The organism is Paenibacillus sp. CMAA1364 (genome assembly GCF_054373195.1).
Genome location: NZ_JBITNB010000010.1, coordinates 1 through 57,671 on the forward strand (window position 1 = coordinate 1; position 57,671 = coordinate 57,671).

At 40.4% G+C, this 57,671-nt stretch carries 45 protein-coding genes, 1 pseudogene and 2 riboswitches (1 of these 48 running past the window's edge); of the genes and pseudogenes, 15 read left to right on the forward strand and 31 right to left on the reverse strand.

Translation table 11 applies throughout. The features are described from left to right. Positions 1-143: 143 nt before the first annotated feature. From ACH8E3_RS08530 to ACH8E3_RS08565, 8 genes are all read right to left on the reverse strand, one after another. A complete protein-coding gene (locus ACH8E3_RS08530) occupies positions 144-1,181 on the reverse strand; it encodes an alpha/beta hydrolase (RefSeq protein WP_458632204.1) in 1,038 nt (345 codons plus the stop codon). A 43-nt stretch (positions 1,182-1,224) separates the two neighbouring features. Further along, positions 1,225-2,289 (reverse strand): protein-glutamate methylesterase/protein-glutamine glutaminase, encoded by a 1,065-nt coding sequence (locus ACH8E3_RS08535; RefSeq protein ID WP_458632205.1) that lies wholly within the window; start codon positions 2,287-2,289, stop codon positions 1,225-1,227. A 12-nt stretch (positions 2,290-2,301) separates the two neighbouring features. Next, a complete protein-coding gene (locus ACH8E3_RS08540; RefSeq protein WP_458632206.1) occupies positions 2,302-4,290 on the reverse strand; it encodes a chemotaxis protein CheW in 1,989 nt (662 codons plus the stop codon). 7 nt (positions 4,291-4,297) lie between these two features. Continuing rightward, complete coding sequence (locus tag ACH8E3_RS08545; protein WP_458632207.1) at positions 4,298-4,738, reverse strand: chemotaxis protein CheW; 441 nt, start codon at positions 4,736-4,738, stop codon at positions 4,298-4,300. 51 nt (positions 4,739-4,789) lie between these two features. Further along, on the reverse strand, positions 4,790-6,388 hold the full coding sequence (locus ACH8E3_RS08550; protein ID WP_458632208.1) for a methyl-accepting chemotaxis protein: 1,599 nt from the start codon (positions 6,386-6,388) through the stop codon (positions 4,790-4,792). Positions 6,389-6,421: 33 nt separating this feature from the next. Beyond that, positions 6,422-6,784: a response regulator gene (locus ACH8E3_RS08555; RefSeq protein WP_458632278.1), complete on the reverse strand. Its 363-nt coding sequence runs from the start codon at positions 6,782-6,784 to the stop codon at positions 6,422-6,424. Positions 6,785-7,033: 249 nt separating this feature from the next. Beyond that, positions 7,034-7,702: a response regulator gene (locus tag ACH8E3_RS08560; protein WP_458632209.1), complete on the reverse strand. Its 669-nt coding sequence runs from the start codon at positions 7,700-7,702 to the stop codon at positions 7,034-7,036. A 38-nt stretch (positions 7,703-7,740) separates the two neighbouring features. Then, the gene (locus ACH8E3_RS08565) at positions 7,741-11,400 is read right to left on the reverse strand and encodes a sensor histidine kinase (protein WP_458632210.1); all 3,660 of its coding nucleotides are present in this window, start codon (positions 11,398-11,400) and stop codon (positions 7,741-7,743) included. 174 nt (positions 11,401-11,574) lie between these two features. On the opposite strand from ACH8E3_RS08565, the gene ACH8E3_RS08570 reads away from it, so the two are divergent. Next, positions 11,575-12,774 (forward strand): MFS transporter, encoded by a 1,200-nt coding sequence (locus ACH8E3_RS08570; RefSeq protein ID WP_458632211.1) that lies wholly within the window; start codon positions 11,575-11,577, stop codon positions 12,772-12,774. Between the two features lie 377 nt (positions 12,775-13,151). On the opposite strand, the gene ACH8E3_RS08575 is transcribed toward ACH8E3_RS08570, so the two are convergent. Continuing rightward, positions 13,152-14,066 (reverse strand): methyl-accepting chemotaxis protein, encoded by a 915-nt coding sequence (locus ACH8E3_RS08575; protein WP_458632212.1) that lies wholly within the window; start codon positions 14,064-14,066, stop codon positions 13,152-13,154. A gap of 204 nt (positions 14,067-14,270) precedes the next feature. Between ACH8E3_RS08575 and ACH8E3_RS08580 the strand changes: the two genes are divergently transcribed. Then, positions 14,271-15,728 (forward strand): methyl-accepting chemotaxis protein, encoded by a 1,458-nt coding sequence (locus ACH8E3_RS08580; RefSeq protein ID WP_458632213.1) that lies wholly within the window; start codon positions 14,271-14,273, stop codon positions 15,726-15,728. A 78-nt stretch (positions 15,729-15,806) separates the two neighbouring features. Then, positions 15,807-15,892, forward strand: a riboswitch (cyclic di-GMP riboswitch). 116 nt (positions 15,893-16,008) lie between these two features. Here the strand turns inward: ACH8E3_RS08580 and ACH8E3_RS08585 are convergent. The 3 genes from ACH8E3_RS08585 to ACH8E3_RS08595 form a co-directional block, all read right to left on the reverse strand. After that, positions 16,009-16,131, reverse strand: a complete 123-nt coding sequence (locus ACH8E3_RS08585) for a hypothetical protein (RefSeq protein WP_458632214.1) — start codon at positions 16,129-16,131, stop codon at positions 16,009-16,011. Between the two features lie 70 nt (positions 16,132-16,201). Further along, positions 16,202-16,294: riboswitch (cyclic di-GMP riboswitch) on the reverse strand. Positions 16,295-16,351: 57 nt separating this feature from the next. Next, positions 16,352-18,112, reverse strand: coding sequence for a dihydroxyacetone kinase subunit DhaK (dhaK, locus tag ACH8E3_RS08590; protein ID WP_458632215.1), 1,761 nt, complete (start codon positions 18,110-18,112; stop codon positions 16,352-16,354). Next, entirely contained in the window at positions 18,093-19,250 is a 1,158-nt protein-coding gene (locus ACH8E3_RS08595) for a glycerol dehydrogenase (RefSeq protein ID WP_458632216.1), read from the reverse strand. Before ACH8E3_RS08595 ends, dhaK begins: the two co-directional genes overlap by 20 nt. A gap of 125 nt (positions 19,251-19,375) precedes the next feature. On the opposite strand from ACH8E3_RS08595, the gene ACH8E3_RS08600 reads away from it, so the two are divergent. Both ACH8E3_RS08600 and ACH8E3_RS08605 read left to right on the forward strand, forming a co-directional pair. Beyond that, the gene (locus ACH8E3_RS08600; RefSeq protein WP_458632217.1) at positions 19,376-21,163 is read left to right on the forward strand and encodes a putative bifunctional diguanylate cyclase/phosphodiesterase; all 1,788 of its coding nucleotides are present in this window, start codon (positions 19,376-19,378) and stop codon (positions 21,161-21,163) included. A gap of 122 nt (positions 21,164-21,285) precedes the next feature. After that, complete coding sequence (locus tag ACH8E3_RS08605) at positions 21,286-22,950, forward strand: histidine kinase N-terminal 7TM domain-containing diguanylate cyclase (RefSeq protein ID WP_458632218.1); 1,665 nt, start codon at positions 21,286-21,288, stop codon at positions 22,948-22,950. 13 nt (positions 22,951-22,963) lie between these two features. On the opposite strand, the gene ACH8E3_RS08610 is transcribed toward ACH8E3_RS08605, so the two are convergent. The 4 genes from ACH8E3_RS08610 to ACH8E3_RS08625 all read right to left on the reverse strand — a co-directional run bounded on the left by ACH8E3_RS08610 (position 22,964) and on the right by ACH8E3_RS08625 (position 30,077). Then, positions 22,964-23,305, reverse strand: coding sequence for a zinc ribbon domain-containing protein YjdM (locus ACH8E3_RS08610; RefSeq protein ID WP_458632219.1), 342 nt, complete (start codon positions 23,303-23,305; stop codon positions 22,964-22,966). Between the two features lie 89 nt (positions 23,306-23,394). Then, on the reverse strand, positions 23,395-24,048 hold the full coding sequence (locus ACH8E3_RS08615; protein ID WP_458632220.1) for a response regulator transcription factor: 654 nt from the start codon (positions 24,046-24,048) through the stop codon (positions 23,395-23,397). 14 nt (positions 24,049-24,062) lie between these two features. Then, positions 24,063-29,129, reverse strand: coding sequence for an AAA family ATPase (locus ACH8E3_RS08620; protein WP_458632221.1), 5,067 nt, complete (start codon positions 29,127-29,129; stop codon positions 24,063-24,065). Between the two features lie 57 nt (positions 29,130-29,186). Beyond that, positions 29,187-30,077 (reverse strand): LysR family transcriptional regulator, encoded by an 891-nt coding sequence (locus ACH8E3_RS08625; RefSeq protein ID WP_458632222.1) that lies wholly within the window; start codon positions 30,075-30,077, stop codon positions 29,187-29,189. Positions 30,078-30,197: 120 nt separating this feature from the next. On the opposite strand from ACH8E3_RS08625, the gene ACH8E3_RS08630 reads away from it, so the two are divergent. The 3 genes from ACH8E3_RS08630 (at position 30,198) to ACH8E3_RS08640 (ending at position 32,342) form a co-directional block, all read left to right on the forward strand. Then, on the forward strand, positions 30,198-31,388 hold the full coding sequence (locus tag ACH8E3_RS08630; RefSeq protein WP_458632223.1) for a coenzyme F420-0:L-glutamate ligase: 1,191 nt from the start codon (positions 30,198-30,200) through the stop codon (positions 31,386-31,388). Between the two features lie 224 nt (positions 31,389-31,612). Then, positions 31,613-31,951, forward strand: coding sequence for a DUF4234 domain-containing protein (locus ACH8E3_RS08635; RefSeq protein ID WP_458632224.1), 339 nt, complete (start codon positions 31,613-31,615; stop codon positions 31,949-31,951). Next, the gene (locus ACH8E3_RS08640; RefSeq protein ID WP_458632225.1) at positions 31,944-32,342 is read left to right on the forward strand and encodes a DUF2752 domain-containing protein; all 399 of its coding nucleotides are present in this window, start codon (positions 31,944-31,946) and stop codon (positions 32,340-32,342) included. The genes ACH8E3_RS08635 and ACH8E3_RS08640 overlap by 8 nt, the downstream gene beginning before the upstream one ends. 9 nt (positions 32,343-32,351) lie before the next feature. Here ACH8E3_RS08640 and ACH8E3_RS08645 read toward each other — a convergent pair whose 3' ends face one another. The 12 genes from ACH8E3_RS08645 to ACH8E3_RS08700 all read right to left on the reverse strand — a co-directional run bounded on the left by ACH8E3_RS08645 (position 32,352) and on the right by ACH8E3_RS08700 (position 46,121). Further along, entirely contained in the window at positions 32,352-34,103 is a 1,752-nt protein-coding gene (locus ACH8E3_RS08645) for a methyl-accepting chemotaxis protein (RefSeq protein WP_458632226.1), read from the reverse strand. Positions 34,104-34,312: 209 nt separating this feature from the next. Next, entirely contained in the window at positions 34,313-35,788 is a 1,476-nt protein-coding gene (locus tag ACH8E3_RS08650) for a protein adenylyltransferase SelO (RefSeq protein ID WP_458632227.1), read from the reverse strand. A gap of 223 nt (positions 35,789-36,011) precedes the next feature. Next, positions 36,012-37,535 (reverse strand): malate:quinone oxidoreductase, encoded by a 1,524-nt coding sequence (locus ACH8E3_RS08655; protein ID WP_458632228.1) that lies wholly within the window; start codon positions 37,533-37,535, stop codon positions 36,012-36,014. A 163-nt stretch (positions 37,536-37,698) separates the two neighbouring features. Then, on the reverse strand, positions 37,699-38,619 hold the full coding sequence (locus tag ACH8E3_RS08660) for a metal ABC transporter substrate-binding protein (RefSeq protein WP_458632229.1): 921 nt from the start codon (positions 38,617-38,619) through the stop codon (positions 37,699-37,701). Continuing rightward, the gene (locus ACH8E3_RS08665) at positions 38,616-39,458 is read right to left on the reverse strand and encodes an iron chelate uptake ABC transporter family permease subunit (protein WP_458632230.1); all 843 of its coding nucleotides are present in this window, start codon (positions 39,456-39,458) and stop codon (positions 38,616-38,618) included. Before ACH8E3_RS08665 ends, ACH8E3_RS08660 begins: the two co-directional genes overlap by 4 nt. Next, the gene (locus tag ACH8E3_RS08670) at positions 39,451-40,194 is read right to left on the reverse strand and encodes a metal ABC transporter ATP-binding protein (protein ID WP_458632279.1); all 744 of its coding nucleotides are present in this window, start codon (positions 40,192-40,194) and stop codon (positions 39,451-39,453) included. Before ACH8E3_RS08670 ends, ACH8E3_RS08665 begins: the two co-directional genes overlap by 8 nt. A 309-nt stretch (positions 40,195-40,503) precedes the next feature. Then, entirely contained in the window at positions 40,504-41,550 is a 1,047-nt protein-coding gene (locus ACH8E3_RS08675) for an NAD(P)/FAD-dependent oxidoreductase (RefSeq protein ID WP_458632231.1), read from the reverse strand. A gap of 192 nt (positions 41,551-41,742) precedes the next feature. Then, positions 41,743-43,377 carry an MDR family MFS transporter gene (locus ACH8E3_RS08680; RefSeq protein ID WP_458632232.1) on the reverse strand — a complete coding sequence of 545 codons (1,635 nt, stop codon included), beginning with the start codon at positions 43,375-43,377 and terminating at the stop codon, positions 41,743-41,745. After that, positions 43,374-43,820, reverse strand: coding sequence for a MarR family winged helix-turn-helix transcriptional regulator (locus ACH8E3_RS08685; protein ID WP_458632233.1), 447 nt, complete (start codon positions 43,818-43,820; stop codon positions 43,374-43,376). The genes ACH8E3_RS08680 and ACH8E3_RS08685 overlap by 4 nt, the downstream gene beginning before the upstream one ends. 210 nt (positions 43,821-44,030) lie before the next feature. Beyond that, complete coding sequence (locus ACH8E3_RS08690) at positions 44,031-44,579, reverse strand: cupin domain-containing protein (protein WP_458632234.1); 549 nt, start codon at positions 44,577-44,579, stop codon at positions 44,031-44,033. A 27-nt stretch (positions 44,580-44,606) separates the two neighbouring features. Further along, positions 44,607-45,548, reverse strand: a complete 942-nt coding sequence (locus ACH8E3_RS08695) for an S-layer homology domain-containing protein (protein WP_458632235.1) — start codon at positions 45,546-45,548, stop codon at positions 44,607-44,609. 306 nt (positions 45,549-45,854) lie between these two features. After that, positions 45,855-46,121, reverse strand: coding sequence for a metal-sensitive transcriptional regulator (locus ACH8E3_RS08700; protein WP_458632236.1), 267 nt, complete (start codon positions 46,119-46,121; stop codon positions 45,855-45,857). A gap of 374 nt (positions 46,122-46,495) precedes the next feature. Here ACH8E3_RS08700 and ACH8E3_RS08705 point away from each other — a divergent pair, with 374 nt between their 5' ends. From ACH8E3_RS08705 to ACH8E3_RS08730, 6 genes and pseudogenes are all read left to right on the forward strand, one after another. Then, positions 46,496-46,978 carry a DsrE/DsrF/DrsH-like family protein gene (locus ACH8E3_RS08705; RefSeq protein WP_458632237.1) on the forward strand — a complete coding sequence of 161 codons (483 nt, stop codon included), beginning with the start codon at positions 46,496-46,498 and terminating at the stop codon, positions 46,976-46,978. A 17-nt stretch (positions 46,979-46,995) separates the two neighbouring features. Then, the gene (locus ACH8E3_RS08710; RefSeq protein ID WP_458632238.1) at positions 46,996-47,565 is read left to right on the forward strand and encodes a sulfurtransferase TusA family protein; all 570 of its coding nucleotides are present in this window, start codon (positions 46,996-46,998) and stop codon (positions 47,563-47,565) included. A 29-nt stretch (positions 47,566-47,594) separates the two neighbouring features. Next, positions 47,595-47,818 (forward strand): annotated as a pseudogene (locus ACH8E3_RS08715) (DsrE/DsrF/DrsH-like family protein). A 43-nt stretch (positions 47,819-47,861) separates the two neighbouring features. Beyond that, positions 47,862-48,989 (forward strand): MBL fold metallo-hydrolase, encoded by a 1,128-nt coding sequence (locus ACH8E3_RS08720; protein ID WP_458632239.1) that lies wholly within the window; start codon positions 47,862-47,864, stop codon positions 48,987-48,989. 20 nt (positions 48,990-49,009) lie between these two features. Then, positions 49,010-49,240 (forward strand): sulfurtransferase TusA family protein, encoded by a 231-nt coding sequence (locus tag ACH8E3_RS08725; RefSeq protein ID WP_458632240.1) that lies wholly within the window; start codon positions 49,010-49,012, stop codon positions 49,238-49,240. 68 nt (positions 49,241-49,308) lie between these two features. Next, positions 49,309-50,088 carry a sulfite exporter TauE/SafE family protein gene (locus tag ACH8E3_RS08730; RefSeq protein WP_458632241.1) on the forward strand — a complete coding sequence of 260 codons (780 nt, stop codon included), beginning with the start codon at positions 49,309-49,311 and terminating at the stop codon, positions 50,086-50,088. A gap of 167 nt (positions 50,089-50,255) precedes the next feature. Here the strand turns inward: ACH8E3_RS08730 and ACH8E3_RS08735 are convergent, their stop codons facing one another. The 3 genes from ACH8E3_RS08735 to ACH8E3_RS08745 are packed head-to-tail and all read right to left on the reverse strand — an operon-like array spanning position 50,256 to position 55,503. Beyond that, positions 50,256-52,106 (reverse strand): hypothetical protein, encoded by a 1,851-nt coding sequence (locus tag ACH8E3_RS08735; RefSeq protein WP_458632242.1) that lies wholly within the window; start codon positions 52,104-52,106, stop codon positions 50,256-50,258. A gap of 11 nt (positions 52,107-52,117) precedes the next feature. Continuing rightward, positions 52,118-54,409: a glycosyltransferase family 2 protein gene (locus ACH8E3_RS08740; RefSeq protein ID WP_458632243.1), complete on the reverse strand. Its 2,292-nt coding sequence runs from the start codon at positions 54,407-54,409 to the stop codon at positions 52,118-52,120. Positions 54,410-54,414: 5 nt separating this feature from the next. Further along, positions 54,415-55,503, reverse strand: a complete 1,089-nt coding sequence (locus tag ACH8E3_RS08745; protein ID WP_458632244.1) for a GtrA family protein — start codon at positions 55,501-55,503, stop codon at positions 54,415-54,417. A gap of 299 nt (positions 55,504-55,802) precedes the next feature. Here ACH8E3_RS08745 and ACH8E3_RS08750 point away from each other — a divergent pair, with 299 nt between their 5' ends. Further along, the gene (locus ACH8E3_RS08750; RefSeq protein WP_458632245.1) at positions 55,803-56,849 is read left to right on the forward strand and encodes an iron-siderophore ABC transporter substrate-binding protein; all 1,047 of its coding nucleotides are present in this window, start codon (positions 55,803-55,805) and stop codon (positions 56,847-56,849) included. Then, positions 56,850-57,671 carry the 5' portion of a FecCD family ABC transporter permease gene (locus ACH8E3_RS08755; protein WP_458632246.1) on the forward strand. 213 nt of this gene lie beyond the right edge of the window, so 822 of the gene's 1,035 nt are visible here — the first part of the coding sequence; the start codon lies at positions 56,850-56,852; its stop codon lies beyond the right edge, outside the window.

The window sequence follows — 57,671 nt, forward strand, 5'->3', positions numbered from 1 at the left end:
TTAACTTTTTATTGTTTTGAGAATGCGGAGAGTCTGTCTTCGCTTGTAGAAAATCCACTTTTGGGACAGCCCCTTGTTTGTTTATTTTCGTGTGATAATTCTTTATATTTATACGTATAGGGTTACTTATGCACTTCGCTCTTTTAAGAACTTAAATACCAATGAGCCGCTGCAGCTAGAATCTCATCTATTTTTTTATTGTAACTCTGTCCTTCTTCCCAATATGGGCCTTGGGTTGGGCTAATAGGTAATTCATTATATAATTCATACATACTTTCATCTTTGAACATGGCAACGGTTTTAGCGTCGATTAAAAGTACAGGTGAGGTATGATTAAGATTCTTTAGCTTTGGCAGTCCACATTCTTCCCTGTGATCCGTTATATACGACAATCTCTCCGTTAAGTAATCCGGAAGTCTCAAGTCTTCACACATGATAGGATTCACTGCAACAGTTCTACTGACCTTAGGATGAATATTGCCTTGAATAGCCCAATTGCCCCCTGAGCTGATCCCGAATAAGTAGATGGATAGTCCTACATATTGTGATGCGGTATATTCAATGAGTTCATTCACAAAAAGATCCCATCTTTGCTGTGTTGCTATGTATTGATCTGTCGTATACGTCTCTCCCTGTCCGGGCCCGTCAAAATTCACTACGATAAAACCCATCCTAGTAAATTTAGCTTCTAATGAGATAGATTCTTCTTTACAGGAATCCATGGGATTAATGATAACAATACAACCTTTAGGTTGTTCAGGGATGCGTATTCTCCCATAGCAATCATGATGATCAAGCTGTATGCTAACCTTCTTAATTTCATATTCTGTGAGCACGTCTGCTTCTTGGTGCATCCATTTGCAAGTATCATACCACTTTTTCTTCTCATCACTCTTCTCAGGGAATATCCACTGAATAAGATAATAATGAATACCTGCTAATCTGTATAGTTGCTCAGCTTCTGAATACAGATCCTGTTGACACAGCCTGTCGGCACGTTGCTTATATATATCAGCGTATTTGCGTAAGATTCCAATCCAATCTTGTAGGCTATTTATTCTCTGTCGCAACTCGCATACTGTTTCTTGGGGAACACCGTTAGCCACCCATCGATCCCAGAATCCTTGAAATAGAAAACTAGTCATTATTGTTTTTTCTATCGTACTGTTACCCATACGCATTGCAGATGCCTCCTTACTTAAGATATACATCCAACGATACTTATCAGCTACGTGTCACATCTATAATCTTGGTTGTAATTAGATGCAATGGGACGATATGATCTACACAGCCCAGTTCGATTGCTGATTTTGGCATGCCATAGACGATACAACTTTCTTTGGATTCTGCAATGGTCGAGTCTGCACCCGCTTGTTTGGCTGCCAGCATTTCACGTGCTCCATCACTCCCCATCCCAGTCATGAGAACAAAGTGTTTCTTGAGCGGCTTTAAATGAGCTATGGATTTGAACAACACGTCCGCTGATGGACGATGTCCATTTACCTTTGGTTCTTGGTTCAGTCTTATAACGTAACCTTTGTTCGTCTTAACAGCGGTCATATGATAATCACCAGGAGCAATATATACGGTTCCGCCCAATATAGGCTGGTTATCTTCACCTTCAATGACACGCACGCCTGACATGCGATTTAATCGCTCAGCTAATGACTTGGTGAACTGTGGTGGCATGTGCTGTACCACCAGAATAGGATATTTGAAGTCCTCAGGAAGAGCGGTAATTACAGTCTCTAGCGCCTTCGGGCCACCTGTCGAAGTTCCAATCGTGATGATTTGATCGAAGTCCTTTATCAGGCCTGTTGATATCTTCTTCGTGTTGATGACATTTGTATTCGCGATCGTTATATTATTGATGATCAGATTTCTTATAGGAATCTGTGCAGCTTGTTTAATCTTAAATATTAACTCTTCCTTAACTTTGAATAAATCGAAGGAATTTGAACCTGACGGTTTAGAGAGGAAATCCACTGCTCCGCATTGAAGTGCCTTTATGGTTTCAGTAGCTCCTTCCTTGGTCAGTGAACTCAACATGACGACTGGTGTTGGACGATGCTCCATAATCTTAGATAAAGCTTGCAACCCATTCATCTCTGGCATTTCAATATCTAATGTGACCACATCGGGCTTGAGTTCCTTCACCATCGCCACAGCTTCCAATCCATTACGAGCCATACCAATCACTTCTAATGTAGAATCTTCTATAATTAGACGGGATATTAATCTGCGCATAAATACCGAGTCGTCTACCACAAGAACCTTTATCTTAGCCATCCCACATACCTCCTAACTCTCATTCATTAACCTAGACACATCAAGGATCAGGGCTACCTTTCCATTACCAAGTATGGTTGAGCCTGCAATGCCATTTATTTTCCCAATATAAGATCCAAGAGATTTAATCACAATCTCTTGATTACCCAATAGTTCATCTACGACTAATGCGATTCTTTTCTCAGCAGATCCCACGATGACTAGTTGAACATATTCCTTATTGTCTTGTGTTCTAGCAATATTGAAACGGTCATGTAACAAAACGACAGGTATAATCTGTTCACGCGACCAGATCACTTGTTGTCCACGAATCGTTTGTATTTCTGCATTAGGAACTCTAACAATCTCAGATATATTACTCATAGGGATGATAAACGTCTGTTCATTTAATTTCACAAGCAGTCCAATAATGATAGCTAGTGTTAATGGAAGCCTGATTTTAAATTTCGTTCCTTGACCGAGCTCTGTCTCTATATCAATCAGCCCATTTAATTTCTCGATATGGCTTCTTACGATATCCATCCCTACACCACGACCAGATATGTCACTCACCATACTTGCTGTTGAGAATCCAGGACGGAAAATAAGATGAACGGCCTCTCGATCTGTTAATGTCGCAGCCTCATCAGCAGTTATAATCCCTTTGCTCACTGCGGACTTCCTCATTCGAGCAGGATCAATCCCTGCACCATCGTCTGCTACTTGGATAATGACTTGATTATCTTCATGCGTTGCTTGTATCAAAAGCGTTCCCTTACGGTCTTTACCCGCTTGTTGCCTCTGATTAGGTAATTCAATGCCATGATCAACTGCATTTCGGATGAGATGGATTAGCGGATCAGCGATCTCCTCAATGAGGGTTCGATCCAGTTCTGTATCCTTGCCCTCCAATACGAGATCAATGTCTTTGCCTAGATCACGGGTTAGATCACGAATCATCCGTGGGAAGCGATTAAATAATTGCTCAATGGGAAGCATCCGCGCCTGCATAACACTTTCTTGCAAATCATCAATAATACGGGTTAAGTGATCCGATATTTGGCTAAGTTCTTCCAAGGAGTCATTTGTGAATTGAACCCTTTGTGTACGCTCCACCTGATCAATGCGGGTATGATCAATCACAAGTTCACCTACAAGGTTCATAAGATGGTCCAGACGTTCGACACTTACCCGAATAGTCTGAGCCTTAGACTTGTCCTTGAATGATGTATCATCTGTCTTAGTTATCTCTTTTGTCTCGATTATGCAGTCGACTGATTCAGCGGTGTCTGTTGTGACAGGTTCAACTCTAACGCTGGTAACATCCGTGAATTCTGATACGAAATGCTGTAACTCTAAGCTACTATAACTTCCTGTATATAAGAATTGAAATTCGAGAGGGATATGTTCTAATTCTTCAATTCCATCGATATTCGGTGTACAGAATAGTACATCGCCTGATGTACTAAGATTAGAGTGGATGACATAGAATCTTGCCCCCCTAATATCACATTCCGTTGAGATTTGAACATGGACCCAATATATTTTAAGGCCATCATCCTCGGCCTCTTTTACTTTCAACATGGTATCCATGGTCAATTCGGGATTCGATAATTCATCTATGGATTGTGGTGTCTCTTCTTTCGTTGAACTTGCAAAAGCTTGAAGCTCAAGAATCACCCTTGATATATCTGTCATCGTGTGATCATCACGCATAATGTCTTTCTGCAATTCTTTTAAACCATCTATAGCTTGAAAAAGAAGGTCGATCATGAAACCAGTCACCTTACGGACCTTCATTCTCACTTGGTCTAATAGGTGTTCCATTTCATGCGTTAATCGCTTCATTTCCTCATAGCCCATTGCTGCTGATGACCCTTTTAAGGTATGCGCTGCACGAAATAGAGCCTGAATAACGATCTCGCTTTCGCCATCTTGCTCTAGTTGTAATATCACTTCGTCCATCAACTGTAGTTGCTCCTCAAGCTCCTCTAGAAAGACGTCTTTATATTCAGATAACATCTAACAGTCACTCCTGTTCGCGAAGCAAGATTTCATTCAGCTCTAATATAGCGACTAGGCCCACTTCAGTAACACCAATACCAACGAAATAAGTCCCATCAATGCCTCCCATACGTTCAGGAGGTGCCTGAATATCAGAGAATGTAGTTACTTTATTTACCGCGTCTACAATGATGCCTACTGCATCCTCTTGATGATTGATGACAATGATACGAGTTCTTCTTGTGTATTCCTTATCTTCAAGATCAAAGAACTTTCTTAGACTAATCACAGGTACGACCCTACCCCTAAGATTGATGACACCTTCGACATATGAAGTCACGCTAGGTATTTGTGTGATGTCCTGAACTTTGATAATCTCATCAATATCTTGAATGCGAATAGCATATTGTTCTTCATTAATTGTAAATTCAATGTATTGCCCTTGTAACGTAGTCTGCATCATCATCCAGAGACCCCTTTCTTTACGAGAGTTGCAATTATACTTTATGTGTCACGATTAATTTAACTTAAAGATAGCTACTAGACCGTTCAACTCTTCTGCTAGCTGTGCTAGGGATTGAGCCGTAGATGCCGTCTCTTCACTGCTTGCTGCCACTTCTTCGGTTGCTGCAGATATACTCTCAATAGATAACATCACCTCAGAAGATTGGGCTGCTTGCTCTTCACTAGCGGCGGCTATCTCTGACACTTTGTAAGCTGTTTCGTTAACCATCGATAATATATGTTCAAAGGCTTCTCCCGTCTTTTGTGAGGACACAACTCCTTCTTCTACTGCCTTAACACTTTGTTGTGTATTCAATTGCATTCCCTTGATAATCGTGGTAATTTGCTTGGTTGCTTCACTACTACGCTCAGCCAATTTCCTAACTTCATCCGCTACGACTGCGAATCCACGTCCTTGGTCCCCTGCTCGAGCTGCTTCAATCGCTGCGTTGAGCGCAAGTAAGTTGGTCTGTTCTGCAATATCGTCGATCACTTCAATAATCTCACCGATCTTGTTCGAATCTCCTACTAGACGTGACATTTGCTCATTCACATTGGTCATACTATCAATAGAGAGTTTAACAACCTTCCCGCCATCCTGAGCGATACTCATCGTCTTATCAGATAACTCAGAAGCTTGCTCAGCGCCTTGAGCAACGGAATTGATGGCGATGGAGAGCTCACCGAACAACTCATTAACAGATTGAGCTGTGCTCGCTTGACTCATACTTCCACTAGCAATTTCCTCTGTGCTCGCTGAGATTTCTTGTGAGGCTGCAGAGACTGTCTCTGCGGATGTTAGAATCCCACCGACAGTTGATCTCAAATTAAGAATCATTTGATTTACTGAACCTGATAGTATACCTATTTCATCTTTTGTATTCTGATTTGAAGTTTCACTCAAATCGCCATCCGCTACTTTACTTAGTAATAACACCAAACGTTTTAATGGTCTGCCAATGACTTGCGAGATAACATATCCCAGACCTATACTAACGATGAAGGCAAGCACAATAACTCCAAATGTAATGACACGTGAGGTATTATAGAGCTTATTCGCTTCTATACTTGCCTCTTCTGCTTGTTTATTATTAAGAAGAATTAACTTCTTGGTGATATGTCCAAATTCGTCTACTGCAGCACTAACGTCACTTGTAAATAAATAATTTACATATTCCTCTGAAGTGATATCGCCCTTACTGAACTCTATGGTACCCTCAATACCTACGTTATACCGATCCCATACAGGAGTGACTGTAGCCAAAATAGCCAATTCCTCCGCGCTCAACTTCTTCTTACCGTATGATTCAATAAGTGCTCCAACTTTATCAATATTAGTATGAATTGAATCGGCATACGCCTTTTTGTCATCCGAATTCTTAGCCATCATGTTAATATCCCGAAGGCTTATTCTATTCAATAGCAGCAATTCATTTGCTTCACTCAGTTCGGTGATTGGCGTTAACTGATTATCATACATATTCTCGATAGATGTATTTAGTTTGTTCATGTTAGCTATAGCATAGAAACCAACTGACGCTAGAATCATAGCAACAATTACAAAAGCAGATATTAATTTTACAGATGTCTTCATATTATAGAACCATTTCATATTTCAACACTCCAATTTCTATTATAATAGTATCTATACTTCCAAAGCCTTTTGGATAGACGTAAGAATACGTTCATCATGGAAAGGCTTAATTATGAACTCTATTGCACCCGCTTGAATCGCCTCGATCACCACATTCCTCTGACCCATAGCTGAACACATAATAATCCTAGCCTTGGGATCCGTAGCAATAATACGTTTTACAGCCTCTATGGATTGGATTACGGGCATTGTAATGTCCATTGTTATGATGTCTGGCTTTAGAATCTTGACCTTCTCCAGAGCAATCAGGCCATTCTCAGCCTCACCTACGACCGTATGTCCACCTTTTACGAGAATATCCTTTAACATGTTTCTCATAAAATGAGCACCATCAACAATTAATATGTTACTCAGATTAAACGCCTCCTTGATTGTGTAGAAGCAGAATCATATAGGACTTTCCCCCGTATCTCCAGTAATATCTCGAGTGATATATGATTCATTTGAACTAGGTCTATCATACCCCGCGATAATTGAATGGTAACCGAAAAAAAGTAGCGCGCACCCGCAAAGTTTATTGCGCTCTCACGCTAAATACGTCTATATCACCACAAAAAAACCCCTTACCCATGGTAAGAGGGACTATTATATGCATGTTATTGCTTATAAGGACTGTTGTGTGAAATCAGCGTCTACAAGAATGCCCACTTGCTTGGCCTTTATCGCTGCTTCCATTCTTGATTTAACTTTTAACTTCTGGAATAAATGCGTCAAGCCATATTCTAGTGACCTTTGACTCATCAGTACGATCTCTGCAATTTCCTTATTACTCTTGCCCTTGGCGATTTCCTTCAAGATTTCACATTCCTTATCTGTAACGCTAGTGGTCTCAAAGTCTTCACTCGTTGCTGCCACTTCATTTAGGCTGGTCCTTCTCAGTTGTCTCACTAAGGATAGTGGCAGAATGACTTCGCCCCTTATAGCACAGCGAATAGATGTGACTAACTGTTCTCTATTGGTTGTCTTCAAGATAAATCCCAATATCCCTGTCTCCACCATTTTGTTGAAATAATTCGTAAACTCATAACCCGTATAGATGAGTATTATGGCAGAAGGATTCAATCTAAGCACTTGTTTAGCGAGATCAATTCCATTGGTTTCGGCGATATGAAGATCGAATAACATGACATCAAATGTCTGTGAGCTAAGCATCTCTATGACTTCCTCAGCAGAATTCGCTAGATAGACCTTCATATCCCCTTCTAACTCAAGTAACATCTTAGTCCCTTCCATTACGGAGGGATGATCGTCAACTAACAAGATATCAATCACGATACGTACACCTCTATCCTTTTAATAATACGAACACATTAGGATGTTAAAATCTCTATTACAATAGTTAATCCCTTGCTCTCTGACGAAAAGAATTGTATTGTACCTTCCATGCTACGAACTCGTTCCCTCATTCCATAGATCCCCATGCTACCTTTACGTAATGTCTCGGGCTCAATGACATTCATACCAATACCATCATCTCTATATTCCAATCGAATACGCTCGTCTTGACTAGCTAGTAAGATGTGAACCTCAGATGCAGAGGAATGCTTCGAGGCATTCGCTAACAACTCTTGTATAATGCGATACAATCCTACAAGTACTTCATCCGTTAATATATGATTAAATTGCTCAGCATGAAATGTTATACGATAGTTACTGCGTAATTGTGTGAATTCGAACAACGATTCCAATGTTGCGATAAGCCCATCCTTAATTAGCATTGGAGGTCTAAGTTCATTGCAAGTGATACGTAATTGATAAATAACATCCAATAGACCTTCCGTGATCTGCCCTAGTTGCTCTCTTAATGCTCCCGTGAGCGAACTATCACTTAAGAGAAGATCCAATTTACGATACCAGATGATCTGCTCTTGCAGGGCAGAATCATGTAGATCCTGAGCTAGATTCTTTCTCTCATTCTCAGATAGATTGAACAAGAATCGCAGCAACCAAGTTGGTGTAACTTTGTCAGAAATAGCTTGTTCAAGTTCTTTCGTTAAATCTTCAATAATTAAGAAGTTGTCGAATAGCACACTGACATATCTGGAGATAGTCTCCAGCCACACTCTATTCGATACCGTCTTTAATGATATCGGTTTTTCATCGATATAAAGTAAATAACTTTTGCCTTTATCCTCATTTAATTTTACCGTGTAACCTCGATCTGTCTCGGTAATTTTACATAGTTCATCCGTATTATGCTCTACACTGATTAGACTGACATTGGAGACTTGTACGATCTCTTGTACTTCGTGCAATAATTGGTGTTCAATCTGACTAATCTTCATAGCGCCAAAGAGATTATGTGAGAATTGATCTAGGCTTGTCTGCAAATGGAAATAACGCTCTTCGCTTTGACGAATGAGTTCATCTGCCAATTTGCGATCCTCTTCTCCCTTCTTTCTAGCCCTGATATCACGGAATAAGGATAATCCCGCATTACCCCCTTGATAAGGAACTGTACTAGCAATAACTTCAACATCGATTACTTCTCCGCTCCGTCGGATAATTTTTTGCTCTACTAAGGCAGTTGTTGTATGTTGTTCATATATTGTTCCTATGCGCGCTTCTGCCGGTATTAGATAATCGGGATGAACCACATCAAGTATAGATCTACCTATCAATTCGCTCTGGCTTGATACTCCAAAGAGTCGTAGCGCAGCTGGATTCACAAAGATAAACTTATAATCACTATGAAGAACGATCGCTTCTGGTGATAACTCAACAAGCCGTCCATTTAATCCCTTACTCTCTATCAACGCTTGCTGTATTTGTTTCTTCTCCGTTATATCCTCTACCATCAACTGAATAGAGGATGATCGCGAATCATATATGGTTAGTAAAGACACATCAATCACACGATTGTCCTTTGCAATCAATTGATACTCCGCTGGTGGGGAATAGCCATTCAGCACTGTATTTCCTAGCGCTTTCTTCAAGTCCACCTGAGAGTCTGGATGAACCCAAGACATGGGTGGTGTTGAGATTATATCGACCAACGAATCAACTTCTAGGATCTCAGTCCCCGCTGGATTAATATAGCTGATCTTCTGATCTTTATATACAGCGATGGCTATTGGGGAGAGTTCCACTAATCTTCGATAACGTTCTTCACTTTCTTGCAATGCTCTTTCCATCTGTAACCGTTGTGTCACATCTTCCATTAGAAGAAGCGTCGTACGTGTAACGTCATCTAATATATCTACTACCTCTGCAATAATTTGTTTGCCATCTATTCGTTGAATTCTATATCTGATCGGATTGTTATTCTTGTTATCTACATATGGTCTTACATTATTATCTATTACATTATATGAATACATAAAGTCTTGTATCGATTTGTCAATAAGCTCATTTCTATCGGTCGCACCAAAGAGATTCATTCCCGCAGTATTCATATCCAACATGATGCTATCTTGATGTAACATCATTGGCTGAGGGGATAATTCGATCAATCTATGGTATCTTTCCTCACTCGCTTTAAGTTCGTTCTCTACTTTCACTCTTTTCGTGATATCCCGTGAAAGAATTAATATATTCTCCACTTCTCCTGTATCACCGAGAACCACAGAGCAAATCGATTCTAAATGTATGATTGTCTTGTTTGTATGAATAAATCGACAACGGATCAACTTGCCCTCTTTCTTATGGATCATGTCATTGACTAGATGATCGATATCCTGTTGGTCATCTGGATGGATGTATTGGAATATCTGAACACTACTATTTAATCCCACAGGAATACCTAATGTTCGCTCGCATGATGGTGATGCGACAATAAGATTACCTTCACGGTCTACAATCCCCACCATATCCTTCATATTGTCAGCAATCAGCCGATATTCTGCCTCACGCTCAGCTAGTTTCCTCTCAACTTCCGTGTTAAATGTCACGTTTTTTCCAATGACGAAGGCTCCCATGACTTGATTATTTACATACACAGGCACGTTCTTTACATCCCAGTGAATAAGATTACTGCCTCCATAGCGTGTCGCAATCTTGTACTGAGGAGATTCCCCTCTGAGTGCCTTCTCCAAATGTTGCTTCATAACCATCGCATGCTCCGAACCAAATATATTAATGTCAAACAAATTAACATCTTTAATACTATCGTTATCTCGCTTAATCAGATAACCAGCAGGGTTCATATCCAATACATTACCTAGGTTGTCTAATTCGACAATGACGTCCGAGTTATGTTGAAATAAAGATTTATATCGTTGCTCATTCTTATGTAACGTATCCTCTAATTCTTTTCTTGCCGTAATATCAATAACCGCACCATCATGTCTTACAACGTTCTGATCTTTATCCATGCTAGGAATGATACTAACTTGTAGCCACCGTTCTTCACCATTGGCATGTATAATCCGATACTCGCTTACATTGGGGATGCCCTTTCTAACATTTTCTGTAATTTGGTAAATCAATGGTAGATCATCTTCATGTGCAATATCTGATAAAAATCTATATCCGCTGGCCTTCTCAATCGAATAGCCTGTAATATTAGTAATAGCATCCGAAATATATACCTTTATCTTCGCTAGATCGAAGGACCAGACAGCAACATCAATCTTAGCTAACATCTCCTGATATAAGTTGAATGTTCTCTCTACTTGTTCATGTTCCATTCTCTTCTCGCTAATGTCTAGAACAACCGTATCTATGCGATCAAGATTATCTTCTTGGTTAACAGCGGGGATACCCACACTTTGAATCCATTTAAGTTCATTTGTATGCGTTACAATGCGGTATTCTAACGAGCTGATCTGTCCAGCATATAAGCTGTCCATATGTTCATCAAATGTTAGGATATCTTCTGGATAGACCATATCCCGCAGTATGTTCGGCCCATGACTCGCTTCTTTTGTTGTCATTCCCATCAATGAAATAAACCCATCTGATAGGCTTAACCTATTCGTTGCTATATCTATACACCAAGTGGTTATTTCTCTGTTTCTAAGTGAATTCATCGGTTTAGCCACCTTCCGTTCCGTCTCTTTTTAACTAATTTGGGTAAATTGTACCATACGGTGATTAAGGCATCACTACATTTATATACAGGAGTGATTTGACTTGTAAATCCAGCTAGGAAACTGAATAATAAGAAAGGTATCTTATTTCTAAAGAAAGGTTGAAATCACAACATGAACATGACTCAAACTATCCGTAAGGAACCAACGACCAAAGAGCCCTTTCCCATTGCCATCATATCTCTGACTGTAGGCGCTTTTGCGATTGGAATGACTGAATTTGTAATTATGGGCATCCTCCCCAATGTGGCTTCAGATCTACATGTTAGCATTCCAACTGCGGGACAACTCATTACCATGTATGCTCTTGGCGTGGCGATTGGCGCTCCTATACTCACGCTACTTACACAGCGCATACCGCAAAAGAGGCTATTATCCCTACTTATGGTTCTATTTATATTAGGTAACGGCATCTCGGTATTCGCACCTTCTTATGAGATTCTAATGGCTGCTCGTATCATTACGGCATTAACACATGGGACCTTCTTTGGGGTAGGCGCTGTCATTGCATCCAATCTTGTACGTCCGAATCGGCGTGCTGCAGCCGTCTCTATCATGATGGCAGGGTTAACCATTGCGAATATTATCGGTGTTCCTCTAGGTACATTTATAGGTCAACGATTCGGTTGGCGTGCTTCATTTGCAGTCATTGCAATCTTTGGAGTTCTAGCATTGATTGGGATACTAATCTTTATTCCGCGAATAAAGCAAGATCAACCTGCCAGCATAGCACAACAGATCTCCTCTCTGATCCAACCAAAGCTACTTCTCTACCTAGTGATTGCAGCATTGGGTAACGCGAGCTTGTTTACCGTATTCACATATATTGCACCATTACTTATTGAAATCAGTGGTTTTGCCGAGCACAGCGTGACATGGATTCTTGTGTTATTCGGGTGCGGTGTCACGATCGGTAATATTGTTGGGGGAAGACTAGCAGATTGGAAGCTAACACCGACATTAATAGGTCTTTACTCAGCTTTATGTATCATTCTAACGATCTTTACGTTTACTGTTCATCATCCCATAGCTTCCATAGTGACGATCTTCGTATGGGGTCTAGCTTCTTTCGCAGTCATGCCAGGTCTACAAGTACGTATTATGAGCTTGGCGCATACTGCACCTGCACTCGCATCTACCTCTAGTCATTCGGCAGGAAACCTTGGTAATGCCACAGGGGCCTTTGTAGGTGGTTGGGTTATTACGCATCTGGGAATTACATCCCTTCCTTGGGTCGGCGCAATTCTTGTAGGAATTGGGCTATTGATCGCGATAGGTTGCTACATGGCGGAACGTAAACAGCTGGTAGGGTGATTAAGCTCATTATAAGACAGCGATATCCTCTTGGGGTTCTTGGGGGCGATAATTAAGGATTTCTTTGCAGTAGTTGCATATATGATCGTTATTGTGGCGTGGAGGGGTGGAAATGGTATAATAAGTGCCTATAAGACAGTTAGATTCTAGGAATTAGCTAAAACAACGAGTTCTCTCAGAAATAAATGTTATTTATGCAACTAAAAATAGTATTCCCCACTTTTTATTGAATTTAGTTGACCTTTTTGAATTTAAATCTCACTAATTTAGGTAAGAAGAGTTACTAAAGGTACCGCTGAATGGGAACTACTTCAGTGGTGCCTTTTGTGTGTGTCTTTTTGAAAATATTATATTTCATTTCATCATTAAATGAGACTCTATAACATATCTCCTAATACCTTGGCTTGCTGATCCAATTGACGTGCCGCTTCACCAATACCTGTGAATTCATCAACAGCCTCTTGGGTACGACGTTGACTATCTATAATGAAGGCTTGTGAACGTTTCGTACCTGTTGCGACCTCTGATATCTGCTTCGCTACGGCTAGAAGACTAGCGTTCACTTCCTTTGTAGCTTCCTCAGATTGATTAGCTAACTTACGGACTTCACTTGCTACGACGCTAAATCCACGGCCATGCTCTCCTGCATGTGCAGCTTCAATGGCCGCGTTCAAAGCTAATAGGTTGGTCTGTGAGGCAATCCCACGTATGCTCTTAATAATATTCTGTAAGGAGTTGGCCCTCTCTTCCAATAGCTGAAGGATTGCCATATTTTCTTTCGATTCATTAACGACTTGTTCTATCGCTGTTGCTATTTGATGACTACTCGTTACACCATCTTCTGCACGTTTCAATAAATCATCAGCCATCTCTTGTAATTCACTGGTTACCTTAGTTGATGCATTTTCTCTAGCCGTAATATCTGTTGCTATTTTAATGACCGCAATCACTTGATCTTCTGTATCATATACAGGTGTATATGTAGCTTCAAACCACTTCAATTGTCGACTCTTCGTAACCCGTAATATTTTCTCTTGATATGCATGTCCACTTCTTAAGTTGTTCCACAGCTCCTTGTATTCAGGACTGCCTACGAATTCGGACGTACAGAATTGACGATGCATCATCCCTTTCATCTCAACTGCATCATAACCCATTGCTTTTGCAAAGTTATCATTCGCCCACAATACCTTACCCTCAATGTTAAATTCAATCATTGCTAGAGACTGCTCAATTGCGATCAGAACAGCATCTTTCTCTAGGACCTGCGTACTATTATTATTATTACTCATGTTGCACCGCCTCTATGATCTAGTATTTCAGGTGATGATCATGTAATCATAATCTTCAACCGTATACATTTGTTATACAAAGTATATACAAACCATGTTATTTATGCAACAATATTAATTGTGTATCGTTCATAGACAATAGGTCATTCGTCCTATATTATGAACTTGTTATAGATACTATATATATCAAAATGGAGTGATCATGTGATTTCTAATCAATTATCAGAGTTGCATCAGCGTAATAAGTTAATCGTTTGGCTCCTATGGGGTTGTATATTACTCGGTGTAGGATCATCTTTACAATTCCCTCAATCGGCTATTATTATTTTATCTTCAGGTGTGCCTCTTGCTACACTGTGTACACTGCTTGTATGGAAGAGGATGGCTACACCATACATTATGTATATCTCGGCGATTGGATTCAATATTAGTAGTTTCTTCTTTATCTATGCGACAAATTCTATTCTTAATCTTCTCATCCTTTTTTTGGGGTTGGGAATTATATCCCTTTATCATAATTATCGTCCATTACTTGTAAACGGCATCCTTTCCGTCGTTATATTGAACTACGTCTTTATAACTAAACCAATTTACGATGATCAAGATTTAATTTCAGTCAATGCTTTTCTAATTCTAATGTTGCTCGCGTTGGTGGCACAAAGTCAGATCGGATCAAGAATGTTACAATTATTGTCCAAAAGTAACCTAGAATCAGAGCAAACGCAGGCGGAAATGGAAAAGGTCATGGTAGGTGTCACGGAATCCATCCGTGTTCTGACACAATCCGCTAGTGTAATGCAAGACAATGCATCTATAACCGATCGAATCTCCAAAGAAGTCGTGATGGCATTTCAGGAAATTGCTACTGGCGTTGAGTCTCAAACCCAAAGCATTACGGATATTTCAAACACAATGGAACAGTTAAATGTATCTGTTGCCCAAGCCAATGATGCTTCTATAACCATGAGTGATAAGAGTCTTGATACGGATCAAATTACGAAGGAAGGTCAAGAAAAGGTTACTCTTCTAACAAGTGATATGTCACAAGTGATGGACATCGTCTTGAGAACGTCCGACATGATGACACAAATGAATGAAGAGAATCAGAAAATCGAAATGATTGTTTCGACTATTGTTGGTATTGCGGAACAGACCAATCTCTTGTCACTCAATGCATCCATCGAAGCCGCAAGAGCCGGTGAACATGGTAAAGGGTTCGCTGTCGTATCTACTGAAATACGAAAATTAGCACAGAATTCACATACTGCTTCCGCAGATATCTCTGACATTCTGAGCAAGGTCCAAAGAAATATACAGCAAATGAATGATATGGTGATTCGTGGCCTACACGTTGTAGAGACGGGGAAGAATTCTACTAATGAGATTGCTCTGCTATTTGATGGTATTCGAAATAACACACAACAGGTGCTAGAGCAGGCACAAGATCTACAACATAGGAATGAACATATCTATCAATCATCTTCTTTCGTATTAGGTGAAGTGAATTCAGTCGCATCGATCACGGAGGAAAGTACAGCTGCGATTGAGCAAGTGTTGGCAAGTGCGGAAATCCAACAGCAACATGTCTCAGAGACGGTCGATGGCATAAGTCATCTGAACACTTTAGCTGTAACATTGGATAATCTAACGAAAAGATCTTAGCATTAACGACAATAAAAACTCGCTTTATTATTTAGGTGGTTTTTATTGTCGATTTAGGGCAATTTTCTCTTGACTAAATAGTCTATTAGGACTACTATCTGAAAAGTAGCGACGCAAAACTATAGGGGCTACCGCGATATTCGCAATGCCAGCCAGTTACCGATATAGAAGTGCAACATTTATGTTGTGTTATTCAACCCTTCTTACTTCGGTAAGGAGGGTTTTTGTTATCTTTAAATACTAGTTTCATAGAATTACCCTGTATTGACAAAGTCACTTTCTATTGACCTGGTGTTCCAGTGGGTACCGCTGCCGAAGTAACCAGTAACGATCCTGGTATAAGTCCTACGAACACTGATAATACGAGTACCCACATCGCTATACGTCTTAAACTTCGTTTCATTATTTCCTCCTACTTATTCATGGATTTAGTTCCCCGGAACACAAAAAAGTCCAACTGCATTAACAAAGTTAATTGCAGCTGGACGATCGTAAGTCTATAACATAGACTATTAGATTCCGAGGCTTTGCGAGCTAATCTTTTGATTAGTGTACCCCAATATATTTAAAAACCCAAAGATTATTATTCGCAAAACCGCCCTTTTTTTGTTATTTCTCTTGAATCATGTCATTATTCTTGCTAATTCCGTAAAAATAATCCCTAATGCATGCGCTCCTGCGTCAGGATAACCAATACTTCGCTCACCGACCGTTCCTGCCCTGCCCATACGTGCAACAATCCCCTCGGTCTTTTGCGCTCCTTCGACAGCAGCTTGCGCTGCGGACGTGGATGCAAGCTTAATATCATCCTTATTCCGTGCACTTTGTGCCCAAGAATCTGCATAAGGAACGAGTGCGTCAATCAGTGTTTTGTCCCCAACGACCGCGCCACGCCCAAAGGCTCTTTCCCCTGTATCTTGAATTCCCTTCACGACTGCTTCCATCATCTGAGAGATTTCATCCACCGATAATGCCTTTTTGCTTCCAACTTGTTTACTAGCGGCTCGAAATGCTGATCCCCATATTGGACCAGAAGCTCCTCCGCAATGCTCCATAATAATAAGCGAACAGGCATCTAGGAAACTTCCAATATCTTTCGTGTGATTCGTTACGAGATCTTCCCACTCTGACTTCAGTTGCTTAAATCCTTTCGCAATACTCATGCCGAAGTCACCATCACCTGCATGTGCATCTAGCTGGCAGAATGGAACCTCATTCTCAATAATGATTTCACTCATCTTATCGATAATATAAATCATATTATTTAAGGAGAAGGTATCTTGCACAACCAACGCATAGTCCTCATTGGTCTCACAAGTATAGGATACAGATGTCTGCCCCTCTTCTTCCATTAGAACCTCGGTATAGTTCACTTGTACTAATGGGCCTTCCATCCTTAAGGCAGGTGTATCACACAATTCACTCCATAACTCTTTCAATTGATCGTCTAGTTGCATGATGGAGACTGATGCCCCAGCCATATCGATACTCGTCATATAATTGCCGACAAGCGCGTGATAGACCGTTATATTCTTTGAAGTCAATTCGCGTATGACCGCGTTATTTAGTACATATAACTCTTGCAACGGGGTTGCGCCGAACCCATTAATCAATACAGCAACTTCCTGTTGCGCGCCATCCCCAATAGACAGACTATCTAATAATTCACTAACCATTCTGTGTGCTAACACATCCGCAGAAACGATCTCTTCCTTTCGTATGCCGGGTTCCCCATGGATACCAACACCATACTCCATTTCCGTTTCCTTTAGTTCAAATGTTGGCGTTCCCTTAGCAGGAACCGTACATGAAGTAAAGGCAAACCCTATACTTTTAGTATGATCGATTGCCTTTTGTGCAACCTGCTTTACTTCCTCTAGGGACATCCCTAATTCAGCAGCTGCTCCTGCGATCTTATGAACGAGAACCGTACCAGCAACTCCACGCTTTCCAACGGTATATAGACTATCCTCCACGGCAATATCATCATCTACTTTAACAAAGTCGACCTCAATACCATCCTCAATTGCAAGATGTGCCGCACTTTTGAAATTCATCATATCGCCACTGTAATTCTTAATGATTAATAGCGTTCCTTTATCACTCACAGCAGATCTGATCGCTTGGTATATTTGGATTTGTGATGGGGAAGCAAATACATCGCCACATACAGCAACGTCTAACATCCCTTGTCCAATAAACCCAGCATGTGCGGGCTCATGTCCACTTCCGCCACCACTGATAAGTGTGACCTTGTCTTTATTAATATTTTTCTTCTTAATGAACTTATGCTTTTGATTAAATGCTAAATGGGGATGTGCAAGAACTAGACCATTACACATCTCTCTGACTAGCGTCTCGGGCTTATTTATTATCTTTTTCATAGCATTCACCCTTACTGATCTTATATCGTCGTCCGAGCTGGTCTGCTACCATAAGTGCTGAAGCCACAGCATCCTCACTGATCGGAAATGGCATAGAATGAATAGACTCATCTGGCATACAAGCCATTTCGGCGACCTTCAACAATTCTTCATAAGTGACGTCATCCACTCCGATATCTGATAGACATACAGGTAGACCGACCGCTACACAAAAGGCAAGTAATTCATCTATCTCCGCTTGATCTGCGTGTTCTAGAACGAGTTGAGCTAATGTACTAAAGGCCACCTTTTCTCCATGATAATAGTGATGGGTTCCCTCCAATGAAGTTAATCCGTTATGAATAGCATGCGCAGCAGCTAATCCTCCACTCTCAAAGCCTAATCCAGAGAGTAGGATATTAGCTTCAATAATATTCTCAAGAGCAGGAGTGACCACATTACTATCAGATGCGATCTTTGCGGCGACACCATCTCTCAGTACCATCTCATAGCAGAACTTAGCCAATGCTAAGGCTGTATGGGTCCCTTTAGCAGGCCCGCACATCCCTTCACGAACACCGCATGGCAATCCCGCATTGACGTTCGAATAAGATCTAGAAGTGGCTCTCGCCTCAAAATAGGTTGATAGCGCGTCCCCCATACCTGATACTAGGAATCTCGTAGGTGCATTTGCGATGACTGTCGTATCAATCATGACTACACTAGGGCTTTGTTTGAAATAAGCATATGCATCAAACTCGCCTTTGGGCGTATACATCACCGCTGAATGACTGGTCGGTGCGTCTGTAGCAGCTATCGTTGGAACAATAATTAATGCTTCTCCTTGGGCTACGCACTTCGCCGTATCAATAGCTTTACCTCCACCTAACCCAATTGTACAAGAACAAGAATGTTCTTTGGCCAATTGTTGCAGTCGTTTCACTTCATCGCGTGAGCATTCCCCTTGGAAGTTACTCTCAATGAACGTGACATTATATTTATTTTGTGTGGATTCTAACTTCTCCTTTACTCGATTCACATCATCTGCATGAGCAATAAGTAGAGCGGAATCTCCGAATGTTTTTACAAAATAACCCAAATTTAACAGTTCGTCTTCTCCCTGAACATATTTAGATGGACTAATAAATGCTTTTCTCATTGATAATTCCTCCTATAATCATATATTATTACAAAGTAATATTTCCAAATAGAGGATTTCGTAATTACATGTTGAATTTTGTAACTAGTAAAGTAAGTTAAACAGGATCGAATAGGGAGGGCATCATGACAAAGAAGGATCAAGACAATAGAACCCCTGATGCGGTAAATCCCTTACATAAGAAATCACCAAATCACTTGGAAACTAAACAAAAGTTAAACCCCATACAAAGTTCTATACGAATTTCTGGAGTATATTTTGGTTTAGGATGTCTGTGGGTACTATTTACAGATACAGCCCTTTCTAGCTTAATATCCAATAGTGAACGGACTATGTTGATTTATATGATCAAAGACTGGGTTTTTGTAAGTGTGACGACCGCACTTATCTTTTGTTTAACTTTAGGAACATTCAAACGTATTCAAAAAATACAGAACAAGCTTGGCGCTACTTACATAGATAAGGTATATGCACACCAAAGTCTAGAATCAGCATACGATGCGATTCTAGCCACCGAGGATGAGCTTAGACATCAATACCACCAGCTCGTTGAGAATCAACACCAATTGGCACTTAGTAAAGAGAAGATGCACTATTTAGCATATCATGATCAATTGACAGGCCTGCCTAACAAGATGGCCTTATACGAAAATGGAACGAACCTTATTCATACCCATTCTAATCTCAATGCAGCCTTAATGTTCGTGGATATTGATAATTTCAAATATATCAACGATACCATGGGGCATGGATTTGGCGATCGACTCATTGCTAAAGTAAGCGAGAGACTACTCTCTATCGTAGCCAATAAAGGAGAGGTGTATCGGTTCGGTGACGATGAGTTTATCATTCTTATCTATTCTATTCAGAACACGGAAGAGATAACGAGCATTGGGGCTTGCATTCTTGCAGATTTCAAAGATCCCCTTGAGATGGACAATAACCTTCTTCATATCAGTGTCAGTATCGGAATCAGTTTATATCCCGTGCATGGCACTGATATCATGGAGTTAGTTAAGCGCGCGGGCATCGCAATACAAAGTGCTAAAGATATAGGAAATGGTAAGATTATGGTCTTTGATGATCCCATGAACGAGGTATTTACGGAAAGAATGAATATTGAGAAATTGTTATATTCAGCCATGGCACGTGATGAATTCGAACTATTCTATCAGCCTCAGGTGGATCTATCACTCAATAAGGTAACGGGTTTGGAGGCTCTTTTACGCTGGAATAATAAGGAACTAGGTGTCATCTCGCCACTTAAATTCATTAAGATAGCTGAAGATTCCCATCTTATTATTCCGCTGGGTGCATGGGTGTTACGTACTGCCTGCACATTTCTTAAAAGTCTTCATGATCAAGGTCTGCAACATTTAACAATATCTGTTAATATTTCGATACTACAGTTGCTACAAACTGACTTCTACGAGTTCGTTCTAGACACCCTACGATCTTGTGGGTTGAAACCCGATTACTTAGAACTGGAAATTACGGAATCTATTCTAGTTGAATCTTACGATCATGTGCGTACTACGCTCAATAAACTACGAGAACATAATATCAGAATTGCATTGGACGACTTCGGAACGGGTTATTCATCATTAAGTTATCTGACACATTTACCAATCTCCACTCTAAAGATAGACAAGTCCTTTATTGATTCCATCTATGAAGGCAACAATCAAACAGCTCTTATTAACCAAATCATAATCATTGGCAAAAAAATGAATATGTGCGTCGTTGCGGAAGGCGTGGAGCAGAGTAACCAATTAGAATATTTACAAGAACAGAACTGCGACAAAATCCAGGGCTATCTATTTAGCAAACCGCAACCAGCAGAAGACGTAATGAAGTTACTATTCCAATGGGAGAATCATGGAATAAATACTCCACACGACCTATATACATAAGACTTTTCTCCTTTTATAATCATATCCCTACAGCATCTTAGATTCGACCTCTAACATCATTATATTCTCTCTACGCTTATTTATTATTTATAACAACTCTCTTATTAAGAAGGTGCATCCCGATGGAGCTTGTAATGTGGATTGACTTCATGTTATTCCTAATTCTATTCATTCTATTAATATATGTATTTATGTCTGTAACGATTACCACATTGCATAAGGTGTATTTAGTATTTCATTCTTCGATGATGTTGTGGCCCTTTTGTCAGTTTGCTATCAAGACAACCGATAGTCTCCAATTCCAATTATTTTATGTAAAGTTGGCATTTATCGATTTCATGCTCATCACTGCAGGATGGATTCTTTTTATGATCTATCTTACGGATCAATCTCATCTTATACATAAGAAGACATCTAGTTTTCTGGTTATGTCTGTGCTAATCCTAACTATGGGTATCATCATCAATCCTAATGGATTGTTTGTACAGCCTGTGAATGGCAGCTATATTCAAAGAACTTATGGTCCGATCTTTTGGGTTATGGTTACACTTATGATTCTCAGCCTGATCTTTTCATTTTATATTATCTTTTTGGGTCTAGTGTCCAACAATTCCTCTCGAATTAAGAAGCAAGTCATGCATATACTTGGGGGAGTTCTAGTACTAATGATATTTGTATTACTGGACGTATTCCTTAATGTGATAGTAGTTACTTCTCCGGTCATTCCCGGAATGACCTCCCTTGGTATATTACTATCTGCTATCTTCTTCGTCATTGCAATCCACCGTAATAAAGTCTTTGATCTTGTCAGCATTGCTCACCAGGACATTATTGACACGATAGATCTCGGCATCCTGGTATTAGACGATAACCAACATATTGTGGAAGTAAATCAGTCTTTAATACCCTATATAAAAGCCATACGTAAAGGAGACCCCTTCCACATTGGGATGATCTTGCCACAAGGGGATTCCTCCATTACATATGACTCCTTTCTTCATGCTTATCATGAACGGCCATTGGAGCGAGCAGATGTTGAGGTCTTCTATCCCGCATTTAATATATATACGAAGATAATTACAGCTCCTATCCTTGTTGGAGATTTTCTGGTTGGACGAATTATCACTTTTCAAAATATAACAAAACTACACCGGCTCATTGAAGAAGCCTATCTTCAGAATGAGATCTTGAAAGATCGCAATTCAGAATTACTACGTATTCAAAATGAATTATCTCATACTAACCTGAAGCTCGAACAAATGGCCCTAACCGACAGCTTAACAGGTTGTTATAACCGTCACTATTTAACACAACAGCTTGAACACAAAGTAATCACAAATATGAAATATCAATCACCATTTGCAATCCTTTTACTCGATATCGACTTTTTCAAATCCATCAATGACAATTATGGTCATTTGGTCGGTGATATCGTTCTGTGTAAGACTGTCGAAGTCATTAAGGAGACGTTGCGAGATGATGACGTATTAGCTCGCTATGGTGGTGAGGAGTTTATTATATATTTACCAGATACCGATCAATTCCAAGCTATCCTTCTTGCTGAGCGTATCAAGTCCACCGTTGAGAATAACCAAGTTAATATCGACAACGGCGCTTATTACGTCTCTGTCACGATAAGTATGGGCTTGTTATCCATTAATAATTCCATGAATTCACGTGCCAATAATATCACAGAAAATTTAAATGATTTATTTGAGTTCGTAGATAAAGCTTTATATCAAGCTAAAGAACAAGGCCGTAATCAAATCGTTAGCGTCGCACGATAACGTCATAACATCCTTATATCTTTTTCACAAATTCGGACTTTAGTTTCATAGCGCCAAACCCATCAATTTTACAATCAATATCATGGTCTCCATCTACTAAGCGAATACTTTTCACCTTTGTACCTATTTTGATGACCGATGAACTTCCTTTTACTTTGAGATCTTTGATTACCGTAACAGAGTCTCCATCACTCAAGATATTCCCATTGGCATCTTTTATGACTTTTGTATCTTCATCGTGCATTGTAACGGATTCCAGCGTCCATTCATGACCACATTCTGGGCATACGAGAAGAATTCCATCCTCATAGGTGTATTCTGAATTACAGCTTGGACAGTTAGGTAAATTAGACATGGTATATGTCCCCCATTCATTATTATTGATACTAATACTGCCATAGTCCTATCTTATTCACAAACGACTATCTCACATCCATAATAAGATTACAGAATGGACTGAAGGCGTATGATCGCCTGTGCTCTATCTACCACTTCCAATTTGCTATAGAGCGTACTGATATAATTACGAGCAGTACCCTCAGCAATATGAAGTGCATCTGCTAGTTCGCGATTACTTAACCCCTTGATGATCAATCTTGCTAATTCCTCTTCGCGTTCTGTCAATTTGATCAGATCCAAGTTGTCCTTCTGCAATCTTTCATAATCTTCTGTCAACATGTTCATCCGCGCTGCTAGCTTCGCAGCGACCACAGCCGGTAGGATGAACTGACCAGATAACGTATCATGGATGGCTTTTATCATATTATCTGCATCCATGTCCTTGAGTAAATAGCCATTGGCACCGTGGGCCATCCCTTCTACGATATACGCTGTCTCAATAAAGGTCGTCAGGATGAGTACTGACATATTCGGAAACCTTTGCTTGATTTGTTTCAACGCACTAATGCCATTCATGACAGGCATTTGAATATCTAGAAGAACGAGATCCGGCTGAAGCAATTCCACAATTTCACATACCTCTTCGCCGTTTTTGGCAACGCCAACCACTTCTATATCCTCTTCCAGGTCTAGAATTGTTCGAAGACCTTCTCTTGTGAGCATCTGATCATCCGCAATGACGATTGTTATCTTTCTCATGGTCTATCTCCTATCTATCGCATTTGATATGGCAGATCAATCCTTAATAGACATCCTTTATTAGCACTTGATTCAATAGATATGGTACCTCCCAATTGTTCGACTCGATCTTTCATCGCTTTCAATCCGAATCCCATGACGATATTGGTTGTTCCTAATCCACGGTCTTCAAGTACAAACTGAATATGTGTTTCGTTGGTCTCTAGGCTGAAATAGAATTCCTTACTCTGTCCATGTCGAATTCCATTGGTCAATCCCTCTTGCAGCGCATGATAGATCGTCTTTTTATAGGATGAAGATATCAACTCGGGTAAATTATGTATACTAGCAAGTATAGTAACACCTGTATTGCGTTCAGTATCGCGGATAAGTTGATTCAACATGATGGAGAGCTCGGCATACTTGTCCTCCTTCAACATATGAACGGAACCACGGATTTCATTGAGACTATGTCTTACAAGGTCTTGCGCTTCATTCAATCTCTGAACGCCACCCTCCATATTCTTATGAATTAGACGCTTACCAGCTTCAATCTGGAGAATGGTTGATGTGAGCGTATGTCCCACAATATCATGAATCTCTTCAGCGATACGATTCCTTTCTTCATAGATAGAGACCTCCGCAAGAGCGGCTGAAGTCTCTCGCATTGCTCTTTCTAGACTACGGGTCCTCTCTTCCACTTGATCTTCTAGATTTCCCTTAAGGTATTGAACATCCGAATATAGTTTTGAATTAGCAATGGAAATAGCACATTGAGATCCAAGAAGCTTAAGAATACCTAAGCGTTCCCCGGTGAATATACCAGGTGACAGCTTATTCTCCATATATAGCAAACAAATCAATTGGTGTTGGTTCATGATGGGAAGGCATAGGACGGATTTCAACTTATTCTTCCTAACGTACGAGTTACGTACAAACATTCCCTCATTTGCCGCATCATGTAGTACCACGGTCTCTTGTGTTCTAGCCGCATAAGCTACAATAGAAGCTGGAACGATCATAGAATCCTCGCTTAAGGGAACGGAATCTATATGAATATCATCCACGGTTCCATAGGCTTCAACAACCCAACTTCCCTCATGACCTAAGATAATTGCTCCGTATTCCCCTCCCGCATTATGAAGCATTACACGCATTAAATGATCCAATAATCGATGCATATCCATCTCACCAGATAGAACTTGTGCTGATTTGGCAACCGATAGGTAATCGACATGTTCCGTTGCTTGACTTGGACTTATGTTGAGAAGATATCGATGCTTCTTCTCTAGCTCAGCTACCTTTTTCGTTGCCCCCCATTTCACATAAGCTTCATGCGCTACGGACATATATATCTTCGCAAGATGGAGTCTTCCTTGTTGAAGGCCATATTTACTATAACATTCAGCGATCATCGCTAAATCATGAATATGTCTGAACTTACGGGCAGCCTCTAACGATTGTTCATATAGTTCTTCAGCATGCCTTCTCTTCTGGGCTAAACGTGCCATCTCTGCCTTTATCCATAAATACTTGTGCTGATAGTTCTCTGGACAGCGAGAAGAGGCTCTCTTTATTTTTCTAAGATTACGCTGCATACCTTGCCAATATACATCTTGTTGCTTCTTCGAGGATTGCTCATACAACTGAGCCCAGACTAAAGACTCATACATATCATGATGAATAGAATTATGTTTATCTACACGAGTATCTATAATTGCTGTTGCCTTATTTAGTGCTTTGTTCGCTTCATGATAATGTCCGAATAAATAACCTGGCAGATACTGATAGATGCATACCTGCTCTTGCACTACATGGAATGAATCGCCATGGACAGATTCCGCAAATCCATCACGATCCACCTCCTCAATTGGAAAGGGATCATCCTTTGATCGGTAACCCGTTAATGAGACGAGTAACGCAACAAATGCCGTAGCTTGCTTGCAATGAAAATTATTATTATGCTGTAGAAAGTTGCCTGCATTCGCGATTAGACGATCATAAATGTCTCCTAGTGGGTAACCATATTGCAGTAGTGTCGCACAATTAATCAATACGCTCTGATTGCCCTGCCATAGATCTCCAGATTCCAGCCCTACTCTGCCAGCTTGCTCGGTAAAGCTATCTAAGATTGCCGGATTGTAGTGTCTCCAGCTATCGAAACATAATGCAAAGGCTGTTAACGTCCTCACATGTAGGTTCGGATAGGGTCTGGATATATGGTCTGCAAGCATTCCTAGTTTGAATGTTTCTTCATAATTATTAAATTGATAATATAGGAACATAGCGTATCCAATAAAGCCAATCGCAGCTTCAGGCGTCATACCATAATCTATCGTTATTTCAACCATCGTCAATGTAGCGGCTAGAGATAACTTTTGATCTACATAGAACGCGGCATTACTGACATGAACCAAAATAGTCATCGCAACTCTACGCGATTCATCTGTCATTACAGGTAAGTCAATCAGTGATTCGATTGGCTTTCTTTTTAGTTTGCGTCTGACCTTTAGCCATTGTAGTACTAATTTGTAGAATCGATCATCTAAACGTTCATGTATATTCAATAAATCCATGGTCTGTCGGCCTAGAGCAATAACCTCTTTATAGTTATCACGACTTGCTTCGAGTTCGATCTTTCTCGTTAACACAAGAGCTTTATCCAGATTGGTTGCTGCTTGACTCATCAGCAGATCAAACCATGTCTGGGCTCTATCGAAATAACTACATAAGTATTCTAGTTCTGCTCGCTCTCGTACAATACGAAAAGTCAGCGTATACTCTTTCTCCCAGCTGTCCTCCTCTAATAGTTGCATGGCATATTCTATATATTTCAATGACGTATCATAAGCTGTTAATTGCTTCGCCATCAAGCACGCCTGATAGTTTAATTTAACTAATTCTAGCTTTTTTACACGGCACACGATCTTTTCCCTTGCCTGATTCAAATGATCCACTGCTTCGAATAAGGATGCCTCATCATTTAATTCCATACGCTCCACAAGCAGAGCGCCGATTCGCAGATGTAAATCTGTACGTTCACTTGGCGCAACAAGCTTATATGCAGCGTGCTGAATCCGGTCATGTTGGAATTGATATAACAACGCACCTTTATCACTAATAGGTTGTAACAAATGCTCGTCTACAGCAAATGATAACCATCTGGATAAATGACTTATATGTAGTTTAGTAATGACGGAAAGCGTCTCTAGATCAAATCGACTACCCAAGAATGCAGCACAACCAAGAGGATAAATCGTCTGTTGTGGTAACAGTAGCAATTTACTCGAAAGATATGCGACTGCTGTTTCCGGCACCTTCATTTCGGATATACGCTCGATATCCCATTGCCAACGCCTATTCACATCGTCGAAGGTTACCTTCTTATCATGAATAAGATCTTGGAAGAACTGCTGCAAATAGAAAAGGTTACCCTCCGTCTTATGGAGCAAGACCCTTGCTAACTCATCCGCCTCGTTGTGCTCACAACGTAAAGCATCAATAAGCAATTTCCTTAGATCGTCATGTACTAATGGATGAAGGGAAATCTTGCACATGGATACATCCCGATCTGCAAGTTGCTTCTCTAACTTGCCAAGCGGATGCCGTGTTGTCATGTCTCGTTCACGATATGCTAATGCAACAAGCAGCGACTTCGTTCCTCGATCTTCTAAAAGATAAGCAAGATAGTGTAGAGACGCATCATCCGCCCATTGAAGGTCGTCAAGAAATAGAACCATGGGGTGGTTAGGATGAAGAAATAATTGCATGAATCGATTCATGATGAGATGTAATCTATGTTGTGTCTCAACGGGAGGTAATGACGGAACAGGAGGTTGCGCACCTATTAACAATTCCAATTTAGGACATAACTCAATTAAAAGTTGTCCCAATCCTTCTGAAGCATGTAATATCCGTAGTTTCCAGACCTCTGCCTGTAACTTACTTTCCATCAGGAGTTGATCGACTAAATCCCCGATAATTTGAATCCAGATATAATAAGGAGGGGCCTTTTGATAAGAATTGAACTCCCCCGTTGCGAAGAAACATTCAGGAGAAATAGCTGGTTGTAAGGTGTCTTTGATGAACGATGTCTTTCCCACCCCACCATCCCCATTCACCCACACTGTCTCTACAGCCCCACCCGCAGCTCGTTGAAGTGCTCCTTCTAAAATACGTTGTTCGGAGTGTCTTCCATACATTTGAGTAGGAAAGGCCCAATGTTCACGAGTATCCTCATTCGCAAGTGTGAATGAATCAATGTATCCTGATTCTTGAAGTCTATGTAGACACTCTTCTAGGTCTGACTTGATCCCAAAAGCGCTGGTATACCTTATCTCGGGTATCTTCTCCATACATTTGCTAACAATATCAGAGATAGCTTGAGGTATGGAGGGATTCCTATCATGCAACGATTTCGGTATATCCGCAAGATGATGATAGACCATACCCACATTATCATGGCGTTCAAAGGGTAACTTCCCCGACAACCATTCGTATAGAATCACACCGAGCGAATAAAAGTCAGAACGATAATCCGCAATTACCCCAGTCCTCCCCGTTTGTTCAGGTGAAATGTAGGGTAACATAGCTTCCGAACGATCATCCAATAATGATAACGGACTTGATATCAAGGTAGTTGACCCCATTTGAATATCAATCAATTTCACTTCATACGTGATGGGATTGACCATCACATGAGATGGAATGAATTCATTTAACGTGATATTGTCTCGATGAATCTGCACAAGACACTCACACACCCCTACGGCAATACGAAGCAGATCAGCGAGTTCTACTGTATCTAGACGTGTACGTAATAGCTGGTCCAGCGTAATACCCTCCATATTCTGCATGATCAAGATAGGTCGATTACCCACAATCTCCAGATTGTACACCTCTAACGTCCCGAGACCTTGGGAATTCTTGACCATCTCATACTCGTGCAAAAAGGCCTCAATTATAGTAGACTCTGGATACTCATCGCATGTCGTTTTAGCCATAACGGTTATTCCGTCTTCTTGCCTTAACAGTCTATATAGCCTTATTACGCCATTATCACTAATGACATCTAATGTTTGATAACCTGGCACCACGATCATGTATGCTTCCCTCCAAAAAAGTTCGTATATTGTCGAGTCAAGATTTCAAATCATTTGTTATTCTACTCTTCTTCCGATCATCTCCACGAATTTGGTTGCTGCAGGAGATAGACGTACACTTTTCAAAAAACATACACCGATGTTTCTTTTGGGTATCTCTTTCTTCAATTTCACTTCATATAATAAGCCACTATTTAAATAGTCCTGAGAGAACTCTCTGGTTACACACGCTATACCTAAGTTAATCTTGGCGAACTCTAACAATAAGTCGAATGAGCCTAATTCAAATTCGGGTGATACCACGACACCTTGGGACATCATATAATCCTCAACGTACTTCCTGGAATTAGACTTAGGTTCAAGCATGATTAAAGGATACTTCACGACTTCATCAATACTTAATGGTTCTGATACAATATCCTTATATTTCTCTCCACACACAAAAATATCGTGTATCTCTATACATGGTCTTAACTCTAAGGTGGCATCTACAAGTGGGAAATTACAAATACCTATATCAATCGCACCGGACTTTAATATGGAACAGATCTCATATGTCGTACCATTAATAATCTTGAACTTAATATTGGGATAGCTGTTATGGAAATCTTCTAGATAAGGGAGCAAGAAATGTCTAGAAATGGTATCGCCAACACCAATTTTTAATTCCCCTGTCGTTAAATTCTTGAAGTCCAGAATCTTTTCTTCTCCGACATGAATTAAATGAATAGCAGAATGAACATACTCATATAATAGACTTCCTTCATTTGTTAAAGATACCCCTTTAGGTGTTCTAATAAAAAGACGTGTATCCAGTTCGTTCTCTAGTTGCATGATAGCTTGACTGATGGCTGGTTGTGTCATGTATAGATCCTTAGCTGCCTTAGAAAAGCTTTCACTTTTACCTACTGTACAGAACACTTTATATAAATCTAATTTGCTAACCATATAAGCACTCCTTATACCCATCATTTCATATATTAACTTCACTTATACCATTACCTTGGTGTATATTACAAGAGAAGAGATCTATACCATTAATCTTAAGATTTAAAAGGAGCGATTATATTGGAAAGAGTAGTTGGCACAGTGGTTAGAGGTCTACGTTGCCCCATCATTAATCGAGGCGATAATATAGAGGAAATCGTTGTGGATAGTGTGCTAAAGGCCTCCGCAGCTGAGGGATTCCACATTCAAGATCAAGATATCGTAACAATCACAGAATCTATCGTTGCTCGTGCGCAAGGTAATTATGCTACGATTGATCATATCGCTAAGGACGTTCATTCTAAATTCGGGGATGAGACGGTTGGTGTCATCTTCCCAATCTTAAGTCGTAATCGTTTTGCAATTTGTCTTCGTGGTATCGCCAAAGGTGTCAAAAAAATTGTATTGATGCTCAGTTATCCATCCGATGAAGTGGGTAACCATTTAGTGGATCTAGATCTACTTGACGAAAAGGGAATTAACCCTTGGACAGATGTTCTAACTGAAGAACAATTCCGCACTCACTTCGGACATGGTAAACATACATTTACGGGTGTTGATTATATTGATTATTATAAGTCATTAGTCGAGGAATATGGTGTGGAATGTGAAGTTATTTTCTCTAATAACCCTAGAACTATTCTAGAATATACAAAGCATGTTCTAACTTGTGATATACACACAAGATTCAGAACAAAGCGAATCCTTCTTGCTAACGGTGGCGATAAAGTATACAGCCTTGATAATATTTTATCAGAATCAATCGATGGCAGTGGGTGTAATGAAGATTACGGTCTACTAGGATCCAATAAATCAACAGAGACTTCTGTGAAGTTATTCCCTCGTAATTGCCAACCTACCGTAGACCATATTCAACATTTGCTCAAAGAGAAAACGGGCAAGAATGTCGAAGTGATGATCTATGGAGATGGGGCATTCAAAGATCCTGTCGGTAAGATATGGGAGTTGGCAGATCCGGTTGTATCCCCTGCATACACGGCTGGACTTGATGGAACACCAAATGAAGTGAAATTGAAATATCTCGCTGATAATAACTTCGCTGATTTAAGAGGTGATGAGCTGAAACAAGCTATCTCTGAATTCATTAACAATAAAGACGAGAATCTCGTTGGCTCGATGGAAACACAAGGAACTACACCTAGAAGACTTACTGACCTTATCGGTTCTTTATCCGATCTTACGTCAGGCAGTGGAGATAAAGGTACACCTATCGTCTTTATCCAAGGTTATTTCGATAACTATACGAATTAGATATATATCTGGTGCCTATAACGGATCGCACCATTCTATACCGTATAAATTAGGAAGAATAATTGCAAACGAGACAAAGCCCTTAAATCTTAAGGGCTTTTTTTATTGGTGAAATCCAAATATTGTATTGAATATATATCCACTTTTCATTATGATAACAATGTTGGTTCTTTCCAACATGTCTTTATGTTGTACAAATACATAACTTCACAGGATGGTGTAGAATGGTTACTCAAAGAAATGTAGCAGTAGCAATTATATTAACTTTGATCACATGCGGAATTTATGGTATCTATTGGTTCATCGTCTTAACGAATGATGTTGGAAGATTGAGCGGAGACCGATCATTTACAGGAGGTAAGAATTTCCTCTTAACGTTAGTCACCTGCGGCATATGGAGTATCGTCTGGGCCTATCAAGTAGGTAAGCAAATGGCACATGCTCAAAGACAACGTGGTATCATGAGTTCCGATAATTCTGTCATCTACCTATTACTTGGAATTTTTGGTTTCGGTATCGTAACGTACGCTTTAGTTCAATCGGAAGTCAATCAACTTGCGTAAGATAGCATTCAGTCCAAAGAGACACCCTTATCTATTATGGGGTGTCTCACTTGGTGTTGTCGGTCTATTTTATTTGAAAGTATGGTTACCTGTGACAAAGATCGCAATCCCTTGTGTCTTTCATGCATTCACTGGATTATATTGTCCTGGTTGTGGAATAACGCGAGCAACACTTTCCGTGTTACATTTGGACATCATTCAGGCGTTTAGATTTAATCCTTTGGTGTTTATCCTGTTGCCGTTATTCCTCATTTATACCGTTGCACAAAGGAAACAGATGAAGTCTACAAGTCAACCCGTTATGGTCTTTATGCTAATCTTGACGATTGCCTTTGGCATATTAAGAAATATACCTGCTTTCGATATATTAGCTCCGACTATTCTCCCTTAAATCATCTGATTACACCCGGAATTTGCTGATCCCATCCTTGAGGGTACTAGCCAAATCAAGCAGCTGTTCGGATGAACTTGCTACCTCTTCCATCGAAGCAAGTTGTTCTTGTGATGATGCTGCAACACGCTGCGAATGAAGTGCTGATGAAGAACTAATACGTTCAAGTTCATCTAGCGAAGCTGCGATCTGCTCACTACCTGCGGACATCTGCTCAGAAGCAGCCGACACTTCCTGCACTTGATCTGACACTTGGCGAATATCGTGAACAATGGCTTGAAAGCTATCTCCTGCCTGTGTCGTCATTCTTGTTCCTACTTGTGCTTCCGACGAACATCTTTCCAGTGACTCAACCACTCTTCCCGTTCTTAAGGTAATCCCTTCTAATATCTCCCCGATCTCGACAGACGATGTCATGGATCGCTCAGCAAGCTTACGAATCTCTTGGGCCACAACCGCAAATCCCTTACCATGTTCTCCCGCATGTGCTGCCTCAATAGACGCATTCAGTGATAACAAATTGGTCTGACTGGAGACATCTGAAATCATCGAAAGAATATCACTGACTCTACCATTCAATTCTTGGAACTCCTTCATGATGTCCACCGTTGAAGATAGACTCTCTTCGATCGTCTGCATCTGATCAACCGCCCCAATGACGATAGACTGTCCGTTGGTTGCACGATTGGTTGTAGCTGTGGCAAGTTCAGATACAACGCTTGCTGACTCTGCGATGCGTTGTATCCCTATGGCCATTTCTGTCATTGCCCTTTGACATTCCTGTGTACTTTGAAGCTGTACATCGGAATCCGATGCGATTTGTTCAATCGCTTGAGCCACTTCGTTCGTTGCTTGTGTCGTCTGTTCAGCACTTAACTGTACATTCGATGCAGATCCAGACAGTTCAAACGATGACTTCTGTATACTGTTCGTTAAATCTCGCAAGCTATGCATCATCATATTAAACGCAGCAGCTGCCTGCCCAATTTCATTCATACTTTGTACTTGCAAACTTACCGTTAGATCTCCTTGGGATGCAAGCTTTGAGACTTCGGCAAGTTGACGTAAGGGGCGCAGTGCGATACGTACCAATAATGCGATGATTCCGATCGCCATGATCGAGAAGATTAGCCCACGGATGATATTTCCCCAGAGCATGCTCGATAAGTTACTCTTTACTTCAGCATAATCAAAATCCACACCAAAGATGGCGATGATTTTCCCTTGCTCATCCTTTATTGATGATAGATAAGTAACCCATGTACCTTCTGCATCTGTGTAGGATGGTGTTATTGCGAAGTCACCCTTCATCACCTGGTTAAGAGTTGCCTCAAAAATATTGTTCATTTTATATTCAGTACCGGGAAGCGTAAAGACTTCGTCGACATTTGTTTGTATATTAACAAGGTACTTCTCGCCATCACGTTCCACTTTATCTGGTAGCATGAGATAAACACCAGGAATATTCACATCACTATCCGACATGACAAATAGCTGGTCCCTTAATTGGTTAAATACGTCTCCCGTTGGTGTTGCTTTGTTACTCACAATTTCGCTTGCTTCCTTAATAAGACTAACACTTGTCTCCATTTGCCTCTTTAGAACTGTACCATACCCAAAGAATTGCTCTTGATATACCTCTTTTTGACCTTGATAGGAGAATATAACAATTAAACTGATTATACCGATAAATACGACTGCTAGTATCAGATTACTCGTTACGATCAGACTCTTTGATCTCAAACCCAATTTCTGTACCATACGCGCCTCTACGCCTCTCATTATGTAATTGTATTTATGCCTGAAGAAGAGATCCATAGGTTATCATGAACTTGTATTGTATTCATACTATACGTTTAGCGCAATGTGATAACCCATGAGTACACTAGGTATATATTATTTTACTACAATTACTTTAAGAAAAGCGAGATATTAGTAGACCAATTGCAATTTCATATTATACTAAACAATTATGTCCCACAAAAGGTTCGGTATGTAGAAGTTGATTTCGTAGGTAGACTAGCGTACAACGTCTGCTCTGGTGTATGAGCATACGTATTAGAGAGGACATCAAGGAGCTGCTTCATGATGCTGTAATCCCCTTCTTCTACTGCTACCTTTATTGCTTCTTCTACCCGATGGTTTCTAGGGATGACCGCAGGATTGTGATTCCTCATGACCTGATGGACAGATTCATCCGATCCACCTTGCCGCACTAATCTTTCCTGCCACAACGTATGCCACCTAGTAAATTCCGACGATTGAAACAGATCGTTATCTTCTAGTTTGTTAAAGGTTAAGGCAACAAAGGTATTCGTATAATCTGCTTGAGCCTTATCCATTAACACTAGAAGATCCTCTATTAACTTCTGATCTTGTTCCTCTTCGTTACTTATACCTAACTTTCTTCTCATGCCTGTAAGCCAAGCATCCGAATATAACTCTTTATATTGTGACAGTGCTTCCTGAGCGATCTCGATAGCCTCTGACTGGTTATCATCCAATAATGGCACTAGCGTCTCAGCGAACCGCGCAAGATTCCAACCCCCAATATTGGGTTGATTCCCATAAGCATAACGCCCTTGTCTATCGATTGAACTAAAGACGGTCGCAGGATCATAGTTATCCATAAATGCACACGGGCCATAATCAATCGTTTCACCGCTAATCGCCATATTATCGGTATTCATTACCCCATGAATAAAGCCAACCAGCTGCCATTTCGCAATCAACATAGCCTGACGATTGATGACTTGCTGTAGTAAATGAAGATAGCGGTGCTCTCCATCCTTCACATCTGGAAAGTGCCTTTCTATTGTATAATCTGCTAGAATTCGAACATCTTCTATCGTTCCCCATTGGGAGGCATATTCAAATGTGCCTACACGCAAATGACTAGCTGCTACACGAGTCAGCACTGCACCTTGTAATACAGTTTCGCGGAATACCGACTCACCCGATGCTACAACTGCTAGACTACGTGTAGTAGGAATGCCTAGCCCAACCATCGCTTCGCTAATGATATATTCACGTAGCATAGGTCCAAGTGCTGCTCGACCATCCCCACCACGAGAAAAGGGCGTTAGACCAGAACCCTTTAGTTGTATATCCACACTCTTACCCTGAGGAGTTGTATGCTCGCCAAACAAAAGAGCTCGTCCATCTCCTAACATCGTGAAGTTTCCATATTGATGTCCAGCATAAGCCTGAGCAAGAGGGGTTACCCCTTCTGGAACGTCGTTGCCTGCTAATATCGCTATGTTCGATTCATGTTGTAACGCTTCGATACTCAGACCTAGTTCTGTTGCCAAACTCTCATTAAGAACAACCAGTTGTGGTGAACTTACACGAGATAAGCTAACAGGTTTATAGAATAATTGTGGTAGACGAGCGTAAGTATGTTCTAGGTTCCAACCGACTTCTAAGTTATTATCTTTCTTATTCATTTGGATCATTCCTCCCTATCTAATTTTCTGACTTTTGCACTCCTAGTGCATAGTTTAACCTCTTATAATATATTTCATTAAATACGCTGTTTTTTTACTATCGATAGCAATTCCAACAATGACAAACAACCTTAGCGCGGTTCAGTACCGATCTAAGGCTGATAATCAATTCGAGTTGAACGCAACGCAGTAGATAGATACATTAAATATGATAGGGATTAGTTCAACTTAACCCAAGCGTTTGCTTCGTTAATATGTGAACCATTTGTAGAAGTTCTGGGTTTTCCTTTAACGAGAGGCCGTAAGAAGGAATCATTTCTTTTATCTTTGGTTCCCACTCGTCCATATGTTCAGGGAAGCATCGCTTTATTATCTCAAGCATAACGGGTACTGCAGTCGACGCACCAGGGGAAGCGCCAAGCAATGCAGCTACGGAGCCATCTGCAGCATTAATTACTTCCGTCCCAAATTGTAACGTGCCCTTCCCAGCAGCGGTATCCTTTATAATCTGTACACGCTGACCTGCTACAATAAGTTTCCAATCCTCACTCTTCGCATTCGGAACGAAATCTCGTAAGGCTTCCATACGTTTTTCTTTGGATAACATAACTTCTTTAATCAAGTAGGTTGTCAACGAGAGGTTCTTCACCCCTGCCGCCAACATCGTTACAAGATTATGTGGTTTCACGGAAGTGATGAGATCGAACATTGAACCGTACTTCAAGAACTTCGGCGTGAAGCCTGCAAATGGTCCAAAGAATAAGGATTCCTTATTGTCTATCACTCTTGTATCCAGATGGGGTACAGACATGGGTGGCGCACCAATCGCGGCTTGCCCATAGACTTTAGCATGATGCTGTGCAACGACTTCTGGTTTGTCACATACCATGAATAGACCGCTCACTGGGAATCCGCCAATTCCCTTTCCTTCAGGAATACCTGATTTCTGTAGCAAGTGTAGACTTCCTCCACCGCCACCAATGAAGACGAATTTTGCCGTATGGTGTTCAATGACACCGCTATCAACATTTCGTACTTTTAATTCCCATGACCCGTCGCTAGTACGTTTCATATCATCCACATTCTGATTGAATTGAATATTGACGTTGTTACGCTTTAAGTGATCAAATAATATACGAGTTAATGCTCCGAAGTTGACATCCGTTCCAGATTCAATTCGTGTAGCAGCTATAGGTTTATTCATTATGCGGTCTTTCATCATAAGCGGAATCCATTCCATTAATTTATCAGGATCTTTGGAAAATTCCATTCCTTGAAACAAAGGATTATTACTTAGCCCTTCGAAACGTTTCTCTAAGAAGGCTACATCCTTCTCTCCTTGTACAAAACTCATATGAGGTACTTGCACGATAAATTCACTCGGATTACGGATCAGGTTACTGCTCACTAGATGTGACCAGAACTGTTTGGAAACCTGATATTCTTCATTCACCTTTATTGCTTTACTAATATCAACACTTCCGTCAGGACGTTCTGTCGTGTAGTTAAGTTCGCAAAGGGAGGAGTGTCCTGTTCCAGCATTATTCCATTCATTAGAACTTTCCTCTCCTGCCTTCGCCCGTCTCTCTAGTACTGTCATTTCCCAGTCTGGTGCTAATTCTTTCAGCAATGTCCCCAAAGTAGCACTCATGATTCCGGCACCAATTAAGATAACATCTGTTTTCTTTTGTCTGTTACTCATGTTTACCGTCCTTTGCAGAAATATTGTAAGCGCTATAGCAAGCATGCGCCTGACATAGTCACACATCACTTCTGAATCAATTATAACCCAACCCTAGTCTATCACTATTATTTATATATTTAAATATTAATTCACATTTTGGTCACCATTTACTTGCAAATCCATATGCGCAAATAAGGACACCTATGATAGGTGTCCTTATACTACATTACTTCTGTGATAAACCTTCCGCCACTTTATCGATATTCCATTTCACCATATCGATATACGTGTCACCCTGTTCACCCTTTTTAGCTAACGAATCGGTAAATATCTTCGAATGTATTGGCACTCCGGTTTCCTTTGAGATGGTTTCCATCGTTTTGGGATTAACACTTGTCTCCACGAACAAAGCCGTAACTTCATGATCATTAATCTTCTTGATAATATTCTTCATTTGTTCAGGTGTTCCTTGGCTATCGGTATTGATCTCCCAAATGTATGCTGCCTCAAATCCATAGGCCTTGGAGAAGTATTTAAATGCGCCCTCACTTGTAACTAGAATACGTTTCTCTTGTGGAATGTTATTGACAATATCCTTCGCGTATTGATCTAACTCGGTAAGTTTCTTCACATATTCTGTTTGATTATTCAGATAATAATCTTTATTGTCTGGGTCCTTCTCCACAATACGTTTCGTGATGATATCTACATATTTTATGGCATTCTGAATATCCATCCAAGCATGAGGATCCTGTTCCGTTTCCTTGCCCTTTTCACTTAAGTACATTGGCGTAACTTCCTCAGTAACTGCAAACGCAACATCCGTTTTCTTAGTTACTTCGAGGAGATCATTGAACCAACCTTTTCCTGTCTCGAGGTTCATACCATTATAGAATACTAGATCGGCCTTAGATACTTTACTCGTATCTTTAGGTAGTGGATCATACATATGTGGATCGGTTCCGATGGGAACCATACTGTATACTTCGCCTTTGTCCCCTACAATATTCTCTGTCATATCCGCTACTATGGAGTACGTTGCAACAATCTTCAACTTACCATCGTTCGCTTCTCCCTCAGCCGCATTTGAACATGCGGATACAATCATAATAAGCATCATTAATGATAGCATTTTTACATTCTTCATCCTTGTTTCAACCCTTTTCTTAAGAAATTATTTTTGGGAGAGCATATAAATGAGATTGCAAACACCGTTACGCCTACTAGAACGATGGTTGCACTTGTTGGTAAATTGAATCTGAAACTCACAATCACACCGATTACTCCAGATACAGCGCCGACAGTTGAAGCTAAGATAATCATATGAAGTAATTTATTGGTCCATAGGTAGGATGTAGCTGCTGGTATAACTAGCATGGCAATAACAAGTACAATACCTACTTGTGATAATGAAGATACCGTGACTACAGATAGAAGCATCATCAATAAATAGTGGTAAAACCCTGTTTTTAAACCATATGCCTTGGAGACAACTGGATCAAACGAACTGATTAAGAGCTCTTTATATAACAACACAATAATTCCAATAACCACTAGCATAATAATAAAGGACTGCGTGATCTCAGACTGTGGAACAGCTAGAATGTTACCAAACAGAATATGAGTTAAATCCAGACCACTCTTAGCAAACGTAATAAGAACAATACCTAGAGCAAAAAATGAGCTAAGAATAATACCGATGGATGTGTCGCTCTTAATATTGCTACGATCAGTAATAAATTGAATGAGAATGGCTGCTAATAGTCCAAAAAGGGAAGCGCCTAAGAGGATGTTAATTCCCAATATATATGACAAAGCCACACCAGGGAGTACCGCATGAGACAAGGCATCTCCCATTAAGGACATCTTTCGAAGTACGATAAAACTTCCCAAAGCGCCAGAGACAATTCCTAGGATGATGGCAGATAACCCAGCATTGAGTGCATAGATCGGAATATTCAATAACGTTGACATATAATCAATCATTGTCGTTGCCCCCAATTCCTTTGATAACGACATTACCCAGAGAGGCACCATATGCACTGCGGATATTCTCCGTTGTGAAGGTATCCTGAACATCCCCAAATGCAATAAGTTTCTTATTTAGAATGATGACCTTATCAAAATACTCCTCGACTTCATGCAAATCATGGTGAACAACCAGTATCGTCTTTCCATTTTCCCGAAGCTGCTTAAGTAGCTTCACGATAATCTTCTCACTGACGAGGTCGATACCAACAAAAGGTTCATCCAAAAAGAATACATCCGCTTGTTGTGCAAGCGCCCTAGCGATAAAGACCCTTTGGAGCTGGCCTCCAGACAAATTACTGATCTGTTTATTGGCAAGATCGCCTATATCCACCATGGACATGCATTGCTCGACGATCTCCCGTTCTTTTTTGCCAGGGCGTCGAAAGATCTTTAGGTTAGGGTAAGTTCCGGTTAGGACGGTATCCCTTACTGTGATTGGAAATGAAAGATCAATGTCATTCTTCTGTGGCACATAGGCGATCTTCCTCTTATATTGAGACATTTCTTTCCCATCGACCGTAACCGTTCCTGATCTTTTCTTGATGACTTCTAACAATGCTTTTATAAATGTAGACTTACCCGCACCATTGGGCCCGATAATCCCTATCGCATATCCAAAGGGGATGTCTATATTGACATGTTCCAGTGCAGAACTACCGAAATAGTCCACATTCAGATCTTTAACTTGGATCATTAACAAGACTCCTTATCTATAATCAATATCATATTTCATAATAAATTCATCTCAGTAGGGCGTTTTACATATAAAGGGGTAAGTGTTGCCCTAGGCAAAGATTTGTTTCTATATACAATATATTTAACAACGGGCAAAATGTCAACGAATTGTTACGATTTTTATATATTTAATTTACCCACAATTAGTTCTAATCCCAACACAAGATACAAAAACATTATTATACATATCTTAGCATTGCCAGAAACAGTAAATATCATTTAAATCATCGCAACGAAAAAAAGGGTGCCTGTATAGGCACCCTCATTAATGATGATCTTCTTCAATTACACCAAGTGCACGGTTCTTCTCTTTGAACCGGCTATTATGTGAAGATACATACGCGAATTTCTCCGCTTCCGGCTCAATGAACAGCTTCGCATTATTGACGGCTAACACAGCATCATTAAAGGTACCGGCTATTAACCTCACTTTAGTTGTATAATTAACGAAGTCACCTGCAGCAAATATACCCGGTATATTCGTCTGCATGTGATCACTCACATCCACTGTCCATTCTCCGATATTTAGTCCCCACTCCCGTAAAGGGCCGAAGTCGGTCTTCATCCCATGATTAACAATCACATCATCTACATCTATAATCTCTATGGATCCGTTGTCTACATGGCTCAAGCTCACCTGATCAATAGAGAGTCCATCCTTACTATGAAGCTTCTCCACAACATAAGGGGTCAAGATATTGACGGTAGATTGTTGCATACAAATGATATTTCGTTCATGTCCACCAAATTCGTCCCTCCGATGAACAATAGTGACACTTTTCGCTACAGGCTCTAATTCATTGGCCCAATCTACCGCAGAATCTCCGCCTCCTGAGATGATTACATTCTTGTCCCGAAAGGGCTCCAGTTCCTGTACTGTATAATGCAAGTTGCCGACCTCATACCGGTCCGCACCTTCAATGTCTAACTTAGCCAAGCTACGAACCCCATAACCTACAGCCATAATTATAGTTTTTGTCCAATGTCGATCCCCAGATGTTGTGACTAATAGGAACGTACCATCTTCCTGTATATGAAGCTCACTCACATGTTCTCCGAGGACTAATGTCGGGTCAAACGTTTGAGCCTGTTGAACCAACTGTTGGATAAGGTTTCTACATATCGTCGGTGTTACCCCACCAACATCCCAGATCATCTTCTCCGGATACAACAGCATTCGTCCTCCCAGCTCAGCGTTAGCGTCAATAAGCTTCACTTTCATATCTCGCATTCCGCTATAAAATGAAGCATACATCCCTGCAGGCCCACCGCCAATAATCGTTACATCATATAATTCAAGGTTACTTTCCAACCCATACACTCCTTTGTCATGCGCTATATTATTACTCTATTCTAATGATAATGATTATCGTTGTCGATAGGCAATAAATTCACTCGCTATAAAGTTGCCCACATCAAAAGGCCCCTTCAACATTTGAAGTGGCCTTTTCTGATTAAACGATTTACCTTTTTTCATGATATAACATTCATTCTACTAGCGTATTTACACATTAATCGTTTGTTCTTGTTCACTAACCTTCTCCGGCATAACCTTAACTCGATCACTAGCAGATACCAACGGAATCGCCTTGATAAATATCGCAACAATAACAGCAGCGAACATAATGATTGCACCCGCTAAGAAGACCGTTGTCAGTGTGTCACTGAATACTCCCTTTACACTAATAACCATCTGTTGAGCCATTGGTAACAAGTCAGCAGGCATCTGATTCAGTGTTTGTTCTAATTTCGGTTGATCTAATAACATTTGAGGATTTAATAAACCACCCATTAATTTCGCTTGATCAGCAGGAAGAGATGTATACCCCGCAATAGTGCTGTCAGCGAATATCCCCTTCATTTCACTAGCCATACGTGAGCTCATTACTGCGCCGAACACCCCAATCCCAATGGTATTACCCAAGGAACGGAATAGTTGGGATGAAGCGGATGCCACACCCAATTGATGCATAGGAACTGCATTTTGAACAGTCAATGAGAATACAGGCATACTAGCACCTAGACCAAGTCCAACGATGCACAAATACGTGATAAGTAGATAGACCGGCGTATCTATATTTATATAATGAAGCAATGTAATTCCGATTGTAGCTATGCTTAGACCAATAATAGCCAGGCTTTTATATTTCCCCGTTCTCGTCATAAATTGACCAGAAAAAGCTGTTGCAAAAACCATGAAGATCGACATTGGCATCATAATATATCCTGAACCACTTGGTGAGATCCCCTTTACCCCTTGAATAAAGAATGGAACATATATCATAACACCCATCATACCCGCACCTAGGAAGAATCCTGAAATATTCGATAAAGTCACAATATTATTTTTAAACAAGGAAAGTGGAAGCACCGGATTCTTTACCTTTGTCTCTGTTATAATAAAGGCCAATAGTCCAACCAAGGTCAGACCAAATAGTCCGAGGACTTGCCATGACGTCCATGCATATTTACCAGGTCCTTCACCTGCAAAGCTAAATGCCAGTAACAACGAGACCACCGTAACGGTAATAAATAGAGATCCAAAATAGTCAATAGTCTCTCCCTCTCTACGAGGAACCTTTGGAAACAATAGCAATATCATAATAAATGCAACGATTCCAAGGGGTAGGAATACCCAAAATACCCAATTCCACGCAAAGTGATCAACGATGTATCCGCCCATTAAGGGTCCCAGAACACTAGAAATCCCAAATACTCCACTCATTAATCCAGTCCATCGGGCTCTCTCTCTTGGAAGGTATAAGTCACCAATTGCCGTAAAAGCTGTTGACATAATCATACCTGCACCGAATCCTGTTATTCCACGAAAAGCAATCAACTGAACGATATCCGTAGATAAACCCGATAAGAATGCTCCAATGGTGAACAAGCCAATCCCGGCTAATATGAAAGGCTTTCTGCCATAAATATCTGAGAGTTTCCCCACTAGAATGGTGGCTACTGCCGTTGTAAGTAAGTAGATGGTAATGGCCCACGTTAAATACTCCATTCCACCAAGACTGGCGATAATTCTTGGCATGGCTACGCCAATAATCGTCTGATTTATGGCTGAGAAGAACATGGCAACCATAATTGCAATCATAATTGTCATTTTTTTCTTTTCTGCTAAATGAATCATTTATCTGTTTCCTTTCGAATGTTGCTTAAATTGTTTACTGCCTGTTCAAACACGTTAACAAGGTGCTCCAGTTCTGCATCTGATACATGACTGAACACGGATCGCATCGTCCCTTTTCCATCTTCTCGCATGACTTTCATGCTATCTTCTGCTTTACTAGTTAATTTCAAGTAGACCACTCGACGGTCATCTTCATTTCGAATTCGCTCAATATAGCCCTGATTGATTAACTTGTCGGAGGACACGGTCACCGCTCCCGCTGTCAGGTGCAGGGATTCAGCTAATTCGCTCATCTTCATGGGTCCGCTTCGTTCTAAGTGAAACAAGATATAGGACTGAGAACCTGGGAATTGTTGTTCAAAAATTCGCTTCCACACATAACTCATACTTCTGTTTAATTGCCAATACAATTTGTCAAATTGAGTAAATAGTTCTTCGTCCAAATACAATGTGGCCACCTCTTTATCTAATAACTACTTTAATCATTAAATACTTTAACAATTCAAGTATTAATTATAAGGTGTCTTTTCTCCATTGTCAATTTGTATCCTATCTATTACAGATTGAAATGAAACATAAGGTATAACCACAACACCCCCTATTCTCATGGGAGAATAGGGGGTGTTGTGGACCACGAATCATATATTCACATATTACACGCGTCTACCTATATATTTCTCTAATGCTATATAAGTGCCTCTTCTTCGAGCACGTTTGACGATAACATCACATAGGTACCGCTGTATCCAGCAAGGAATACCTATAATTAGTGTATTTTGTAGTGATAGAATTAATGCCGTATATGCTAGAGATTTAGGATTCCCTTTATGATCCGTTAAGCCATCAGCTATGAGACCGTAGTGAATACGAACAGACTCCTCGAACTGACTTGGCGATGTTAGTCGAACTCGGAATGTAACGGGCCCATCATCATTATTCATAAATGTATGAGGTGTATCTACCCAAGCTATTCGACGGTCACCAGATCCTAGCGTATGTTTTGCCTTTCCTAATATGATGGTAAGCTTACCCGAAATCACTTCAAACTCTTCATCAAATCTATCGTGTATATGTAGAGGAGGTCCCTTCCCATATGGGGGCAATACAACTTCAATTAATAAATATTCGCCATTCGTATCCTCGGCCGTTTCTATAAACGTAATTTGTTCACCTGTGACTTGGTTAATCGTCGTTCGTTCCATTCAAGGCCACTCCTTCGAGATAAGTCATCATCCAAGATCAACATGCTTTATATCATAATTTTTGCTCGTTAATTTCTCTGCTGTGAATGATCGACTTGCGTTAGGCTCTATATATAACGCAGTATCTTGATTGTATACAATCGATACCCGATCGCCAGACTTCAATAGACTGCCATTCGTAACAACGTTTGAGTGTAACGTATACTGATGTGACTTTCCTAGATCATCAATGATACATATGTCCATTGCATTCCAGCGAATAATCCTGCCATTTTTGACTTGTACTTCCAAGTTCGCATATAGCTCTGCATTTGCTACAAAAGAGGAGAATTCCACCTTTGCCATGTTATCCTGTGGACGAAACATTTGATCTTCATATCCGTTAATAATACCTAATTGGATTGCCGCATTAACATAACCTATATACTCGCTACTTATTTGATCAGCATCTTTAAACGGAGGTCTTATATTGACGGATGATCTAGCTAAATAATCCTGTTTAAGTGCTCTCACGACTATTCTTAGCATCCACTCTCTTGTAACTTCACTTATACCCCAAAAGGTTGATTCAGCTATTTCCTCCGACTCACGTATAATCCCCTTTTCCATCGCAAAAGAGACCCAGTTAGTTGCCCAAACATCGGTATCTAACGTAAGCAATTCGGAGGAAACTGGAGGGCAATTCACGCCCATTAAGCTCAGTGCGATAACAACGGCATCCTGTTTAACTAATGGGTCATTAGCAACATACGCTTGATTTGTACTATTTCCCTCTCTAGCATAGGATTTAACTGGCATCATATTGTTGTAGGGTGATAACCCACCTGAGACTTCATTAATTCTAGGTATCAAGGAAACACTCGCCTCATGTCGGGTGACTTTGCCATTGCCGATACCTCCCAACATTAAATGTAGTGCTCCAATCGATATAATCTGTTTACGATTCGATCCAAACGCATTATCGTTCATTTAAACACCACTTTCTGATATGTAAAGTTTATCAGTTCACATGAAATCACCTATTTAACTAATATATATATTTAAAAAATGATTCAATAGTGACTATTGTCATTACTTTGTCATGTGACAAAATGGAATTTCATGTCATGAGTAATAGAGCCAATCCAAAATGGATGGCCCTATGTTACTAGGAAGCACGTCTTGTCGAGTTTCTTCATTTGTTTACCCTGCGGGCCTTCCATATTTCCAAATTCATAAATTGTCGATTACGTAGAAGGTCCCTTTGTTCGAAGTGGTCTAGGCAACAAGATCATCTTATCGACTTTTTACGAGTAGTTCCATGGCTTCCTTAACCACTTTGTCGGTATTGTTTCCTACCGCTAATTCTTCCACTATGCATTGCTGCAAATTTTCGGCAACGATTTGGGCAATTGCTTTATCCGACGCATTTCGAACTGCAGACAACTGACTTACAACATCTTTGCATGATTTCCCTTCGTCCATTAAACGTAAGACCCCACGTACCTGACCTTCAATTCTTTTCAACCGATTTTTCATTTCATCACTATAATTATAATTCATTCATTATCCCTACCCTTCGATTCATATACTCGTATAAGTATATTATATGACAAAATGCAATAACATGCAGAGGTAAGCGAATAGCACCACTGTGGCTTTCGATGCATCCCCTAATAAACAGTAATTGTAATTGAACTAACATTCTTAAATTTTAAATATTCAAATTGGCTTGACATGATACCCCCTAGGGTATACTATAGGGTTAGAAGTTGATCAAAGTAATCAATATTTTTTTCTTCTTTGAATACCTATAGAGGTATGGGTATTTAAATGGTACTCTTATTAACATTACATCATTGGAATGATTTATAGGAAAAATTTTACCCACAAACATACCCCTATGGGTATAGAATTTATTTATTGGAGGTCCTTACATGACTGAGAAGAAGAAAAAAACAACCATCGTATTATTTAGTGGTGACTATGATAAGGCTATGGCAGCTTATATCATTGCAAATGGAGCAGCTGCTTATGATCATGAAGTTGTCATTTTCCATACCTTTTGGGGATTAAATGCTCTTCGTAAGGATGAGCCATTGACCTTAAACAAGAGCCTCCTCGAGAAAATGTTTTCGAAAATGATGCCTAGAGGAGCAGACAAAATGGGATTATCCAATATGCACTTTGCCGGTATGGGTCCTAAAATGATCAAGCATGTTATGAAAAAGCATAATGCATTAACTCTTCCTCAATTAATTGAATTATCTCAAGAACAAGAGGTCAAGCTTATAGCTTGCACGATGACAATGGACTTATTAGGTCTGCAACAAGCAGAGTTATTAGATGGAATCGAGTATGCAGGCGTGGCTGCATATCTAGCAGATGCAGAAGATGGTAATGTTAACTTATTTATTTAGCTAAGGGAGGAAACAACATGATAAAAACAAACTTAGTATTAGATGCTAAAGGATTAGCATGTCCAATGCCAATAGTAAAAACTAAAAAGGTTATGAACAGTTTGGAAGCTGGTCAAGTCCTGGAAATTCAAGCGACGGATAAAGGCTCAACTGCTGATATGAAAGCTTGGTCAGAGAGTACAGGTCATCAATATTTAGGAACTATAGTAGAAGGAACTGTTCTGAAACATTACTTGAGGAAATCAAGCGGTGAAGAACTAATCGAAAAAAAGTATGAACATATTATTGCAAATCACGAGCTTCTTACTCAATTAGATTCGAACAAAAATATGATAGTCCTTGATGTACGCGAATCTGCTGAATACTCATTTGAACATATTCCTAATTCTAAATCGATTCCTTTAGGTGAACTAGAAGAACGTCTAGGCGAGTTGAATCAAGATGTTGAAATTTATGTCATATGCCGTACCGGCAGCCGAAGTGATCTAGCCGCACAAAAGCTAACTTCAGTGGGCTTTACACGAGTAATGAATGTAATTCCTGGGATGAGCCAATGGGATGGCCCTATAGAAAAGTCAGTAAACTAAATTAATATAACCAAATGGAGGAATATATCATGACTAAAAAAGTAGCAATCATTGCAAGTAATGGAGGACTATTTGACGCATATAAAGTTTTCAACATAGCAACAGCAGCTGCAGCAATGGAACAGGAAGTTGCCAAATGACGATGGACGTTATGGGACTTGATAAAGAAGATTTTGTAGACGCAATTGAAGTTGGTGGGGCTGTTACTTTTCTAGATTTCGCTAATGATGCAGACGTGAGCTTAACATTTTAAACAAATAATATTTAATAAATTCACTTTATGAGGAGGGTATCATGTGTCAGTAAATGAAATGACGGCTAAAGAAGTTGCGAAGAGAGTTATGAACAAAGAAGAACTATTTGTTTTGGATGTCCGTAATGAAAGTGATTTTAACGATTGGAAAATTGAAGGTGAGAATATTGAGGTCTTTAATACCCCCTATTTTGATCTACTAGATGGTATTGAAGAATTCATGCACAATATCCCAACGGATAAAGAAGTATTAGTCGTTTGTGCTAAAGAAGGCTCTTCCATTCTTATTGCTGAAATGTTGTCTGATGCAGGACGTACGGTGTCTTATCTAAAAGGCGGGATGAAAGAATGGAGTGAACATCTAGAACCAGTCAAAATTGGGGATTTAACTGATGGCGGAGATATTTATCAATTTGTGCGTCTTGGTAAGGGTTGTTTATCTTACATGATCGTTTCAAACGGTGAGGCTGCCATCATAGACCCTACAAGAATGATTGATGTCTATACCGATTTCGCAGATCGTATTAATGCAACCATCACTCATGTTCTAGACACACACTTACATGCGGATCATATTTCGGGTGGCAGACAAATTGCAGAGAAAACCAAAGCAACCTATTGGTTACCTCCAAAAGATGCTACGGAAGTTCAATTTAATTACCAACCATTAGAGGGTGGAAATGTTGTGACGATTGGGAATACTGCTATTGCCATTCATGCTCTATATTCTCCTGGCCACACGATTGGTTCCACATCATTTGTTGTCGATGACAAGTACTTGCTCTCTGGAGATATATTATTCATTGATTCTATTGGCAGACCTGACCTAGCTGGATTAGCTGAGGATTGGGTGGGAGACTTAAGGGAAACTCTTTATAGTCGTTACAGAGCGTTGTCAGAAGAATTAATTGTATTGCCTGCTCACTTTATGATCATTGAAGAATTGAATGAGAATGGTAGTGTTTCTAAGAAGTTAGGTACGTTATTGGTGGAGAATCATGGCCTAAATATTACTGATGAGCAAGAGTTCCGAGATACGGTCACAGGAAACTTACCACCACAGCCAAATGCTTATCAAGAAATCCGTAAAACCAATATGGGGAAAATCACTCCAGATCATGAAGAACAACGTGAGATGGAAATTGGACCGAATCGCTGTGCGGTTCGTTAAAAATAAAGGAGAACTAAATAATGAATAATTCAGATAAAGTATTAGATGCACAGGGACTAGCTTGTCCAATGCCGATTGTCAAAACAAAGAAAGCTATCAATGAGCTAGAAACGGGTCAAGTGTTAGAAGTACATGCAACCGATAAAGGATCTAAGGCTGATATAGCTGCATGGTCAAAATCTGGCGGTCATGAGTTATTAGAGTCTACGGAAGAAAATGGCATATTTAAATTTAAGATTAAAAAGGGTTGATAAAGAAATAAAGGGAACCTTAGGGTTCCCTTGTTTTATCAAAGGAGAACGGCAAAGGAGAACAAATCATGGATATTACATTTATTATTACCATCGCTTTAATAGGTTTTATAGGATCATTTATTTCCGGGATGTTGGGTATAGGCGGATCGATTATTAAATACCCCATGCTGTTGTATATACCACCCATGTTCGGCCTAGTAGCATTCAGTGCACATCAGGTGTCTGGGATAAGCGCTGTTCAAGTTTTATTTGCTTCGTTTGCTGGTGCCTGGGCCTATCGTAAAGGCGGATATTTAAACAAGTCGCTCATTATATACATGGGTGGTAGTGTGTTAATCGGAAGTTCGATAGGAAGTTTTGGATCACAATCCATGTCAGAAGACGGTATTAATATTGTCTATGGGGTTCTTGCTTTAATCGCGGCAGTCATGATGTTTATTCCAAAGAAAGGAATCGATGATATTCCTCTAGATAAGGTAACTTTTAATAAGTGGATTGCATCGATTCTAGCTTTAATCGTAGGATTAGGTTCAGGTGTTGTTGGTGCTGCAGGTGGTTTCCTATTAGTACCGATCATGCTAGTCGTTCTAAGGATTCCAACAAGGGTAACCATCGCCTCTTCACTTGCGATAACCTTTATCTCATCTATTGGAGCATCTGTGGGGAAAATAACTACAGGGCAAGTCGATCTCTATCCTGCTTTAATCATGGTAATAGCCAGCATCATAGCTTCTCCTCTAGGAGCGATAGTTGGAAAAAAGATGAACACAAAAGTCCTGCAAATTATTTTAGCACTCCTTATCGTAGCCACGACCATAAAGATTTGGTTGGATATTCTAGTATAGCAAAATATTTATGCTAAATTAATAATACCAGCATTATTGGATCATTTGTCAGTCTAGGATAGAGACCTCATAGTCTTTATCCTATTTCTAATTTGATCGTGATCAGGATTAGCAAATCGTCTTTTATATGGGAGGGACAACTTCCTAAGCCTGCACCTACCTTCTTCTCATTCCAATGTCAGAACGATCTGTTCTCCGGTTCGGGAGATTCTATAGATACCCTCCTGCAAATCAATGCCATAATGCTTCTTCAACAGCCGCTTCGCATCATAATCGCTCTCCACGACAACAAGATAATCATATCCACTCAACAAGTTATCCATATTATCTTCATAGAATAGAACAATTCCATCTACGTTCGGGGCATACAAGAAGTACTTCCCGACATATTGCATGTAATAGTTGGTCACCTGCTGGTCCTTGTCCGATGCGTAGAAGAGATACTTCCTGTTATCTTCTTGACCGCCTCTGTACCACCTATCACCAGTAATGGCTTGAACTTTATAGGGAAGCGTACTATCGTAGCTCTTTGCAATAGAAACCATGCCGTTATATTCGGATAATAACAAGGTGATGGCCACAGCCGTACACGCTATAACTCCCTTTTGATAGTAGCCCTTTGTGTTGGTATTCTTAAATGCACGATATTCAGGCACTTCACCGATCTTATAATGGAAGGAACGTTCTATGTCTACCGCAGCACATAGCACCAACCCACCCGTAAGCAATACCACCATACTCGATGCATAGCGCTCAAATCCCGCCAACCAAATCGCCTCATCTAATGGCATGGAGTAAAGGTACAATCCCAGAATCCCGGCATAATACAGCACTAGTACGATATCAAGAGCAATCAGCGCCTTCCACAACTTCCATCTCTTCTTCAATACAACTGACGCAAATACAGAAGCTGCAATCGCTACAACATGAAGAATGACAATGCCCATAGCTGGTCGAGTCGTAAGATCGGTGCTAGACCTTAGAAACAGTGAAATAATCTCACCCATTTGCTCTGGCGTCTTTTCCATCTGAAGGCCGGTAGCAGAAACATCAAATTTGTTCGCTATACCTTGGAATACTTCCCTCATTCTCCAATTCCAACCGAGGAAAGGAAACCATGCGCCGCAGATTGTCCCAACAACACTCACTGTATCCTTCCAACTGTTCTTTTTCCGGTGAATTAGCCATGTATATATCAAATAGATCAGACCCATTGCGGCAAAGATAACACCCGTGCTTTTAATGATTGTCAGCAACCCTGCAAGCGGTAGAACCACCATACAGGCCCGCTTCAGATCATGTTGGTACTGATGGATAACTGCAAAGATGGCTAGTACATAAATTGGGAGCAAGAAATCCACCAACAGATTGTTGATCCGGATCGTAATATTAAAGAACGACAACGTGGAAAGGCCTAACCCGAGAAAGGCATATAGCAAAAAACGTTTCTTTTCGGACACGATGCCAAACATGGCATAGAAACAGGAGAAGATAAGTACCCCTTGCGCCAATAGCATAACCGATTGGGAATGTCCCGCGAAACGGCACACATAATAAAGAAAGGACGAGATGCCTAGCGGATAGTTCTTGAAGTCAATGAGATTAGAAGCCGACGTTGGAAAGGCGTCTGTACTTAACATTTGCTTCACGACGATAGCCCAGTGTGAAAAGTTATCGTAGTGCGTTAATTTATTCTGAAAGAGTACCAAGAGAAATATGAAGCTCCCTGCGAAGAAACAAAGCTGAAACAGAAAAGTAGAAAATCGAAATGGAGCTCGTTCTCGTAACCATTGGTACACCACCACCACAAATGCAAGAAGACCTAGGATCATAACCACTAGACTACCCTTATATAGTTGCCCGATTAGACCGCTAAAGAAAACCATACAGGCAATCGATGAGAACACAAATACAGGGATGAACTCCCACTGTAACGACACTGTCTTCCGAACAAGTAATACGTATCCAAGACAGGAGAATACCAATAAGACTCCCATCAAAAGTTGAATCATCAGCATCTCTATCTCTCCTAACCTTTTATAGTAGCAAGCTCGGAATACTGGTGAATCAAATCTTCCAATAATTGATCTATAAGGCCAGATTCCACAATATGTTCAATATTCTCAACGGATAGAAGTATCTCACGCTGATCAGCTGTTGTTTTTCCTGTATGTTGTACAATAACTTCGATATTATTTTTGGTATAAAAGGTAACTACGTCATCTTCTGAGATTCTCCCCTGAAAATCAGAGGCAGAAAAGAAATGATAATTGAAACTGTTAAGCGTACAGCTAGTACCATTTGTAAAAACGACCGGATGTTGAAGTGAGATGCGCGGCATTTTTCTCTCGTCTGATCTGGATTGGACAACACGTCTTTTTACATTGCGAAGCATATCATCATAGGCCGTGTCCCAAAGATTCATCTGCTCTGGTAATGTATGCTTTCGGTCATAAATAATCTGCATGTATTGGCGTTTATCCGTCTCACTGACGGGCTCAACCTGCGCGGAATACCGCCAACCCTCCCCATCCTTTTTGACATAGACGATAACTGCATTAAGATGTGCCTCATAACGCTCGGTTCTTACAACTAAGGAGATCGTCTCTTCCTGCGGTAAATAAATGGGATAAGGGATATAAAAGGCAATCCCATTCTCGGATACATCTACAGACTGGGCCTGATAGCGTAGATTCTTAGCTTTGTAATGGATTGTAATAGCCTCTTGTGCACGAATACGCTCTGTCTGGCGATAAGCACGACGACCGATCATGAAGAATAGGGCATATAACAAGGAAACCATATTATAAACAAGCCAAAAGATAATGATACTGCTATAGAACAACGCTACCCCGTATTTACCGTTCACAAATCGGAACACTGCCACAATTGAAAGTAATAGTAGGAAAATATGCGGGAGTGCATACAACAATGAGGTTATCCATTGTCTTCCTACGGTCTTGTTCTTGTTCGTGATCTTAAACTTTCTCTCGTGTATGCCTATCGTTTCGAGTAAGACCGGCATAATTAAATATGGCATAAATATGGTGTCGATAACCTGGCTCCATCGCTGATTACGAATATTACTGGACAGATAACGCATCGACATGCTGTAACAGAAATAGGACGGAAGCCAAAAGATTAGAATTTGCCAGAAGCTAGTATTTACAATCTGGAAGTCATATAGCGCAAATAGAATAGGCGCCATAATAAAAATCAACCGGTTAAAGAAGGACCACCAATACAAGAAGGTACTTAAGTAAGTTACTCTCGTCCATAAGGGAAGCTTCTTTGAAAAGATAGCCTTGGTATTCTGCAAACTTTGAATAATACCCCTTGCCCAGCGGGTGCGTTGCTTAATCATGCTCTTGATCGTTGTTGTGGACAGCCCGGCGGCCTGAACCTCTGTTGTTGCATACGTAATATAACCTTCTTGCTGCAAGCGGATGCTCGTCTCGAAATCCTCAGTAATCGTCTTGAGTGGAAAGCCACCAATTTCCTCCATTGCTTTCCGGGAAATGACCGTATTGCTCCCTGTATAAGCCACTGCATTGGAGGCATTGCGTAGAATATTAACTTCTCTTGAGAAGAAATCCTGCTCGTTAGGAATCCCATGCTCTGCATAAAGATTGAATTGGAATAAGTCCGGATTATAAAAGCTTTGGGGGGTCTGAACCAGACCGAGCTTGAATGTATCATTCAATTCATCCTCTCGGCGAAGTCGCCATTGACCATTGACCTCTATATATTTGGAAAGCAGGAAATACGGAACAGTCTTCATAAGAAAGGTGTGCTGTGGAATCATATCCGCATCAAAGGTTGCAATCAGTGGAGAGGAAGTTCGACTAAGTGCATTATTTAAGTTCCCTGATTTAGCCTCCGTATTCCCGGGGAAACCAATATAACCCACGCCTAGCTCTCTAGCAAGAGCCTCAACCTCAGGCCGTACACCATCATCGCACAAATAAATATGAACCTTCTGTTTATCTGGATAGTCCATAAACGTACAGGCATTGACTGTTTTATACAACAAATCGACCGGCTCATTATGCGTGGCAATGAATACATCTATATCTGGATAATCATCAAGTGAAATCGTTGGGAGGCTAAGCTGTGCACTTTCCCTCTTCATCTTTTGAACAAATAATTCAAAGGTGGTTAGCACCGTTAACGTTTCAGCCCCAATCAACAGGATACCAAAGACGATGTTCAACAATCCCTGATCCCAGGGTAGCGTAAAAATCATTCGCCATAACAAATAGATAGACATCAGGATCATCGTAACAATAAAGAGCGTATTTTGCCTTTTTTCGTTTTGCATGAGAGTTACCGCCTCCTTACTGCAAATACCCAACGCCGCTGGATTTGAAAACTTAGTAGAAATAACAGGCCATCACACCCGAGTTTCGCTATTTTCTCATCCACAAAGAACACGGTATGAGCCAAATATACCCCCGTACTAGATAGCAATATCACGAACGTACACAGCGTCAAATAACGCCATAGACTTCCCTGGCTACCCTCTTTACGGAATACAAAATACTTATTCAGTAAATAATTGACTACGATAGAGATAACTCTAGCAATCACTGTCGCTAATAGAATCCTTAAATAATCTTGCTGACCCAAAATTGGACGCAAGAGATCAATCAATAGCCATGCGATGCCTAAATCGACTACAGCACTAGCAACAGAAGAAGAGATAAATCGAAAGAAATTGGAGAATAGAACACCCATCACCCGGGCGCTATCCCGGATTGCCTTAAAATGGGTTCCCGCATTTCCATTTTCATAAATGACTTGAATGGGTAGGGTATGAATCGGTATACCAGACTGAATACAGGAGATTAGCATCTGAAGTTCGTATTCAAATCGAGATCCTTTAATCGTTTGCATAAATGCTAGTAGCTTGGGGCCAAAGGCACGAAGCCCTGTCTGTGTATCTGATAGTTTCTTACCGTATAGTATGGAGAAAATAATAGAGGTCATGCGATTTCCCAGCAGAGACTTAGGTGGAATACCCTCCTGGTTAAAGTTCCTTACCCCGAGTAGTAATACATCTGGATGACGCCCCGCTTCTAGAGCAATCCTGTATACATCCTGCGCAGCGTGTTGCCCGTCTGAATCTGCCGTCACAACAGAGGTCACATCATCAAACTGCTGTTCAATATACTGAAAGCCAGTTTTCAGTGCAGCGCCCTTTCCCTGATTCATCTCATGCCGTAGCACGACACAACCATTCTCATGAAGCTCGCCAAAAATGGACTGATACTCCTCACCAGAGCCATCATCCACAATGATAATATTCATAAGGCCGTAATCTCGCAAATTCTGTACATAAGACAACAATTTCTCATCTGGCTCAAGCGCTGGAATAAGAATAATTGTTTTGCCTTTTTGTTTCCCAAAATTCATTCGGATATGCCTCGTTTCTACATTTTTCGACAAATTTATTAAGCTTGTGTAGTATAACATCCAAAAAGAACTCAGTAAACGAGTAGTAGCAAGCTTTTACACTAAAGGGGTAGATGAAAGGGGGTATTAGACTCTAATATCAGGAATCCAGTTTAATTAACTCCATTTTGTTATAACCATGTGCATTTTAGAAGAGAGTTATATATCTATATAAACAAAACTTTCATTTGACAAACAATAAAGAAATATATATCATTGACAACGATAATCATTATCAATTATAAAGGGGAGCTTAATATATGAACACAAAACGCAAAGTCTTACTAAGTATATTATCTATTTCAGCAATGTTACTGCTATTTGGCTGTTCAGCTGACAAATCGAATTCCACTTCTAAGAACACGGCAGATACAACGCAGGTCGAAGCAACTTCCCAATACCCAATCGTCATCAAGCATGCTTTTGGCGAAACTATCATTAAAGAGAAACCTGCACGCGTTGCTACGATTTCATGGGCAAACCATGACGTTGCACTCGCTCTTGGAGTTGTACCTGTAGGCTTTTCAGCAGCGAATTACGGCATTCAGGATGATAGCGGACTATTACCTTGGACAGCAGATAAGATTAAGGAACTCGGTGTAGATAACCCTACTATCTTCCAAGATACTGACGGACTTGATTTCGAAGCCATTTCAGATGTAAACCCAGATGTTATTCTCGCAGCATACTCAGGTATTACGCAGGAGGAATATGACACTTTGAGTCAGATCGCACCCGTTATTGCCTACCAAACAAGCCCTTGGGTAGCTTCATGGCGAGAACAAGTTACATTCGATTCAATGGGTATGGGCTTGGAAGCAGAAGGTAAACAACTGATTGCCGACACAGAGAAATTAATTCAAGCTAAAGCAAATGAATTCCCTATTCTTAAAGGTAAAAAGGCAGCATTTGTTAGCCTATCCGCTACAGACTTGTCTAAATTCTATATTTATACACCAACAGATCCTCGTGGTGCGTTTCTTACAGAGTTAGGAATGGAATACCCTGAGAGTATCACAAGCAAAATTACGGATCCAAATAGTTTCTATTTAGAATTAAGTGCTGAAAACTCAGATATGCTGAACGATGTTGATCTTTTCGTATCCTACGGGGATGACAATACATTAAAGGCACTACAGGCTGATCCGATCCTTGGGAAAATTCCAGCAGTTCAAAGAGGATCTGTTGTCATTATTGGAGATAACACTCCACTTGCAGCGGCAGGAAACCCCAACCCACTTTCCATTCAATATTCCATTGATGAATACTTAAAGTTACTGTCAGAAGCCGCTAACAAGGTTAAATAAATGATCCATTCATCTGCTTCAGAACACAAGCAGTTACTTATACCGAGGAATTTTATCAGAGTGCTTGTACTCTGCCTGATCTTACTCTGTATATGTATATTGGCTTCTCTTGCCTTTGGCTCTCGTAACGTTGGATGGGATGAACTCATGTCTGGCTTATTCCATCCTGATGTACAATCCCATGGAGCAAATGTTGTACGGCAACGGATGGCTAGAACTGTATTTAGCTTAATGTGTGGTGCCGCACTGGGAGTCTCCGGCTCCCTTATGCAATCCGTCACACGTAATCCCATTGCAGATCCCAGCATATTAGGAGTCAACACAGGGGCTTCCCTGTTTGTTGTTTGTGGGATTACCTTTTTAAATATCAGCTCGCCTAGTCAATATATCTGGCTTGCACTAGCGGGAGCAATGATAACGGCCATCTTTGTATTCGGAATTGGTTCTATGGGGAGTGGCGGTGCCACGCCCCTTAAACTTGTTCTAGCGGGCGCCGCTACAAGTGCCGCATTATCTTCACTCGTCATTGCCATTATGATCCCCCGCTCAAATGTTATGGATCAATTTAGATATTGGCAGGTCGGCAGTGTTGGGTCAGGTAACTGGAGTAATGTCTCTACTTTGGCTCCTTTTCTAATCGTAGGCATACTAATAGCGTTATTCTCTGCTCCAGCACTGAATGCATTAGCATTAGGCGATGAAGTTGCTACTGGTTTAGGTGTCCGAACGGGCATGCTTAGATTTATTGCGGCCTTTGGTGGTGTCCTATTATGTGCTGCAGCAACGGCATTAGCAGGCCCTATTGGATTTATCGGTTTATTG

Bases quoted from the DNA above. Each gene is read 5' to 3' on its own strand.
- ACH8E3_RS08650 (WP_458632227.1), bottom strand. From the start codon at position 35,788: ATGAATAAGAAAGATAATAACTTAGAAGTCGGTTGGAACCTAGAACAT.
- ACH8E3_RS08615 (WP_458632220.1), bottom strand. From the start codon at position 24,048: ATGAGAAAGATAACAATCGTCATTGCGGATGATCAGATGCTCACAAGA.
- dhaK (WP_458632215.1), bottom strand. From the start codon at position 18,112: ATGAAAAAGATAATAAATAAGCCCGAGACGCTAGTCAGAGAGATGTGT.
- ACH8E3_RS08620 (WP_458632221.1), bottom strand. From the start codon at position 29,129: ATGATCGTGGTGCCAGGTTATCAAACATTAGATGTCATTAGTGATAAT.
- ACH8E3_RS08570 (WP_458632211.1), top strand. From the start codon at position 11,575: ATGAACATGACTCAAACTATCCGTAAGGAACCAACGACCAAAGAGCCC.
- ACH8E3_RS08595 (WP_458632216.1), bottom strand. From the start codon at position 19,250: ATGAGAAAAGCATTTATTAGTCCATCTAAATATGTTCAGGGAGAAGAC.
- ACH8E3_RS08565 (WP_458632210.1), bottom strand. From the start codon at position 11,400: ATGAATTCACTTAGAAACAGAGAAATAACCACTTGGTGTATAGATATA.
- ACH8E3_RS08600 (WP_458632217.1), top strand. From the start codon at position 19,376: ATGACAAAGAAGGATCAAGACAATAGAACCCCTGATGCGGTAAATCCC.
- ACH8E3_RS08655 (WP_458632228.1), bottom strand. From the start codon at position 37,535: ATGCTTGCTATAGCGCTTACAATATTTCTGCAAAGGACGGTAAACATG.
- ACH8E3_RS08540 (WP_458632206.1), bottom strand. From the start codon at position 4,290: ATGTTATCTGAATATAAAGACGTCTTTCTAGAGGAGCTTGAGGAGCAA.
- ACH8E3_RS08645 (WP_458632226.1), bottom strand. From the start codon at position 34,103: ATGGTACAGAAATTGGGTTTGAGATCAAAGAGTCTGATCGTAACGAGT.
- ACH8E3_RS08625 (WP_458632222.1), bottom strand. From the start codon at position 30,077: ATGGTTAGCAAATTAGATTTATATAAAGTGTTCTGTACAGTAGGTAAA.
- ACH8E3_RS08665 (WP_458632230.1), bottom strand. From the start codon at position 39,458: ATGATTGATTATATGTCAACGTTATTGAATATTCCGATCTATGCACTC.
- ACH8E3_RS08745 (WP_458632244.1), bottom strand. From the start codon at position 55,503: ATGAATTTTGGGAAACAAAAAGGCAAAACAATTATTCTTATTCCAGCG.
- ACH8E3_RS08530 (WP_458632204.1), bottom strand. From the start codon at position 1,181: ATGCGTATGGGTAACAGTACGATAGAAAAAACAATAATGACTAGTTTT.
- ACH8E3_RS08740 (WP_458632243.1), bottom strand. From the start codon at position 54,409: ATGCAAAACGAAAAAAGGCAAAATACGCTCTTTATTGTTACGATGATC.
- ACH8E3_RS08695 (WP_458632235.1), bottom strand. From the start codon at position 45,548: ATGAACGATAATGCGTTTGGATCGAATCGTAAACAGATTATATCGATT.
- ACH8E3_RS08575 (WP_458632212.1), bottom strand. From the start codon at position 14,066: ATGAGTAATAATAATAATAGTACGCAGGTCCTAGAGAAAGATGCTGTT.
- ACH8E3_RS08725 (WP_458632240.1), top strand. From the start codon at position 49,010: ATGAATAATTCAGATAAAGTATTAGATGCACAGGGACTAGCTTGTCCA.
- ACH8E3_RS08700 (WP_458632236.1), bottom strand. From the start codon at position 46,121: ATGAATTATAATTATAGTGATGAAATGAAAAATCGGTTGAAAAGAATT.
- ACH8E3_RS08635 (WP_458632224.1), top strand. From the start codon at position 31,613: ATGGTTACTCAAAGAAATGTAGCAGTAGCAATTATATTAACTTTGATC.
- ACH8E3_RS08690 (WP_458632234.1), bottom strand. From the start codon at position 44,579: ATGGAACGAACGACGATTAACCAAGTCACAGGTGAACAAATTACGTTT.
- ACH8E3_RS08550 (WP_458632208.1), bottom strand. From the start codon at position 6,388: ATGAAATGGTTCTATAATATGAAGACATCTGTAAAATTAATATCTGCT.
- ACH8E3_RS08705 (WP_458632237.1), top strand. From the start codon at position 46,496: ATGACTGAGAAGAAGAAAAAAACAACCATCGTATTATTTAGTGGTGAC.
- ACH8E3_RS08535 (WP_458632205.1), bottom strand. From the start codon at position 2,289: ATGGCTAAGATAAAGGTTCTTGTGGTAGACGACTCGGTATTTATGCGC.
- ACH8E3_RS08680 (WP_458632232.1), bottom strand. From the start codon at position 43,377: ATGATTCATTTAGCAGAAAAGAAAAAAATGACAATTATGATTGCAATT.
- ACH8E3_RS08585 (WP_458632214.1), bottom strand. From the start codon at position 16,131: ATGAAACGAAGTTTAAGACGTATAGCGATGTGGGTACTCGTATTATCA.
- ACH8E3_RS08730 (WP_458632241.1), top strand. From the start codon at position 49,309: ATGGATATTACATTTATTATTACCATCGCTTTAATAGGTTTTATAGGA.
- ACH8E3_RS08750 (WP_458632245.1), top strand. From the start codon at position 55,803: ATGAACACAAAACGCAAAGTCTTACTAAGTATATTATCTATTTCAGCA.
- ACH8E3_RS08545 (WP_458632207.1), bottom strand. From the start codon at position 4,738: ATGATGATGCAGACTACGTTACAAGGGCAATACATTGAATTTACAATT.
- ACH8E3_RS08735 (WP_458632242.1), bottom strand. From the start codon at position 52,106: ATGCTGATGATTCAACTTTTGATGGGAGTCTTATTGGTATTCTCCTGT.
- ACH8E3_RS08605 (WP_458632218.1), top strand. From the start codon at position 21,286: ATGGAGCTTGTAATGTGGATTGACTTCATGTTATTCCTAATTCTATTC.
- ACH8E3_RS08660 (WP_458632229.1), bottom strand. From the start codon at position 38,619: ATGAAGAATGTAAAAATGCTATCATTAATGATGCTTATTATGATTGTA.
- ACH8E3_RS08710 (WP_458632238.1), top strand. From the start codon at position 46,996: ATGATAAAAACAAACTTAGTATTAGATGCTAAAGGATTAGCATGTCCA.
- ACH8E3_RS08610 (WP_458632219.1), bottom strand. From the start codon at position 23,305: ATGTCTAATTTACCTAACTGTCCAAGCTGTAATTCAGAATACACCTAT.